General features: G+C 60.9%; 47 protein-coding genes (2 of these 47 only partly in view). 20 read left to right on the top strand and 27 right to left on the bottom strand.

The window, feature by feature from the left end:
- Together AA0535_RS01205 and AA0535_RS01200 are read right to left on the bottom strand one after the other, a co-directional pair.
- Window positions 1–2,450, bottom strand: the 5' portion of a protein-coding gene (locus tag AA0535_RS01205) for an efflux RND transporter permease subunit (RefSeq protein ID WP_264814060.1). It extends 886 nt beyond the left edge of the window; 2,450 of the gene's 3,336 nt are visible here — the first part of the coding sequence; the start codon lies at window positions 2,448–2,450; the stop codon falls past the left edge of the window.
- A 207-nt stretch (window positions 2,451–2,657) separates the two neighbouring features.
- Window positions 2,658–3,563, bottom strand: coding sequence for a LysR family transcriptional regulator (locus tag AA0535_RS01200; RefSeq protein WP_264814059.1), 906 nt, complete (start codon window positions 3,561–3,563; stop codon window positions 2,658–2,660).
- Between the two features lie 113 nt (window positions 3,564–3,676).
- On the opposite strand from AA0535_RS01200, the gene AA0535_RS01195 reads away from it, so the two are divergent.
- Window positions 3,677–4,417: an SDR family oxidoreductase gene (locus AA0535_RS01195; protein ID WP_264814057.1), complete on the top strand. Its 741-nt coding sequence runs from the start codon at window positions 3,677–3,679 to the stop codon at window positions 4,415–4,417.
- 161 nt (window positions 4,418–4,578) lie between these two features.
- Here the strand turns inward: AA0535_RS01195 and AA0535_RS01190 are convergent, their stop codons facing one another.
- Genes AA0535_RS01190 through AA0535_RS01180 form a run of 3 tightly spaced genes read right to left on the bottom strand, consistent with a single transcriptional unit; the run spans window position 4,579 to window position 10,179 of the window.
- Window positions 4,579–5,469: an SDR family NAD(P)-dependent oxidoreductase gene (locus AA0535_RS01190; RefSeq protein WP_264814056.1), complete on the bottom strand. Its 891-nt coding sequence runs from the start codon at window positions 5,467–5,469 to the stop codon at window positions 4,579–4,581.
- A gap of 10 nt (window positions 5,470–5,479) precedes the next feature.
- Window positions 5,480–8,908 carry a YhaN family protein gene (locus tag AA0535_RS01185; RefSeq protein ID WP_264814055.1) on the bottom strand — a complete coding sequence of 1,143 codons (3,429 nt, stop codon included), beginning with the start codon at window positions 8,906–8,908 and terminating at the stop codon, window positions 5,480–5,482.
- Complete coding sequence (locus tag AA0535_RS01180; protein WP_264814054.1) at window positions 8,905–10,179, bottom strand: metallophosphoesterase family protein; 1,275 nt, start codon at window positions 10,177–10,179, stop codon at window positions 8,905–8,907. The genes AA0535_RS01185 and AA0535_RS01180 overlap by 4 nt, the downstream gene beginning before the upstream one ends.
- 70 nt (window positions 10,180–10,249) lie before the next feature.
- Here AA0535_RS01180 and AA0535_RS01175 point away from each other — a divergent pair, with 70 nt between their 5' ends.
- Complete coding sequence (locus AA0535_RS01175) at window positions 10,250–11,959, top strand: Na+/H+ antiporter (RefSeq protein WP_264814052.1); 1,710 nt, start codon at window positions 10,250–10,252, stop codon at window positions 11,957–11,959.
- A 76-nt stretch (window positions 11,960–12,035) separates the two neighbouring features.
- Here AA0535_RS01175 and AA0535_RS01170 read toward each other — a convergent pair whose 3' ends face one another.
- The 3 genes from AA0535_RS01170 to AA0535_RS01160 form a co-directional block, all read right to left on the bottom strand.
- Window positions 12,036–12,935, bottom strand: coding sequence for a sugar phosphate isomerase/epimerase family protein (locus AA0535_RS01170; protein WP_264814051.1), 900 nt, complete (start codon window positions 12,933–12,935; stop codon window positions 12,036–12,038).
- Window positions 12,936–13,188: 253 nt separating this feature from the next.
- Window positions 13,189–14,364 carry a mechanosensitive ion channel family protein gene (locus tag AA0535_RS01165; RefSeq protein ID WP_264814106.1) on the bottom strand — a complete coding sequence of 392 codons (1,176 nt, stop codon included), beginning with the start codon at window positions 14,362–14,364 and terminating at the stop codon, window positions 13,189–13,191.
- Window positions 14,365–14,575: 211 nt separating this feature from the next.
- Window positions 14,576–15,526, bottom strand: a complete 951-nt coding sequence (locus AA0535_RS01160; protein ID WP_264814050.1) for a bile acid:sodium symporter family protein — start codon at window positions 15,524–15,526, stop codon at window positions 14,576–14,578.
- Window positions 15,527–16,041: 515 nt separating this feature from the next.
- On the opposite strand from AA0535_RS01160, the gene AA0535_RS01155 reads away from it, so the two are divergent.
- From AA0535_RS01155 to AA0535_RS01120, 8 genes are all read left to right on the top strand, one after another.
- Window positions 16,042–16,635, top strand: coding sequence for a phosphate-starvation-inducible PsiE family protein (locus tag AA0535_RS01155; protein WP_264814049.1), 594 nt, complete (start codon window positions 16,042–16,044; stop codon window positions 16,633–16,635).
- 119 nt (window positions 16,636–16,754) lie between these two features.
- On the top strand, window positions 16,755–17,372 hold the full coding sequence (locus AA0535_RS01150; RefSeq protein WP_264814047.1) for an NUDIX domain-containing protein: 618 nt from the start codon (window positions 16,755–16,757) through the stop codon (window positions 17,370–17,372).
- Window positions 17,373–17,491: 119 nt separating this feature from the next.
- Window positions 17,492–18,262, top strand: coding sequence for a DeoR/GlpR family DNA-binding transcription regulator (locus tag AA0535_RS01145; protein ID WP_264814045.1), 771 nt, complete (start codon window positions 17,492–17,494; stop codon window positions 18,260–18,262).
- 84 nt (window positions 18,263–18,346) lie between these two features.
- Window positions 18,347–19,339 (top strand): tagatose kinase, encoded by a 993-nt coding sequence (locus AA0535_RS01140; RefSeq protein WP_264814044.1) that lies wholly within the window; start codon window positions 18,347–18,349, stop codon window positions 19,337–19,339.
- Window positions 19,336–20,586, top strand: a complete 1,251-nt coding sequence (locus AA0535_RS01135) for a D-tagatose-bisphosphate aldolase, class II, non-catalytic subunit (protein WP_264814043.1) — start codon at window positions 19,336–19,338, stop codon at window positions 20,584–20,586. The genes AA0535_RS01140 and AA0535_RS01135 overlap by 4 nt, the downstream gene beginning before the upstream one ends.
- A 27-nt stretch (window positions 20,587–20,613) precedes the next feature.
- Entirely contained in the window at window positions 20,614–21,396 is a 783-nt protein-coding gene (locus AA0535_RS01130; protein WP_264814041.1) for an L-iditol 2-dehydrogenase, read from the top strand.
- Window positions 21,397–21,723: 327 nt separating this feature from the next.
- Entirely contained in the window at window positions 21,724–23,247 is a 1,524-nt protein-coding gene (locus tag AA0535_RS01125) for a sugar porter family MFS transporter (protein ID WP_264814040.1), read from the top strand.
- A 70-nt stretch (window positions 23,248–23,317) separates the two neighbouring features.
- Complete coding sequence (locus AA0535_RS01120; RefSeq protein WP_264814039.1) at window positions 23,318–24,181, top strand: DUF1460 domain-containing protein; 864 nt, start codon at window positions 23,318–23,320, stop codon at window positions 24,179–24,181.
- Between the two features lie 54 nt (window positions 24,182–24,235).
- Here the strand turns inward: AA0535_RS01120 and AA0535_RS01115 are convergent, their stop codons facing one another.
- Window positions 24,236–25,156: a bifunctional helix-turn-helix transcriptional regulator/GNAT family N-acetyltransferase gene (locus AA0535_RS01115; RefSeq protein ID WP_264814038.1), complete on the bottom strand. Its 921-nt coding sequence runs from the start codon at window positions 25,154–25,156 to the stop codon at window positions 24,236–24,238.
- A gap of 288 nt (window positions 25,157–25,444) precedes the next feature.
- Between AA0535_RS01115 and AA0535_RS01110 the strand changes: the two genes are divergently transcribed.
- The 4 genes from AA0535_RS01110 to AA0535_RS01095 are packed head-to-tail and all read left to right on the top strand — an operon-like array spanning window position 25,445 to window position 30,135.
- On the top strand, window positions 25,445–27,727 hold the full coding sequence (locus AA0535_RS01110; protein WP_264814036.1) for a TonB-dependent siderophore receptor: 2,283 nt from the start codon (window positions 25,445–25,447) through the stop codon (window positions 27,725–27,727).
- Window positions 27,724–28,008 carry a hypothetical protein gene (locus AA0535_RS01105; protein ID WP_264814035.1) on the top strand — a complete coding sequence of 95 codons (285 nt, stop codon included), beginning with the start codon at window positions 27,724–27,726 and terminating at the stop codon, window positions 28,006–28,008. The genes AA0535_RS01110 and AA0535_RS01105 overlap by 4 nt, the downstream gene beginning before the upstream one ends.
- Window positions 28,009–28,018: 10 nt before the next feature.
- A complete protein-coding gene (locus AA0535_RS01100) occupies window positions 28,019–28,327 on the top strand; it encodes a hypothetical protein (protein ID WP_264814034.1) in 309 nt (102 codons plus the stop codon).
- Window positions 28,324–30,135, top strand: a complete 1,812-nt coding sequence (locus AA0535_RS01095) for a PepSY-associated TM helix domain-containing protein (protein WP_264814033.1) — start codon at window positions 28,324–28,326, stop codon at window positions 30,133–30,135. Before AA0535_RS01100 ends, AA0535_RS01095 begins: the two co-directional genes overlap by 4 nt.
- A gap of 23 nt (window positions 30,136–30,158) precedes the next feature.
- Here the strand turns inward: AA0535_RS01095 and AA0535_RS01090 are convergent, their stop codons facing one another.
- The 7 genes from AA0535_RS01090 to AA0535_RS01060 all read right to left on the bottom strand — a co-directional run bounded on the left by AA0535_RS01090 (window position 30,159) and on the right by AA0535_RS01060 (window position 39,112).
- Window positions 30,159–30,476: a hypothetical protein gene (locus AA0535_RS01090; protein ID WP_264814032.1), complete on the bottom strand. Its 318-nt coding sequence runs from the start codon at window positions 30,474–30,476 to the stop codon at window positions 30,159–30,161.
- Window positions 30,477–30,841: 365 nt separating this feature from the next.
- On the bottom strand, window positions 30,842–32,710 hold the full coding sequence (gene htpG, locus AA0535_RS01085; protein WP_264814031.1) for a molecular chaperone HtpG: 1,869 nt from the start codon (window positions 32,708–32,710) through the stop codon (window positions 30,842–30,844).
- Between the two features lie 93 nt (window positions 32,711–32,803).
- Window positions 32,804–33,202: an NUDIX hydrolase gene (locus AA0535_RS01080; protein WP_264814030.1), complete on the bottom strand. Its 399-nt coding sequence runs from the start codon at window positions 33,200–33,202 to the stop codon at window positions 32,804–32,806.
- Between the two features lie 18 nt (window positions 33,203–33,220).
- Entirely contained in the window at window positions 33,221–33,898 is a 678-nt protein-coding gene (locus AA0535_RS01075) for an HAD-IA family hydrolase (RefSeq protein WP_264814029.1), read from the bottom strand.
- Between the two features lie 94 nt (window positions 33,899–33,992).
- On the bottom strand, window positions 33,993–35,105 hold the full coding sequence (locus AA0535_RS01070; protein WP_264814028.1) for a glycerophosphodiester phosphodiesterase family protein: 1,113 nt from the start codon (window positions 35,103–35,105) through the stop codon (window positions 33,993–33,995).
- A gap of 143 nt (window positions 35,106–35,248) precedes the next feature.
- Window positions 35,249–37,666, bottom strand: a complete 2,418-nt coding sequence (locus AA0535_RS01065; protein ID WP_264814027.1) for a TonB-dependent receptor — start codon at window positions 37,664–37,666, stop codon at window positions 35,249–35,251.
- A 639-nt stretch (window positions 37,667–38,305) separates the two neighbouring features.
- Window positions 38,306–39,112 carry an OmpW/AlkL family protein gene (locus AA0535_RS01060; RefSeq protein ID WP_264814026.1) on the bottom strand — a complete coding sequence of 269 codons (807 nt, stop codon included), beginning with the start codon at window positions 39,110–39,112 and terminating at the stop codon, window positions 38,306–38,308.
- Window positions 39,113–39,385: 273 nt separating this feature from the next.
- On the opposite strand from AA0535_RS01060, the gene AA0535_RS01055 reads away from it, so the two are divergent.
- A complete protein-coding gene (locus AA0535_RS01055) occupies window positions 39,386–40,015 on the top strand; it encodes a Crp/Fnr family transcriptional regulator (RefSeq protein ID WP_264814025.1) in 630 nt (209 codons plus the stop codon).
- Window positions 40,016–40,135: 120 nt separating this feature from the next.
- A complete protein-coding gene (gene murA / locus AA0535_RS01050) occupies window positions 40,136–41,398 on the top strand; it encodes a UDP-N-acetylglucosamine 1-carboxyvinyltransferase (protein ID WP_264814024.1) in 1,263 nt (420 codons plus the stop codon).
- 497 nt (window positions 41,399–41,895) lie between these two features.
- Here murA and AA0535_RS01045 read toward each other — a convergent pair whose 3' ends face one another.
- From AA0535_RS01045 to AA0535_RS01000, 10 genes are all read right to left on the bottom strand, one after another.
- Window positions 41,896–43,416 (bottom strand): GMC family oxidoreductase, encoded by a 1,521-nt coding sequence (locus tag AA0535_RS01045; RefSeq protein WP_264814023.1) that lies wholly within the window; start codon window positions 43,414–43,416, stop codon window positions 41,896–41,898.
- Complete coding sequence (locus tag AA0535_RS01040) at window positions 43,413–44,054, bottom strand: gluconate 2-dehydrogenase subunit 3 family protein (protein ID WP_264814022.1); 642 nt, start codon at window positions 44,052–44,054, stop codon at window positions 43,413–43,415. The genes AA0535_RS01045 and AA0535_RS01040 overlap by 4 nt, the downstream gene beginning before the upstream one ends.
- 531 nt (window positions 44,055–44,585) lie before the next feature.
- Window positions 44,586–45,137, bottom strand: a complete 552-nt coding sequence (gene dcd, locus AA0535_RS01035; RefSeq protein WP_264814021.1) for a dCTP deaminase — start codon at window positions 45,135–45,137, stop codon at window positions 44,586–44,588.
- Between the two features lie 84 nt (window positions 45,138–45,221).
- Window positions 45,222–45,515, bottom strand: coding sequence for a putative quinol monooxygenase (locus AA0535_RS01030; protein ID WP_264814020.1), 294 nt, complete (start codon window positions 45,513–45,515; stop codon window positions 45,222–45,224).
- 12 nt (window positions 45,516–45,527) lie between these two features.
- A complete protein-coding gene (locus AA0535_RS01025) occupies window positions 45,528–45,722 on the bottom strand; it encodes a hypothetical protein (RefSeq protein WP_264814018.1) in 195 nt (64 codons plus the stop codon).
- Entirely contained in the window at window positions 45,719–46,900 is a 1,182-nt protein-coding gene (locus AA0535_RS01020) for a glycosyltransferase (protein ID WP_264814017.1), read from the bottom strand. Before AA0535_RS01020 ends, AA0535_RS01025 begins: the two co-directional genes overlap by 4 nt.
- A 461-nt stretch (window positions 46,901–47,361) precedes the next feature.
- Window positions 47,362–49,563 carry a pyrroloquinoline quinone-dependent dehydrogenase gene (locus tag AA0535_RS01015; RefSeq protein WP_264814016.1) on the bottom strand — a complete coding sequence of 734 codons (2,202 nt, stop codon included), beginning with the start codon at window positions 49,561–49,563 and terminating at the stop codon, window positions 47,362–47,364.
- Window positions 49,563–49,946, bottom strand: coding sequence for a glycerol dehydrogenase (locus AA0535_RS01010; protein WP_264814015.1), 384 nt, complete (start codon window positions 49,944–49,946; stop codon window positions 49,563–49,565). The genes AA0535_RS01015 and AA0535_RS01010 overlap by 1 nt, the downstream gene beginning before the upstream one ends.
- A gap of 318 nt (window positions 49,947–50,264) precedes the next feature.
- Window positions 50,265–51,410, bottom strand: coding sequence for a hypothetical protein (locus tag AA0535_RS01005; RefSeq protein ID WP_264814014.1), 1,146 nt, complete (start codon window positions 51,408–51,410; stop codon window positions 50,265–50,267).
- Window positions 51,411–51,550: 140 nt separating this feature from the next.
- Complete coding sequence (locus tag AA0535_RS01000) at window positions 51,551–52,444, bottom strand: Rossmann-fold NAD(P)-binding domain-containing protein (protein WP_264814013.1); 894 nt, start codon at window positions 52,442–52,444, stop codon at window positions 51,551–51,553.
- 105 nt (window positions 52,445–52,549) lie between these two features.
- Between AA0535_RS01000 and AA0535_RS00995 the strand changes: the two genes are divergently transcribed.
- Window positions 52,550–53,329: a tetratricopeptide repeat protein gene (locus AA0535_RS00995; RefSeq protein WP_264814012.1), complete on the top strand. Its 780-nt coding sequence runs from the start codon at window positions 52,550–52,552 to the stop codon at window positions 53,327–53,329.
- 54 nt (window positions 53,330–53,383) lie between these two features.
- On the opposite strand, the gene rbsK is transcribed toward AA0535_RS00995, so the two are convergent.
- Window positions 53,384–54,349 carry a ribokinase gene (gene rbsK, locus AA0535_RS00990; protein WP_264814105.1) on the bottom strand — a complete coding sequence of 322 codons (966 nt, stop codon included), beginning with the start codon at window positions 54,347–54,349 and terminating at the stop codon, window positions 53,384–53,386.
- Between the two features lie 129 nt (window positions 54,350–54,478).
- Here rbsK and AA0535_RS00985 point away from each other — a divergent pair, with 129 nt between their 5' ends.
- The 3 genes from AA0535_RS00985 to infC form a co-directional block, all read left to right on the top strand.
- Window positions 54,479–55,390: a glycosyltransferase family 9 protein gene (locus AA0535_RS00985; RefSeq protein WP_264814011.1), complete on the top strand. Its 912-nt coding sequence runs from the start codon at window positions 54,479–54,481 to the stop codon at window positions 55,388–55,390.
- A 39-nt stretch (window positions 55,391–55,429) separates the two neighbouring features.
- A complete protein-coding gene (gene thrS, locus AA0535_RS00980) occupies window positions 55,430–57,364 on the top strand; it encodes a threonine--tRNA ligase (protein WP_264814009.1) in 1,935 nt (644 codons plus the stop codon).
- Window positions 57,365–57,559: 195 nt separating this feature from the next.
- A protein-coding gene (gene infC / locus AA0535_RS00975) for a translation initiation factor IF-3 (protein WP_023979861.1) crosses the window boundary here: on the top strand, window positions 57,560–57,671 show its start. It continues 410 nt past the right edge of the window; the window shows 112 of its 522 coding nt (coding positions 1–112); its start codon is at window positions 57,560–57,562; its stop codon lies beyond the right edge, outside the window.

The following is a 57,671-nucleotide window of genomic DNA, read 5'->3' as shown; positions in this document are numbered from 1 at the left end:
GCGATGGCATTGCGGAGCGAGGCCTGACTGAGCTGGGTCGCGGTCGAGGCGGTGGCGCTGTTATCGGCGCGTACGCGGATCTGGTTTGACCGCACTGCGCCAGCCGGTGTGCCCGAGGCTGTCGATATCCAGGTGCTGCGGAGTTCTTCCGGTGACTCGCGATAGGCCCGGGCAACCTCCATCACCACGGAATGGGTGGTGATTTCGGTGTGGATGCGCGATGCGACAGTCTGGCCATAGGCATCGTAGAGCACATTGCCCACGAGCTGCGGAGTGACCAGATAACGGGCTTCGGTATCGCGGCGCAGCCTGACATGAACCGACGCGCCGTGACCTTCGATATTGGTCGTAACCGAGGTCATCATCTTTTCTTTGCGCAGCCGCGCGACGAGGCGGGGCACCCAGAGTTTGAGTTCCGCCGGGTCCTGATCGCGCAGCACATAGCGGAACGCACCGCTGCGATGCTGGCCGCCGCCGCCATTGGGGTCACCCGCGGAGAAGAAGGAGGTGCGCAGGCCCGGCATGTCGCCCAGCTTCTTGCGGATGCTGTCCACCACCTGAACGTCGGTGCGTGTGCGGGTACGTTTGTCGCTCAGGCGGGCAAAGAGCTGTCCGTCACTGCTGCTGTTGTTCCAGCTCGTGACCGAGAGCACATCGGGATCGGCCTTCATCACCGCACCGACATAGTGGATGCGCTTGGTAATCTCGCTGAATGACATCGTGTCGTCGCCGCTGATCGACCCTCCAACCAGCGCAATATCCTGCGCGGGCACACCGGTTTTCGGCATGAGCACGATCGAGCCCACCAGGACGATGAAGCTGAGAGGCAGGGTGAGGAAGGTCAGGACGTGATGGCGCAGGGCGACGCGCAGCGTCCGGCCATAAAGGGCGATGATGCCGTCGAGCACGAAATCGATCACAAGGATGACCCGGTCGCTCAGGCGACGGCCATCCGGCCTCTCATGTTCGACATCCAGCCAGTACGCACACATCATGGGGGTGAGGGTGAGCGAAAGCACAAGCGAGATGAGCAGCGCCGAGACGATGGTCATCGAGAATTCGTAGAAGATCGCTCCCACCTGACCGGGGATGAACAGGAGCGGGATGAATACGGCGATCAGCGAGGCCGTGATCGAGAGTACCGTGAAGCCGATTTCCGAGGAGCCACGAAGACTGGCGCTCATGCGGTCCATGCCCGATTCCATATGTCGGGCGATGTTTTCGAGCACCACGATGGCATCATCGACCACAAAGCCGACCGAGATCGTGAGCGCCATGAGCGACATGATATCGAGGGTGAAATGCTGCCATTTCATGACGGCAATCGTGCCGACAAGGGCGATCGGCACCGTTACAGCGGGGATGATGGTCGAGCGCAGGCGGCGCAGGAACACCAGAATGACCCCGATCACCAGAATGATCGAGATGGCCAGGGTGAGCTGCGTATCTTCCAGGGAGGCGCGTATGCTTGAGGAAAGATCGATGGCCGTATCCATCTCGACACCGGGAGGCAGCACGGAGCGCAGCATCGCCATGCGCTCCTTGACCGCATCGACGATCTTGACCGTGTTGGCCTTGGGCTGTCCCCGCACGATCAGTGTGATGGCCGGTTTGTTGTTGAAGTATCCGGCCTGATAGAGGTCCTGCACGCTGTCTTCCACCGTGGCGACAGAGGACAGCTTGATGGGGTTGATGTTATTGCGATAGCCGATGATCAGATCGCGGTATTGCGCCGCTTTTTCAGCCTGGTCATTCGTCTCCAGCATCATGCGCTGGCCGCCTGAATCGATGAAACCCTTGGGCGTGTTGGCATTGGCCGAAGCAAGCGCCTGACGCACGTCCTCGAAACCCACACCCCATTTGTAAAGCGCATAGGGATTCACATCCACGCGCACGGCAGGGTCGGCAGAGCCTACGGCCTGCACGTGACCCACACCCTTGATCTGCGCGAGAAGCGGCTTGACCCGGATCTGCGCCAGATCGAACAGCTTGGGCAGGGTCATCACATCCGAGGTCAGCGACAGCAGATAGACGGGCTGCGACGTCGGGTCTTCCTTGTAGGCGTAGGGGTCGCGATCGAGTGTGCCCTGGGGCAGATCGGCCCGCGCTGCCCTCAGCGCGGCCTGCACGTCTCGGAGCGCTCCGTCGATATTGCGCGACTCCACAAAGTCGATGCGAATATAGGCGAAGCTGTTTTCGCTGTCTGATTCGATCTGCTTCACCCCGGCAATCTGGCCGAGATAACGCTCCAGAGGTGTGGTGACGGAGCTCACCATTTGCTCGGGGCTCGCGCCGGGCTGCTCGATCTCGACATTGATCGTCGACGACCCGATATCGGGCAGGCTGGCGACCGGCATCAGCGGGTAGCAGATCGCCCCTGCCGCGAGCAGCGAAAGGGCGAGCAGAATCGTCGCCACAGGACGCATGATGAAGAGACGACAGAAATTCATTTCGACTTCATAGCAAAGATTTCGTGAAAATACCCATGCGCCTGCGGGCAGCCGATTATGTTTTCGTCATCTTGTCACAAACAGTAAGCAAATGCGTCTGTCCTGTCCGCCCCGCCTCTCGGAGGTGAAGGTTTCTTGCAGGGCGCGCCCGATACTCTATGGCCAACAGGTTTCGGCATGATTGCCCGGGCAGCACCGGTTTTCCGATCAGTCCATGACCTGGGTTTCGCTGTTCCTGAACTGCATGACGACCCAGTCGATGAACACGCGCACCCGTGGGGAAAGCTGCCTGCTCTGAGGATAAAGCAGGGATACGGGCGTTGCTGAGGGGGGATGAGCGGGCAGGATTTCGAGCAGGCTCCCCTGCGCCAGATCCTGTTCGATATGGTAACGCGGCACCTGGACCAGCCCGAGACCCAGCCTGGCTGCCGCAACAAGACTTTCGGCACCGTTGACGACCATCGGGCTCGGCAAGGTCATATGGCGCAAAGCCCCGTCCTGCATGAATTCGAGAGGCAGGATCCCGCCGGTAGCCGAAGAGCTGAACCCGATCATCCGGTGTCCTTCCAGCGCCTCGATCGTATGGGGCATACCATGGCGTTCGATATAGGGTGGCGACGCGCAGGTCACTTCCCTGAGCATGGCCACCCGACGTGCGACCATATCGCTATCCTGCAGGTCGCCGACGCGAAGGACACAATCGATCCCCTCACGAATCAGATCCACGAGCCGATCGCCCTCGGTCAGCGTGAGGTCGATCTCGGGATATGTTGCCATGAAACCGGGCAGATGCGGCAGAATGAAATGTCGTGCCAGGGTACCATGGACATCGACACGCAAGGGGCCACGGGGCTGTGCGCCCCGGAAGCCAGCCTCAGCGTCCTCAAGATCGGCGATAATCGAGAGACAGCGTCGGTGAAAGGCCTCGCCATCGAGCGTCGGGCTGACATGGCGTGTCGTACGCTGGAGAAGCCGGACTCCGAGCCGCTCCTCCATTTGCCTGATAGCGTCGGTGACCGTGGAGCGTGGCAGTCCAAGATCGCTGGCGGCGCCAGTGAAGCTGCGCCGTTCCACGACCCGGGTGAAGACCCGCATGGCGTCAAATCGGTCCATTGCTTTGTTCGCCATATCCGGAAAGTGATACCGGATCATGCGCGATTATCTGCCCCCGGAAAAGCACCATACTCCGCTCATCCTCATCAGAGAGATCAGTCAGGAGATCAGCCATGACCCAGAACACCCAGAAGATCGCTCTTGTCACAGGGGCTTCGCGCGGCATCGGCGCAGCCATTGCCGAGCGCCTGGCCAGAGACGGTTTCACCGTTGTGATCAACTATTCCGGCAGCGTTGCCCCTGCAGAGGCGCTGGCGCAGAAAATTCAGCAGCAGGGTGGGCGTGCCATGACTGCCCAGGCCGATATCAGCAACGCCGATGCCGTGCGAGGCCTGTTCGATGCGGCTGAGGCGGCTTTTGGAGGGGTGGATGTTCTGGTCAATAATGCCGGGATCATGAAGCTGTCACCCATCGCAGACACGCAGGACGAGGATTTCGATCAGCAGATTGCCGTCAATCTGAAAGGGACATTCAACACGCTCCGCGAGGCGTCCAGACGCTTGCGAGATGGAGGGCGGATCATCAATTTCTCCTCGAGCGTCGTTGGGCTGCTTTTGCCGGGTTATGGCGTGTATGCCGCAACCAAGGCCGCCGTCGAGGCGATGACGGCCATTCTGACCAGGGAGTTGCGCGGTCGCGGGATTACCGTCAATGCGGTAGCGCCGGGTCCGACAGCCACGTCGCTGTTCTTGGACGGCAAATCATCCGAACAGATCGACAGGCTGGCCAGAATGGCGCCTCTGGAAAGGCTGGGTGAACCTGAGGACATCGCCGCCAGTGTTGCCTTTCTGGCAGGACCGGACGGAGCGTGGATCAACGGGCAGACCCTGCGCGCCAATGGCGGCATCGTCTGATCCTGCTTCGTACGCAGAGGACAGGGCTTGATGCGGCATCACCGCGGGACGGCGGATCATCATTCTCACATGCCGCCTGTCAAACAGGGAGCATGGCTGTCTCGCATCTCGCCGCACAGGGTCGCGGCAATCGGATCCTTGGAGCCGCGTGACCCTGTGGGCTACACGGTGAGAGCTGCTGCGTCCGTGTCTGTTGCTGCTCCGGAAACGTCCTTGCAGGCCGGGTTCTCTATCCCGGGCATCGAGCCCGGACGACCCGTAGGCTGACGTGTGTAATAAAGTTCGGCCAGCTGGATCGGCAGGATGTCCATGAAGCGCGAGCCGAGCACCAGCCAGTTCGGGAAGATGATTCTCCTCTTGCGGCGGGCCAGTCCGCGCAGGATATGCGCTGTCGCATTTTCCACGCTCATCAGACCGGGCATCGGGAATCGGTTCTGCGCCACCATCGGGGTGGCCACAAAACTGCAGCACACACTCGAGAGATGGATTCCGGCGCGGCGGCTATAGGCGCCGCTCGCGACCAGAAAGCGGTCAAGTGCCGCTTTCGAGGCGGAATAGGACGGGGTGCCGGGATAGGATACGAGCCCGGCTACCGATGCAATGGCGCATATCTGACCTCGCTGGCTGCGCAACCGGCCTGTCCTGACAAGGGGCTGGCGACGCATGCGTGTCATCACTGGCAGGATGGCATTGAAGGCCCCCTCCAGATTGACCGCCATCATACGCCTGATCTGGCTTGGCGTTTCAAAGGCGGCGCCTTCTTCATCGAGCGCATCCACACCACCGGTCACCCCGGCGCAGACCAGAAGCAAATCGATCGCCCTGTCCGGGCCTTCGGCACACCATTCGGTCATGGCCTGACGATCGGTCACATCAAGACAGGTGGTGCGGGCTGTTGCTCCACGCTCATGGCAACTCGCTCGCGTGGCCTCCAGCCCCGTGGCGTTGCAGTCGGCCAGATAAAGATGGCGTCCCGGTTCCGACAAGGCGAGGGCGAGGGCGCGACCGATTCCCGAGGCGGCGCCGGTGATGAAGATCGTCTGATAATTCATGAACCGAACATTAAACGTTGTGCCGTCTTGCGCCAAATCCCTCTGCCAGATCAGCAAGATGGGCGTGATGCGTGAAAAACAGGATCTGGTTTTGTGCAGCAATGCCCGCGAGCGTTGCGAGACCGGCCCCGGCTCGAGCCTCGTCGAACGTCATGAACAGATCATCGACGATAAAGGGCAGGCGAATACCGCGCGCGCGCGACTGATCGAGAGCGGCAAGACGAAGACTCAGGAAAAGCTGGTCGCGTGTGCCTTCGCTCATGGATCCGGGGCGTATCAGTGTTTCGTCCCGGGTCAGGGCGGCGAGTTCGGGCGATTTGCCATCCTCTGCAATGACCAGACGCCCGTAACGCTGGCAGGTCAGGGCCTCGAAATAGCGCTCGGCCGATTTAAGCAGAGGATTTGTGTTCTCGTCACGCTGTCGTCGCGCCACGTGATTGAGAATCAGCGACTGGATGCGTGAGGAAGCCCAGGCCTCGGCCGCAGCGGCCATTTCAGTGCGGCAGGTTTCGATGGCGAGGGCGGCGTCGCGGGCGTCATGAGCCTGTTCGATCTGGCGCAGATCCGTGCCGATCTCGCCGCGCCGTCCGAGCTTGTCGTCACGCTCGCGCTCCATTGCCTCGCGGGCGAGAGCCAGATCGTCAAGGCGTTTCTCTACGGCTTCGGCAGACCATTCCTGCGCCTGCGTCAAAAGCGCCGCAAGATCGGGGACATTCTCCTCGTCTGCCAGCCTGCGCTCGATGGCGGCGGCTTCCTCCTGCAGGGTACGATAGGTCTTTTCACGGGTGAAGGCAGCGCGAAGCCCCTCTATGACAGCAGGATCGACAACCGGATCCGGCGTTTCGGCTCCGGCGAGGCGGGAGGCGAAATCCGCAAATACCCGGGTGATGCTTTCCTGTTCACGCCGGGCCTCATCGAGTGACGCGGCGGTTTTTTCCAGATCGGCGTCATAGCTTTGAGCCCTGTCCCGGTCGAGACGGGCCTGACGGAGTTCATTCGCCAGGAGATCGAGGGCCTGCCTCGGGGGGCGAGAGGCGAGTCCGTCCTGTCTCTGCAATTGCGCGATAAACCGGGCGATCTCGCTCTCCAGAGACTCAGCCTCGGCCTTCTGGATATCGAGGCGGTTCTTCAGCGCCAAGGCTTCGGTGGCCGCTTTATGTTGGGCGGTAAGGGCATCGATGGTGCTCGTCGGCGCGAGGTCGAGCGCGGGGCAGGAGGCGCCGAGAGATGCCCAGCGATCGGATAATATCGCGCGCTCGGCAGAGAGGTCTTCCTTTCTCCGCAATTCGACATCCAGGCTGCGCTGTTCCTGATCGATATCGGCTCTCAGCTGACTGGCCAGATCGGCCTCTCTCTGCCACGCCGTCCGGCGGGACTGCGCCCAGAGAACGGCTTCACCCAGAGCAGGGAAGACGGGCATATCGGGCAGGGCTGCGCGCAGGGACTCGAATGCCCGGCGGCGGAGGCTTTCCGCATCTTTCTGTCGCGAGATGATCAGCGCATGTGCGTCGGCTGCTTCGAGCGCCTGTTCCCGAAGCGTCAGCCAGCCCCGCAGGCGTTCGGGGTCGAGACAGGGCAGGGTGCGACGGGTCAGTTCTTCCTGCCACTGTTTTCTGGCAGCTTCCCGGGCTTGATCGAGCCCGGCAATTCGTTGGCGCTGTTGATCCTGTTTCAGCGTGAGATGGTCGATTTCCTGCTCGATCTGGGTCAGGCGCGCTGACTCCTCTGCCTCGTCGAAACGACGGTCTGCCAGAGAATCCGCGTGGCGCAGGGCGTCCAGATAAAGCGCACGGCCATTCTCTTCCCGAGGGTCGAGCCTGTCGAGGAGGGCATCACGATGGGCACGCGCCTCGAAAAGGGCGGCGAAAGAAACTATCTGACGCTGCTCCAGATGGGCTTTGGAGAGTTCCTGTCGTGCTTTCGCCTCTGTCACGGCGACCAGCTCGGTACGTTGAACCGCGCACTGGGTGTCGCGGTCACGCCAGATCGTCATTTCACGGTCGACGAAGTCAGGATCCGGGATGGCCATCCGATGCAGGTTGTCGAGCTCGCCCTGCCAGGGGTGAAGATCGTTCAGGGCACGGGCAAGGCGCTGTTCTGCCTGGTGAAGGTCTCGCCCGAGGCCTGCGAGGTCGCGATCGAGTGTGTCACGCTTTTCGGCCTGCTGCAGGGCGAGGAGGAGCGCTGCCAGCGGGGGCGGCTCACGATGATCGAGGCGCGATGTCGCTGCCGCGAGACGGTCTTTCGCGTGGGCAATGGCATCCCTGTTGTCCTGCTCCCGTCGCGTCAGGGTGTCGTTTTCGAGCGTGAGCGGGCGCAGCCGGGTCAGGGTTTCCGGGTCAGGCAGGGCGGCCAGGATCGTGCCATACGGCCCCTCGTGCCCGGCGATACGCAGCTTGAGATCGAGCGCCTCCAGCATCTTGGATTGCTCCTGGCTGGTTGCCAGAAGCGGGTCGAGATGGGCGGCACGGGCCTGAAGGGAGTCGATCGTTGTTTCATGCGCCAACAGGAGTGCATCGGGATGACAGGCGCGGCGCAGGGCGAGAAGACCGTCATGGTGGTCGGTCTGCCGGTCAATCCGGTGCTGGCAGGCAACGTGCCTTGCAATGGTCTCGTCGAACGCTGCGTGATCCTGCACCGAAAAGCGTGGAGGCATGTCGGTTCTGAGCGTGGCCAGAATCTGCTCATGGCGATCAAGATCGCGGCGCACGCGCCTGAGCCGCTCCAGAGACTGCCTTTCGCTCGCATTGTCGCGCAGACCGGCCTGGAGCGTGACAAGGGCTTCGTCGATTTCTCCGGCCTCGCGGTTGAGGCTGTTCCAGCGTTGGCTGTCCTTCTCCGCGGCGATGAGCCGCGTACGGGCCTCGTTCAGACGGTTTCTGAGGTCGTTGAGCCGTGTGCCACGGCCATTCTTCTTCCAGAGCGCCCCGGCTTCGGCATCGAGTGACGCGAGCACGCTCTGGACATTCCCGAGCCCGAATCCTGCTGCGAGAAGCTGCTGGCCCAGATCATCCTCGAACTGGGCCATTGCATGGCCACCCTGACGCAGGCGCGCGTGATCGAGACTCCATAGACGTTCGAACCCCGTGCGATCCACACCACCGAGCAGGCTGATCAGCCTGTTTTCATCGAGTGGAGTCGTGCCATCGGATGCCAGAAGGGTCTGTTTGGTGCCGCGCTTGCGGATCATGCCGAGCGGGGCGTTGTTGTCCTGTTCGACCACGGCGCCAATGCGCAACTGGGCGGCATCGTAGCGCCAGTCCTGCGCCTTGTTGTGGGGGAAGCCGAAAAGCAGGTCACTGATGGCCTGAAGCGTAGTCGATTTGCCTGCTTCGTTCGCCCCGTAAAGCACATGCAGATCGGAGCCATGCGCCTCGAAAATGTAGGAGCGATCAGCAAATCCGCCGTAACGCAGCAGATCCAGACGGGCAAGCCTCATGGCGTGTCACCCCCCGAAGCGAGCCTGTCGCACAGGCTCTCGCCAAGTGCGGGGAGAATCGTCTCCCAGGCGCGCTGATCGATGCGATCCAGCAGGGATCCGGGTTGGACATCGCCGAGATTCAGGGTCCGCAGACAGAGATCGAGCTCGGCGCCGATCTCGGCCAGGAGCGCAGGGTCCCGAGTGGCTTCCTGTATCAGTCCTGCAAGGGCGCTGTCTGTCGCCATGCCGGGCGATGCCTCGTTCTCTCCAGCCTGCTCCTGAGCGCGGGTCTGGATCTGCAGCTTCTCGAGCTCGATTTCTCCACCGCTCATGGCCGCCAGATGCTGGACTGTCTCTCTGAGGGCGATACCCTGACGGCGGAGCAGATCATGCAGGGTGGTCTTCCCCTCGAGAATGAGCCGCGTGACACAGAGATGGTCAGGATGGGCCTCGGCAAGCCGGACAAATTCAGCCCCGAGGCGCTGGTGCAACTCGGCCTCCTGAGTCATTCCCGTGCAGTCGAAATGCAGGGTCCGCCAGCGTACCACGTCGCAGGGAAGGGGGTCTATCGACGTGACCGTACGGTTATCGACCGTGACCAGAACGACGCCTTTCTCACCCGTTTCGTGGATATGGCGTCCCTGCAGAACACCGGGATAGACGATGGGCGTTCCATCTTTGTCGATCATGCGTTCATGCACGTGTCCCAGTGCCCAGTAATCATATCCCCTGGCACGCAGCCCCTGTACGGAACATGGCGCATAGACCTCGTGCTGACCATGACCGGAAAGTGAGGTGTGCAGCACCCCGATATTGAAATATCCCTCCATCGGTTTCGGATAGGAGGGGGTCATGTCGTCAGGCACATGGCGCTCGGCAAAGCTCTGCCCGTGCAGCGCTACGCCGAGAGGCTCGATTGTGAAACTGCCCGGTTTGCGCGAGGGAAATCTCTGGACCCCCTGGGGCAGAGGCAGATCGCGTGTCAGGATCGAGGCGGCGTCGTGATTGCCCTGAAGGAGATAGACGCCGATCCCGTGCCGGATCAGCCTGCCAAGGGCATTGGCCATGTACCGCCCCGTGCTGACAGTTTTCCAGTTCCCGTCATACAGGTCGCCGGCAATCACGACAAAAGCCACGTCGTGGGCGATGGCAGCATCCACCATCCTGTCCAATGCCCGGCGCGAGGCATCGCGGATACGTTCCATGGACAAACCGTCATGGCGTTCAAGACCCCGAAGGGGGCTATCGAGATGGAGATCGGCGGCGTGGATGAAACGGAACGAACTCATGGGCTCGTTCTATCGCATGCTCTGATCCGGCGCATCGAAAGAAAAAGGGAGAAGGACTTCTTGTTATGCCGTGCCGTCGATCCTCGGTCGTGCCATGATCCCCGCCGATAATATCCTGCTTCTTCTGGTTCTGGCAGCCGCAAGCAGCCTGATCGTCCGCGTGGTACGTAACAGCGTACCGCTACCTCTGATCCAGATCGGTCTCGGGATTATCGCGGCGCTGGCAGGCATTTCCATCGGGCTGCGCCCCGATCTGTTCATGCTCGTCTTCATGCCGCCGCTGCTCTTCGCGGACGCATTTCGTATGCCGCTGCGCGAATTTCATGAATTGCGCGGCACGATTTTCTTTCTGGCCTTCGGCCTCGTCGTATTCAGTACTGTGCTCTGCGGTTATGCCATTCACTGGCTGATCCCCGCTCTCGATCTGCCATGCTGCTTCGCGCTCTCCGCGGCGCTCTCTCCGACCGATACGGTGGCTGTCACAGGTCTGCTGGCGGGACGTCGCGTCCCGGAGCGAATGCTTCATGTGCTGTCGGGTGAGGCTCTCTTCAATGACGCATCGGGGCTGGTATGCTTCCGGTTTGCGACCGCTGCCGCGATGACGGGCGAGTTTTCCTACCGGCAGGCCTTCGGCGATTTCCTGCTGGTGGCGTTTGGCGGTCTGGCCGTGGGCGCGCTCATTGCCTATGTCTCGGCGCGGATCAACAGAATCCTCTTGCGCCGGGGTTTCAATGATCCTCCGCTGCAGATCACGCTGATGATCCTGCTTCCCTTCGTGACCTATATCGTGGCGGAGCATTTGCGATGTTCCGGAATACTGGCGGCCGTCTCGGCTTGCATGGTCATCAAGATGATGGGCATGCTCGAGGAAACCGATACGGCAACACGGCTTCAGGCAACCACGATCTGGGGCATGGTGACCTATATCTTCAACGCACTTATCTTCCTGCTTCTGGGTTTGCAGATGCCAGCTCTCATGCGCAGCGGCGTGGCTATGGCTCATGAGCGCCAGGTGTCGCTGCTGGCGCTCGCCGGGTTGATCGCAGCCATCTATCTGATCATGACCCTGCTGCGTTTTGTCGGGGTGTGGTTTTCCATTCTCAGGCGATGGCTCGTTGCGCGCTGGACCCACACGCCTTTTGTCTGGCCCGACTTCCTCGGATCGGTTCTGCTCACTTTTGCCGGGGTACGGGGGGCGGTCACGCTTGCTGCCGTGCTTTCCCTTCCTGCCGCCGGCAGCGAGATGGGCGCTTTTCCGTCACGTGACCTGCTGATCACCATCGCTGCTGGTGTGATCGTGATCTCGCTCATGGGCGCCGGTCTTTTCATGCCGCTCTGTCTGCGTTTCCTGCCGGTTGCCGGCATGGAACGCCATGCGGCGGAGGAGACGAAAGCACGGCAAGAACTCCTCCACACGGCAATTGCCCTGATCCGCGAGGAGAAATTGCGCGGGAATGAGAGTCACGCGGCGGCCGGTCAGGAGGACATGGTCAAACGCGATGTGCTCGACCGTCTGGAACAGACTTACGAGAACCGCCTCAGCCAGATCGATGAGACGCCTCAGACATCGCTCATGGGGCGTAGCGTATCGCTGCGTCGCGAGCGGCTGGAACTGGCGACGCGACTGCTCCTGCTGCGTGCCCAGCGCGACACCCTGCATCGGCTTTTTGTAGGCCGGGGTATCAACGACCAGACCGAATGGGAATTGCAGCAGGAGCTCGATTTCGAGGAGCAGCTATTGAGAGCGCGCGTAGCGCGTCTGCCGAAAGATATCGGATAGCGTACGCGACGTTCTCGAGGATCGTCGAATGGCTGCCCTGAAGGCAGGGGAGAGAAAAGCCTCCCCTGCGCTGCACTCAGAGCAGGTCACGCTGGCGGAGTTCGTGGCGCATGGTCTCGAGCATGAAGCGAGTCGAGGCTTCCGCACGGTCTTCCCAGGCGAAAACGCAGGAAGAGAGAATGCCGTCGAAGCGTATCTCGGCAAGGGTATCGAAGAAGAGTTTCCAGTCGATCTCGCCCTGCCCGATATCAAGATGCTGATGCACGCGGACCTTCGAGCCCGGCGGATTGACGATGTAGCGCAGCTCTGAGGATTTGCGGTGGTCATAAGTGTCTGCAACACGGATATGCACGAGGATATCGGCAGCTTCGCGCAGCATCGCAGCCATATCCTCCCCGTAGAAAAAGGTATGCGGCACGATATACGACATCTTCACGGCGTCCGAGCCGATACTGCGGATGATATCGATGGCGGGATGAAAGGTCTCTACCCAGTCTTCGGGATGGGGTTCGAGCGAGAGGGTAATGCCCGCACGCTCCAGCTGCGGGACCAGGTCATCCATCGATCGCCAGAAAGCAGCCTCGCAGGTTTCCGGCGTGGCGACACCGGGTGGCAGCCCGGATGAGCGTTCCGGTGACGTGCCGCGGCCGAATTCGGAGACCATGACCTTGCACTCCATTTCCGAGGCAATCTCGATGGCGCGGCGCCAGTAACGCATGGCAGCGAGACGCTCTTCTTCAATGGGGCTGGCCCAGCGATACATGGGTTGCAGAGTCGTCAACTCGGTATTGTTGGCGCGAAGGGCTTTCTTGAAATCGCTGACGCGTTGCGACGTCGCGCGTGGCATGACCCACCAGTCGAGAAAATCTGGGCGTGGGGAGAGTTCGATTCCGTCAAAGCCATAGCCAGCGGTTGCATGGGCGATTTCAGGCAGGGACAGATGACGCTGCATGTAAGGGTCGAGAACCAGTTTCACCGTAAAAATTCCTCCCACAGGGGACTTTCCGTTCCGCCACGGCCTAAAGGCCGTGGCGGGGCGCTGAGGGGGATTTTACGGAGGGGCCGATCACTTCAAGCGAAGAAAACTGATCGAATCACATCAGGGATAACGCCGGAACGATATGATTCGATCACAGATAGGTGTCAAAGCACCCGAAGAGAGGGTCAGCTTCTGAGGGGCATCTGAGGATGCCCTCTCGAAACGGAGGGTCCTGTGTCAGTGGCGTGTTTCAGGGGCGCGACCTGATATCGGGGCCGTTATACTGCCCTCCGGCCATCGGACGATTGACCGGCGGGGAGACCAGAGAGTCCGGCCAGGCGGGTTCGTCGCTGGCACCGGGGACAATGGCGGTGCGGCCGCGTGGCAGGGATTGCGGCAGCTCTTCACGCAAACGCTTGAGCATGCGCTCACGCAGGTCGCAGCACAGATTCCACATGCCATTGGCATCGGCGGCTCCCGCGATCAGTCGGATGGAAATCACCTGAGCGTTGCTGTCAGCAACCTGGCACCCGACAGAACTCATGTCTCGATCCCAATTGGCCGATTTTTCGAGCTCTTCATGGAAAATACGGCGCACCTCATCCACGGGCGTCTGATAGTCGAGCCAGAGAAAGAGCGAGCCGATGAGCGAAGGTGAGCTGTGTGTCCAGTTCTGGAACGGATTTTCGAGAAAATAGGCGATAGGCACGATATAGCGTCGGCGGTCCCAGGTGCGCAGCACCACATAGGTGGCATTGATCTCCTCCACATAGGCCCAGTCACCATTGAGGATCAGCATGTCCTCCATGCGGATTGGCTGGGTAATAGCGATCTGGATGCCGGCAATGAGGTTGGACAAGGCGGGCCGTGCGGAAAGACCGACAACGAGAGAGGCCGCGCCCGCCGAGGCAAAGAGCGATACCCCGTATTGCCGTACGGATTCGAACACCATCAGGGCCGCTCCGACCGTGATCACCCCGCAGGTGATCTCGATCAGACGGCGCAGAATGCGGATCTGGGTCTGGTGCGACCGTACCGTGATGTCATCGACATGTTCGCGATTGGCGATGCGGTCGAGATATTTATCCGTCCCGAAACGAAACGCCCTGATCAGCCCGAAACCGATGGTGATGATCACCGCGAAGGCAAAGAAATGCGCCAGAAACTGGATGGTGGTCGGTGCAAAGCCGGTCGTGGCGGGCAGGGCGGCACTGGCGGCCACGATCATCAGCAGCAGACGCACATGGTTCTGCAGCCGCCCGATCGTTTCATGAATGAATGCAATGCGCCTCAGCCCCGGCAGGCGCGGCAGGGCCTCGGTGATCAGTCGGCTGAAAAGCAGGGCAATGAGCGCAGCGGCCACCAGCAAAAGCGCCGAGGCCATTGCGGGGGGGAGCCAGTCGAACCAGGCGAGAAGCCTCGACATGGAGTGCACATAGTCTTGCTTGATCACGAGTTTTCCTTCGTCTCTCCGGATGACAGGGGCTCTGCTATCACTTTGACGTGATAGAACAAAACCGTTGCATAAGAGGGTTAACCCCTGATGCCGCCTGCGTTTCCCATGAAAGAGCGGTAAGAAACGGGCCCGAGCCCGTATAGGCTCTTGAAAGCGCCCGTGATCTTTTGGTGCGGGGTGATCAGGCCTCTGGTCGTGCCGCCAGACGTCGGGCCAGAAGGGTGCACACGAAAAGCTGGATCTGATGATACATCATGAGTGGCAGTACCACGGTTCCGACCACCGAGACCGGGAAGAGGATATTGGCCATCGGAACGCCTGTGGCGAGTGATTTCTTCGACCCGCAGAGCATGAGCGAAATGCTGCTCTCTTCCGAGAAGCCAAGCACGCGGCCCAGCAGACGCGACAACACCAGAACAAGGCCCAGCAGTACGATATCGAGTCCCGCCATGAGCGCCAGATCGGGCACGGAAACCCGGTGCCAGATTCCCTCCACGACAGCATGACTGAAGGCGGTATAAACCACGAGCACGATGGAGCCTCGGTCGCTCAGGGAGAGCAGTTTCTTGTTGCGATGCGCCCAGGCGCCCAGACGCTTATGCAGCAATTGCCCCGCACCGAAGGGCAGCAGAAGCTGGGTGGCGATATCGAGAATGGCGTGGGCCGACCAGATATTGCCCTTCTGCACGATAAGCCCCGCCAGAATGGGCGTGGCCAGAATGCCGATCAGGTTGGATAATGTGGCCGCGCAGATCGAGGCCGGGACATTGCCTCTCGCGATGGAGGTCAGGGCAATCGAACTCTGAACCGTGGAGGGCAGGCAGCACAGAAAGAGAATGCCATGCCACATATCCGGTTTGAGCAATCCCGGGACGGCCGCGCGCAGGGCGAGGCCCAGTAGTGGAAAGAGCAGGAACGTGCAGGTGAGCACGCTGCCCTGAAGCCGCCAGTCGCGCACGCTCTCCAGAACGGCTTCCGGCTTGAGACGGGCCCCTTGCAGGAAAAACATCAGCGCGATCAGGAAAGTCGTGAGCTTCGAAAAGACATCGGCCCATAGCCCCGAGCAGGGCAGAAAGGTGGCCAGGGCGATGGCGGCGATCAGGCTGAGCAGGAAGGGGTCGAGTTTGCGCATGGGGAGGGATTTCCACCGCAATCACCCCATTTGGCAAGAGGGCGTGCGACCCGCCTCCTGTAATTCGGAGGTCGAGGAAGGAATCGGCTGACACAAGGAGCGGTTCTTCCTTCCGGGTCGCGGCCGAGCGCCCTGGCGGGATAGTGCGCGATGGTGCGGCCTCCCCTCCGAAACCGGTCCAGGAACGGCCCGTCTTCAGGTTTCTCGGGAGAGAAGTGATGCCAGACAGTGCATCAGGCCTTCCCTTGTGTAGCACAAAGGGCAACAGGCGATGAGACAGGAGAAATGACCCGTTGCCAGATCGACCCAGCGCGCAGGCAGAGGGAAGCCGGCAGCGCGTGGAGTAACAACGAAGAGCATCGCAGGAACTGGGACAGCTACGCTAATCTCGTTAGGCTATGATCGCGAAGACGGGGGGTGCGAGATTACGAAAAGCCAATACGCCGAGGGATGATATGACCTCACGATTTCGTTATAATGGACGCAGTCTTCACCCAGCGAGATAGCGCGTTTTCATGATCAAGAGCTTCCCCGGATTCTTCAAGGTATCCTCCCTTTTCGACCTGTTCGAGGAATGCGCGATGCTGATCCTGACGCTCTGCGTCATGGTCGTGGCCGCGCTGGGGCTTGTTCACGTTATTTATGCTGTGTTCGACATGATCCGCACGACCACACTGACCCCGTCGAACCCGGCTGTGCTCCAATCCCTGTTCGGCCTGTGCTTCACGGTTCTGATCGCCCTTGAATTCAAGCACTCCATTCTGGTGGCGCCCGATACGCCCTCGCATAGTCTCGTGCGTATGCGCTCGGTGCTGCTGATCGGCATGATGGCGACCGTACGCAAATTCATCGTGCTCGATCTGAGTTCGGTCGATGTTCTGCAGGTGCTGGCCCTTTCTGCCTCGGTGCTGGCTCTGGGCATCTGCTACTGGTTGGTGCGCAGCCGCAAGCCAGGCGCCGACATCGCTGGTCAGGAAGTTGCCTCACCGGGTGCTTCTCTGCCCAAGGGGGTTTTTGTGAGTGCCTCCCATGCAGAACCGGGACATCACACCGCAGCGAGAGGCACAACCGGGACGGGTGGGCAGGATACGAGCATCGGCGCCGCCTGAGTCGGGTTATTCTGTCCGGAATATCTGTCCTGTTCCGAGGGGGCGTGGCAGGGTGATCCTGACGAGGCGGGGAAGCGCACCCCGGCCATGAATCAGACCATGCCCGCGGCGAGGCCAGGATGACCGACGAGAAAGGCCCGGGCTCCCCGGGAGAACCCGAGCGTGTGACGATCGGACAGACCCGGCTTCTGGCCAATGACTGGGGGGTGCTGACGAAATACACAATAACCTATCAACGGCGTGATGGGGTAGCACAGCAACTCACCCGAGAAACCTATGACCGGGGTGACGGGGCGGCCATTCTGCTGATCAACGTCGCGACCCACACGGTCCTCCTCACCCGGCAGTTTCGTCTGCCTGCCTATGTCAGCGGACATCGCGACGATCTGATCGAGGTCTGCGGCGGTATGCTCGACGACCATGACCCTGCCGCCGCCATCAGACGCGAGGTCGAGGAGGAGATGGGCGTCACCATCGACGCCGTGCGCAAGATCGGCTGCTATTACATGAGCCCCGGATCGGTGACCGAGCGGATCCATTTCTTCATCGGGGCCTATGATTCCTCCATGCGTCGCGCCGCGGGAGGGGGGCTGCAGGAGGAGGGTGAGGAAATCGAGGTGCTCGAACTCGATTTCGACGAGGCACTGGCCATGGTCGATGACGGGCGCATTATCGATGCCAAGACGATCATGCTGCTTCAGCACGCTGCACTCAAAAACCTGTTCGACCGGGACTGAACGCTTCTCTGTGCGAAGTCTAACACAAGGCTGTGATCCTCACACTGGGGGGATGACAGAGGAGCGAAAACCATCTTACAAAACGAAAGTCGTATTTTCGTTTTGAAAGCTCTCTTTCGATGTCCATGGGTGTCAACAGCGCGACCCTGAAACGGCGTCTCGGCATTATCGATGCCGTCAGGCGGGCGGGGTTCCTGCGTACGGAGGCGCTGGCCGAGCAGTTCGATGTCTCCATGGTCACCATACGATCCGACCTCGCCTATTTGCAAAGTCAGAATCTCGTCATCCGCACCAATGGCGGCGCACAGCCCGCGCATGATTACGCGGTCAATGCGCCGCTCGATGAGAGTCCGACCCTGTTCGAGGCGCGGGCCCTGGCCCGAGCCGTGGCGTTCCGGCTCAAACCGGGGCAATGCGTGTTTCTGGATAATAGCCAGGCAGCCTCTTTCGTGCCGGTTCACGCAACGGCAGAGAACCTGCGCTTCGTTGTCAACAGCTTCGAGAATTATCATCTTGCCTGTCGGACGAGCGATGCCGCCGTGTCGCTTCTCGGGGGGGAGTATGACCGGCTCGGTTACCCCATGCTGAGCCCGGCCGCCGATCATGCCCTGTCGTTTTACGATATCGATCTGGCCGTCATTTCGGCCTGTCAGATCGGCAAGACGGGCTTCACCTGTCTCGACCAGACGGGAAACTGCCTCGAGACCGCCCTGTATCGTGCAAAGCAGGTCTATCTGCTGACCGACCGTCTGGACCGTGTCGATGAGGATGGTCGCGTGATGAAGTGGCGCAACACCATGTCGGTCCTGCATGGAGGCATGCCGCCCGATGGCGCTGTTCTGTGTCAGGACTGGACCGTTTTTGCCGAGCCGCCAGCGCCGCCGGGATGAGGGGGCGCGATACCTCGTCCAACGCTTGTCTGCGTTTTTTCCCGAGCCTTCTTTCCTCGATTCTTACCTGATGGATTACCGATCATGGCATCCAGTTTTCTGATGGATCAGACCGCCGATTCACCCCGCTGCATCGTCACGATCGGGGAGATCGTGGTCGAGATCATGGCCCAGACGCAGGGGGTGGGTTTCCTCGAACCCATGGCGCTCAAGGGGCCGTATCCCTCCGGCGCGCCAGCCATCTTCATCGATCAGGTCGCTCGTCTCGGCGTCGATTGCGGAATCATCTCCGCAGTCGGTCGCGATGATTTCGGCACGCTGAATATCGAGCGTCTGAAGCGCGACAGGGTGGATGTGTCCGCCATTCTCAGCGTCGATTCCTATTCGACGGGCTCGGCCTTTGTGCGGTATCGCCCCGATGGCAGCCGGGATTTTGTCTATAATATCCGTCAATCTGCCTGTTCGCAGGTGGGGCTGCATGAAACGTCGCGCGCCCTGCTCAAGCGCGCTACCCATCTGCATATCATGGGGTCGTCGCTCTTTTCCTTCCCGATCATCGATGCGGTGACGACCGCAGTGCATCAGGTCAAGGCGCAGGGCGGCACGATCTCCTTCGATCCGAATATACGCAAGGAAATGCTCGATATTCCCGATATGCGCGCGGCGCTCGAGCTGATGCTTCAGGAATGCGATATCTTCCTCCCCAGCGGGCCGGAGCTGCTTTTGTTCAGCAGTGGCACGAGTCAGGAAGAAGCTATCCGCGAGATTCTTGACATGGGCGTGTCCGAGATTGTGCTTAAGAAAGGCCATGAGGGCGCGAGCTGCTTTTGTGCCGACAAGACGGTTCATCATGATGCCTTTGCCGTCGAGGAGTGCGATCCCACCGGCGCAGGAGATTGTTTCGGTGCGACCTATGTGACCTGCCGTCTCTCGGGCAAGACCCGCGAGGACTCACTGCTTTACGCCTGTGCCTCTGGCGCGCGCGCCGTTTCAGTGTTCGGTCCGATGGAAGGGACGTCGAGCTTTGCCGAGCTCGATGCCCTGATCGCGGCGCAGAAAAAAGGAATCCCTGCATGACATCCGATTTTCTCACATCCCTGCGCACGCGCCACGACAAGGGCGGAACGGACGCTCTGGTTTCGGTCTGTTCGGCTCACCCAATGGTGATCGAGGCGGCCTTGCTCCACGGGGCTGCGCGCCAGCAACTCGTTCTGATCGAGGCGACCTGCAATCAGGTCAATCAGGAGGGTGGCTATACGGGTATGACCCCGGCCGATTTCCGCGATTACGTGTTCGCCATTGCCGACCGTGTAGGGTTCGATCGTGCACAAATCATTCTGGGGGGGGATCATCTCGGCCCCAATCCGTGGAAATCGCTCCCAGCCGATGAGGCGATGCAGAAAGCTTCGGACATGATTGCGGCCTTCGCTGCAGCAGGCTTCGTGAAGCTGCATCTGGACGCCAGCATGGGGTGCAAGGGCGAGCCTGCCCATCTTTCAGACTCCGTCGTGGCCGAGCGTGCAGTGACCTTGGCGCGAAGGGCCGAGAGCGTGGCGGCGGGTCAGGCCGTTTATGTGATCGGTACCGAGATCCCGACACCCGGTGGCGCGACCGAGGCACTCGATCATGTTGTACCCACCACCCCCGATGCCGTGCGCGACACCTATCAGGTGCATGAACAGGCTTTCAGGGCGGCCCTGCCCGATGCGTGGTCACGGGTCATCGGGATTGTGGTCCAGCCCGGTGTCGAGTTCGGCCATGAGGATGTGGCGGTCTATGCGCCTCAGGCTGCCCGTGCGCTGGTTGCGACGCTGGGTGACCTGCCGGGACTGGTCTTTGAGGCGCATTCGACCGACTACCAGCCGGGAGAGGCCCTTGCCCAGTTGCGCCGGGATGGGTTCCGTATTCTCAAGGTCGGACCTGAGCTGAGTTTTGCGCTGCGCGAAGCGCTTTATGGGCTCGATGCGATACGCTGTTTTCTTGACCCCGAAGCTGTTCCTCTGATCGCGGTGATGGAGCAGGTCATGCTGCAATCGCCCGGGAACTGGCAGAGTCATTATCCGGGCGACGCGCACACGCAGCGTATCCTGCGCCATTTCAGCTATAGCGATCGCATTCGCTATTACTGGCCCGCATCTGAGGCCGAAAAGGCCGTCACGGCGCTCATGCAGTCTCTGGACGGGGTTGCCTTGCCCGAGACGATGATCAGCCAGTACCTGCCGCGCCTGTTCGAGCGGGTCAAATCAGGCGCACTGGCCGCCGATCCGAAAACCCTTCTGCTCCAGTCGGTCCGGGATGTCCTGGATCGCTATGAAACGCTGTGACCCTCACGGCAACGGGATACATGACAGATGAGCACCAATAAACCCCTGCAGAACCGTGTTGCCCTGATCACCGGTGCCGCGCGCGGTATCGGGCGCGCCATTGCCGAGCGCTATGCGCAGGAAGGCGCGAAGGTCGTGATCGGCGATCTGAACGAGGCTGGCGCCACCAGCGCGGCAGCTGCCCTCGGTGAGGCGCATATGGGCGTAAAGCTCGATGTGACGCAGCAGGACTCCATCGACGCGGCCCTGGCTGCAATCATCGCGCGCTATGGGCAGATCGATATTCTGGTCAATAATGCCGGGCTGTTCGATCTGGCCCCTACGGTCGAGATCACGCGTGAGAGCTATCACCGCGTGTTCGCCGTCAATGTCGAGGGGCTGCTGTTCACCCTTCAGGCCGTGGCGCGTCAGATGATTGCCCAGGGCCATGGTGGCAAGATCATCAATTTCGCCTCGCAGGCAGGACGCCGCGGCGAGCCATTGGTTGGCATCTATTGTGCCTCCAAGGCTGCGGTGATTTCTCTCACCCAAAGCACCGGGCTCGATCTGATCAAACACGGCATCAACGTCAATGCCATCGCGCCTGGTGTGGTCGATAACGAGCATTGGGACGATGTGGATCGTCGCTTTGCGCAGTACGAGAATCTGCCTCTGGGTGAAAAGAAGCGTATCGTCGGTGCCTCCGTGCCCTTCGGGCGCATGGCCCGCCCTGATGAAATCGGCGGTCTGGCCGTCTTCCTCGCCTCGAAGGATGCGGATTACATCGTCTCGCAAACCTACAACATCGATGGCGGTAACTGGATGAGCTGAGCCTCAGGGCCCAGCGCATCAGGGGGTCAAGAAAGCGCCTGTCCGATCGGAGGCGCTTCCGAACTTCCCTCATGGGAGTGCCTGAATGAAGAGGCCTCTATGACAGCGCCGCCATGCGCGGGCGTTCAGGATCTCGTTCCGGCTTCGTTGACGGGACCGCCCTGACAGGGGTGGGGAGATGCTGACTGCCCCCCGCCCTCGTGCCTCGTAACCCGAAACACCGTCTTTTCCGTCGCATCACAGGGCGGAGAGGGCCGTCCCGCGCCTTCGCCATCGGTTTCCACCGGGGCGTCGCCGATCCCGCCTTGCCTGAAGAAGGGGAAACACATGAATGAACGTGACCACTCCGCCATCCGTCAGAACGGAGGGGCACCGAGGGGAGCACAGGAGTCCATCGAGACGATTGCGAGCGAAGCCTCTCCCATGCGGCATTCATGGCTGATACTCGCCATGGCGTCCTTCGCGGCGGCGGTCTGCGGCGGGTTATACGGTTATGATACGGGGGTGATTTCCGGCGCTCTTCTGCTCATGACGCGCGAATTCGGTTTGTCCCACACCCAGCAGGAAATCGTGACAGCCTCCATTCTGGCTGGTGCGGTTGCCGGGGCGCTGATGACCAGCTGGGCTTCCGAGCGGTTCGGGCGCAAGAAAACCGTGCTGATCGTCCTGTCCCTCTTCGCGACCGGAGCCATTCTCTGTTCGGTTGCGCCAAGCGTGGGCAGCCTGATTGCCGCGCGTTTCCTGCTTGGTATCGCTGTCGGCGGATCGACCCAGGTCGTGCCGATGTATATTTCGGAACTCTCGCCCAGTCGTTATCGCGGCACGCTGGTAACGACGTTCAATGTGGCGATCGGTATCGGTATCGTTCTGGCCAATATCGTCGGGTATTATTATCACGATGTCTGGTCGTGGCGGCGCATGGTCAGCGTGGCGGCGGTGCCTGCCGGTCTTGTTTTCGTCATCATGCTGTTCATGCCTGCGAGCCCGCGTTGGGTGGCCGAGAAACGCGGTCTTGTGGCGGCAGCCCGTATCCTTGAGCGCGTGCGGCGCACGCGGCTCGATATTCACCAGGAACTGACCCAGATCGACCGGATCAGGCAATCGACAGACAAGGCGGATTCCGGTTGGGCGGGTATCCGACAGCCCTGGGCCCGTCCGGCTCTGGTGGCGGCGCTTGGCGTAGCCTTTTTCACCCAGTGCGGCGGGCTGGAAATGATGATCTACTACTCTCCGACCTTCCTGTCCGATGCGGGCTTCGGCAAGAATGCCGCTCTTCTGGCCAGTGTCGGGGTGGCGCTGGTTTATGCGGTCGTCACGCTGGCCGGGTGTTTTCTGGTGGATCGTATCGGCCGCCGACGCCTGATGCTGATCATGATCCCCGGTTCCGTTCTCAGCCTGATCGGGCTCGGGCTGAGCTTCATGTCGGGTATCCATCAGGGGGTAGGCGCTCTGGCGACGGTCGCTTTCCTGCTGCTGTTCATGATGTTCAATTCAGGCGGTATCCAGATCTGTGGTTGGTTGCTGGGTGCTGAACTTTTTCCTCTGGGTATGCGTGGCATGGCCACGGCGCTGCACGCAGCCATGCTCTGGGGAAGCAATCTGCTAGTGACGGGCACCGCACTTACCCTGGTTCAGGCAGCGGGGATCGGGCCGACCATGTGGATCTATGCGGAGATCAATTTCCTCTCCTTTCTGTTCGTATATCGCTACGTGCCTGAAACGGCTGGATTGTCGCTTGAGGATATCGAGGGGAATCTCCGGGCTGGCAGCTTCACGCCGCGCGCCATACGCAAGATGAGCACGCGTCAGACCCATACGCACCAGGGTCGGGAAACCGTGCTGCAGAGTTGAGTGTCAGGCCGGTTTTCCTCGCGGCGCAGAAATTCTACTCTCTCCCGATTGGTGTGAATGGGAGAGAAAGATGGAAAAGCGTCGCGTCGCCCCTTGGGGCACTTTCGGAATCGGCGCGCTGCTGTTCGCAGGGTTTGGGCCGGGCGCTCCTCCTGTCATGGCAGCGCCCGGCCAAGTGTCAGCTGCCAGCATCGGTTTTACTCTGCCAGCAGAGCGCGTTTTCTCTCCTGCCGATCAGGCGCGTGTCGATCGGATTGAGCAAGAGATGGCGCCGGTTCACGACTTCACCAAACGGCTTGACCAGATATCGGCCCGGTTTCTGGGGACCCCCTATCAGGCTGATACGCTGATCGGTAGCGCAGACACCTCGGAGAAACTCGTGGTCCGCCTCGAGGGCGTCGATTGCTACACCTTCATCGATCAGGTACGTGCTCTGGCGCTTGGCCATGATCGGCAGGGATTTCTCGAGGCATTGGCTGCGACCCGCTATCGGGACGGGCATGTCGCCTATCTGGATCGGCGTCACTTCCTGACGGATTGGGTCGCCTATGCCCCGCATAATGCGCGCGATATCACGCGCAGCCTGTCTCCTGAGGTACGCGTCACGCATAAAATCCTTAACCAGCGCAAGGATGGTGGGGTCTATATCAGGGAGCTATCTCCCCATGCACGCGACATCGCCTATTTGCCGCCAGAGGCTCTCACGCCTGAAGTGGCTGCCAGGATCCATACTGGCGATGTGATCGGTATCTACACCGCTCTGGATGGGCTTGATGTCACCCATACCGGACTTGCCATCTGGAAGGACGGCACGCTTTATTTTCGCAACGCGTCCTCACTCAAGGCCAACAGGAAAGTGGTCGATACCGAGCTTGCGGCCTACATGAAGGGCAAGCCGGGTATTCTGGTGCTGCGTATGAGGGAAAGTGGGTGAGGCTGATGTCTGCGGTGTTCTAGATCACCCTTTCGGCCATGGGGCGCAGGGCAATTAAAGACGCTTCTCCCAGTCCTCACCCTGTAACGTGACGCCGAACAGGTCATGAGGTGCTGTGGAGATACAGCTGAATCCATTGCGGGCATAAAGGCGGCGCGCCGTATCCAGTACGGTATGGGTCCACAGGATGACCCGCTCGAAGCCTCTATCGGCGGCGAAAGCGACGCATTGCTGAACCAGAGCATCGCCTACGCCCTGCCGTCGGGCGAAAGGCTCGACATGGAGCAGCCGGAGCCTTGCCGTTCCGGGTGCGCCCAGGCGGGTCTCGTCAGTCAGAAAAACGGCACCTGCCATGATGCCACCCAGATCGGCCACCCAGCAGGCTTCACGCTCCGGGGTAAAGTGACGCATGAACTGCGCGACGGTCTCGGCAATCAGACATTCGAGTTTCTCCCCCCAGCCATGGCTCTCTGCATAGAGAGCCGATTGACGCGCGGCGATGAGGCTGATTTCCCCGGGTCGGGGTGCCCGTAGAGACAAGGCTGCCTTGTCCCCTGGCGACAGAAGGCTCTGAACCTGTCGGAGAGAGGTAACCAGATCGCGCCTCTCGACAGGGTCGAGCCCGTTGAGAGACGCGCGTATGGCGTCATTCATACGCCTGTCGAGTTGGGCGACAAAGAGCTTACCCTCGGGCGTGAGGCTCACGGGGCGGCTCCGCCGGTCCTGAGAGGCATCATCACGCGCTACAAGAGCCCTGCGACCCAGACGGGTAATGATGCGGCTCAGATAACCGCGATCGATCTGGAGAATCTCCTGCAAGGTCGAGGCACGTATCGGCTCATGACGTGCAATTTCTAGCAGGACGCGCGCTTCGGCCATGCTGATTTCCTCGCCGAGGAAATGGATGTCGATGGCTCCGATATGCTTCACATAGAAACGGTTATAGCGCCGTACGGCCTCGATCATATCATCCATGTTGAAGCGTCTGTTCCTCGCGTGATTTTCATGACGTTTCGAACGTCAAGTGCTGAAACCGGGAACCTTACTGCGCTCCGAACAGGGCGGATTTCGGGCAATTAAGGGGTCCGGGAAACGGATGCGGGACGAATGCGCGGCAGCATGTTGTGGGAGCGGAGGTGTGACATCTGTGTGTCACCGAATGCTCAAAACCTGACTTCCGAGTCATTAACCAATTGACAATGACTCGCAATTGCAAGATTGGCGACTCAGGTTTTCGTTTCCAGATGATGTGAATTCAAAACAATGCGCAGGATTATCGGTCTTGTCGTTCTTGCCACTGCAGGCGCGACGTCTCTTCCTTCAGCCATGGCGCAGGCCAGTCAGCCTGAGTCCATTCTGCGCAAAAAACCGCCCGCGATCGGGCATGAAACAGAGAAGAAAAATTCCCCCCGCCGGGAAAAAGCAGATGAGATCATCGTGGTGTCGGCCACGGGTCTTTCCCAAGCAGGGGCCACGACAAAAACGCGGACACCGATCATCGACTCCCCGCAGACGATCTCGATCGTGACGCGTGAAGAGATCGAGTTGCGCGCGTCACCGACCATTGCAGATGCGCTCTCCTATATGGCGGGCGTGCAGGCCGAGCCATCCGGTGTCGATAATCGCGTGGATGAGGTCTCGGTGCGTGGGTTCGGCGCCGGGGGGTTCTCGTCGAATAATAATTTCGTCGATGGGCTGCGTCTCCCATCCGGCGGCCAGTGGACGCGTACCTCCTTCGATCCTTTTGCATTGCAGCAGATCGAGGTCCTGAAGGGGCCCTCAGGCGCGCTTTATGGCCAGACGGCACCGGGCGGTATCGTCAATCTTACCACCAAGCGGCCAACTGAAAAGTCGCATGGTGAATTCTTTCTCCAGACCATCGGCTATACCAAGCTCGGCAACTGGCAGGGCCAGGCTTCGGGGGATGTTTCCGGCAAGCTCAATAAATCGGGAACGGTACAGGGGCGTATCGTTGCCGTGGCGCGTTATGGCGGAACGCAGGTCAATGATGTGAATAGCGGGCGCTATTACGTGTCGCCCAGCCTGACATGGAATTACGCCAAAGGGTCGAGCTGGACGCTGCTGGCGCAATATCAGCGCGATACGGGTGGATCGACTTTCCAGTTCCTGCCGATGACTGGCACACTTGTGCCGTCCAAGGGACGCTATATCCGCAATGATGAAAATATCGGTGAGCCGGACTGGAACAATTTCGATCGGACACAGGTGCTGACGGGCTCGTTCCTCGAGCACAAGTTCAGCAATATCGTCACGCTGCGCAACAACACGCGTTATACCTATCTCGATAATCTCTACCGCTCGACCGTGCTTTCGGGAGATACGCTCACAAAATGCACGGCCAGCATCAAGGGCTGCGTACCCTATCAGACCGTCAATCGTCGTGCAGTCGAAGGGCGCGGGCGTTCCCAGGGTGTCGCGACAGATACCCAGCTCGAGGTCAGGGCCAGAACGGGCATGGTGCGCCATACCCTGCTGTTCGGCACGGATTATTTCTACACCAATTGGGAAAGCTCGCGCGATCTGGTCAATTCGGCGCTTGTGCTGCCCCTGCTGAATATCTTCGATCCGGTGGCGCGTGGCACAACCGGTTATTCGGCCGGTCTGGCACCACAGGTTTATGGTGCTACGGAATCACAGCAGAATGGTCTTTATTTCCAGGACCAGATGAAGATCGAGAATCTCTACATCACAGTCGGGGGGCGTCAGGACTGGGCGCGTGACAACACGCTCAATATCCTGACCAAGAAACGCTATCTAAACGATAATGACCGTTTCACCTGGCGTGCGGGTGCCGTCTATCGCACCCGGATCGGTCTGGCGCCGTATTTCAGTTACGCTACATCATTCCAGCCTCAGGTGTCCGATCCTTCGACCGCGCTCGATAACAAGCCTTTCAAGCCAACCACGGGTGACCAGTACGAAGCAGGGCTGCGCTATCAGTATGGCAAGAGCATTTATGTGACCTTTGGCGGGTATCAGATCACCCAGCAGAATGTGACGACACCGGCGCCGAACGGCCAGCTTTGCGGCACAGCCACCTGCCTTGTGCAGACGGGCGAAATGCGCGTGCGGGGTCTCGAACTCGAAGGCCGGGCGACGCTGCCCTGGGATATGGCGGTCATTTTCACCGGGACGCGTAGTGCTGCGAAAATCACGGAATCCAATACGGCTTCGCAGATTGGCAATTATATGCCTCAGGCCCCGAAATGGATGGCCTCGCTTTTTGTCGATCAGCGCCTGCTGCATGGGCCCATGCGTGGTGCGGGTTTCGGCGGTGGTGTGCGCTATACGGGCCATTCCTATGGCGATACGGCCAATACGCTCTCCATCCCCGGCTACACGCTGTATGACATGTTCCTGCGCTATGATTTCGGCGTGGCGCGGCCCCGATATAACGGTCTCTCCTTCTCGCTCAATATGCGAAACATCGCGAACAAGCGCTTCGTGGCGACCTGTACGGCCGTTTCTGCCTGTTATTATGGGCAGGGTCGCAGCCTGACCATGCGGCTGGAATATCGCTGGTGAGCGGGCATCTGCTTTTTGCCGTTGCCGGAGGTGTGCTGGTCGTGATGGCGGGTATGGCATTCTACCTGGCGGCCCATCAGCAGCTTCTTCTGGCGCGTCGGCTGCCCCTGCGGCCCGCGGTTTTCGCCGGGATGCTTCTTCTGGTTCTGTCCATGATCGGCCTCGCGACGGCCACGAGCCCCCTTGTGGGAGTTTTCTCAAGTGCGGTCGGGTTGATGGTCGTGCTCAGCCTGTTGCCCGTCGCCGTGGCGGTCTTTCGGCGCGAGCGAAGCAGGTCATGAGGGCACAATCATGAAAGCCGCGCCCCTCACCACACGACACTGGCTGTCAAAGACGCTTGCGGCCCTGATCCCGGGTGCCGCGCTCGCTCTGGGGGTCATGGTGCTGATCGGGCATCTCTGCGGCAGCACGGGCAATCCGATGACCCTGTCCGCCCAGTTCCTGATGTGGGGGGCAGCGCTGATCTGGGTGCTCTGCCTCAGCCTGTGCTTCCTGTTTCGCTCCGGGCTTGGGGCCTGGTTCGGCTTTGGCTGGCTCGCCTGCCTCGTCTGGCTTGCCAATACGCTGCTGGCCGGTTTTGCCGCGGGAGGCAGTCCATGAAGCTGCGCGCCGATATCGTTGCGGTCTATCGCGAGGTTCATAGCTGGGTAGGCGTGGTGGCCGGGCTCTTTCTGTTCATCGCCTTTTATGCCGGGGCCATCACCATGTTCGAGCCTGCGCTTGAATCCTGGATGACACCACGCCCTGCACTGCCTCAGCCGGTTTCTCTGGAACGGACACCGGAGCTTCTCGAGAAGGCTTTCATGGCGTTTCCCCAGGCGCGCCGCCAATACTCGATCGTGGTGGCGCCTGATGCCGCGCATCCCGCCAGACTTGTATGGCCTTTGAGCGAGGGGCGGCATGGGCACGGTTCGGCGACGGTTATGATGGCGGCGCTCGATGCGCAGGGTCAGCTCGTGACCGTGACGCGCCGGCCTTCTCCCGTCGCGCAGGTGATCGATGTGATTCATCAGCGCATGGGTCTGCCTCTGCCGCATGAGACGGCCATGATCGTCATGGGGTTCATTGCGCTCGGTTATGCTCTGGCGCTGGTTTCCGGTACGCTCGTTTTCCTGCCCGCTCTGGCGCGAGGTCTCTTTGCCGTCAGGCTGGTGGGCGGTGCGCGGCGCAAATGGCTCGATCTGCATAATCTGCTCGGCTTCTGCTCCCTGCCTTTTCACATCGTCATGGCGCTGACTTCCGTGGTTTTCGCGTTCCACGACGTGATCTTCTCAGTGCAAGCGGGATTTCTGGCGGGGGAGCACCGAGGCGCCGAGCACGGTGCCCTTCAGGGGACTGTTGGCCAGGGGCATGCACGCTCCAGTCGAGAAGCCGTACACAGCGCAACGGCGGATCAGGGCAGCGCGGGGAGGGCCGTAGGGGACCGGATCGTCATCGGTTCTGCCGGGAAAGATCCTGTTTTACGAAACGGAGATAGCATTCATCACAAGGCGGCAGAAGGCGACCGGCGGGAAAGCAAGTCACATCTGTCACCTCATGATGAGGATGATAGACCCGCTATGGATGGAACCGTCTCTCATGGGAAAGGACCGACAGCGGAGGCTTCCCGTGTAATGCCGCCCGATCGCATTCTTGCGCGTATTGCCGAGATAGCCCCCGGTTTTGTTCCGGATACGCTGGATTATGCGCAGCGCAGGTCACGTGAACGTGGCGGTGCAGCACCTTCGGCGCCTGGAGGGTCTCTGACATTGCGAGTGTCGGGTCATGATGCGGCGCATGTCATGCGTGGCCCGAATAGTGGATTTGCAACGCTCGATCCGATAACGGGTGCCCTGTTGTGGAAAGACTATCTACCCGGTCAGCAATCCGCCGGGTTTGCTGCGCTGACGAGCTTCTTCGCGCTGCATTTCGGAAGTTATGGCGGTGCTCCCATACGCTGGGCCTACCTCATTCTCGGCTTTGCGGGAGCATTTCTGTTCTATACCGGGAGCAGGCTCTGGATTGCTGTGCGCCGCCGTCGCGAAAAGGCTTCAGGTCAACGGGTCGATACGCGTGGGACACTCGTACTTTCCCGCCTGACAACGGGATGCTGTACGGGGTGCATGGCTGGCATCGCCCTCATTCTCGGCGCAGGACTGGTGGCGCCCGGTTTGCTGGATGAGCAAGGAACATATCGGCTGTATCAGGGCGTATTCTGGCTGCTCATGGTACTCTCTTTCCTGCACACACGCATGGAGGGTGTCCTGCTCCGGTTCACCGGGGCGCTTCATGCCCTTCTGGCGATCATCGTGCTGTACAGAGGCGGTGGCACAGATTTTGTCACCTGGAGCGTGGTGCTGATTGCCTTGGGCCTTGCTGTCAGTTTGATCTATCTCGCGCGGCGCATGAGCAAACCATACGCCGCTTGAGCGCCCGCGCAGATAGACGGTGTTCAGAGCGACTCAAGCTTGCGCTCGACCCAGTCCCGTGCCGGGTCTCCGCCCCATAGGAGCCAGGCGATATAGCCTGCGGAGGGATCGCTGTCCGATCCCCATTCATGAGTCTTGGTGTGCTGGTCGGATTTATGACGGGCGAAAAAGCTGTGCATCGATTTGAGATCGCTTTCATCCAGATCTCTCTGCTCTGCCAGCTGTTCGGCCCGTTTCACGCCTGCCTCAGTGCCGCCCCGGTTGAATTTCTCACGCAATTTCAGACCGTGGCGTGCTGCCGAGGCCATTTCCTTGGTGGGATGAAAGCTGCTCTGCGTCATGATCCGACATCCTTATGCAGGGCGGCCGAGGGGCCTGCCCGGTGGGAAAGAAGAACTCATCCGGTTGGGGGGAAGTTGCGGAGATTTCGCGCCCGACGATGGTCCATGATCACGCAAAGGCGAGGTCTCGGATCAGGAAAAAGCATGATCTTCGTATCGGGCGGTCGGTCGGTCGGTTGGTCGGGCAGGGAGGCGTGTCCGGGATGCTGACATGAAAAAGGCCCGTACCTCGCGGTACGGGCCTTCTCCAAGGCAGAATGACGTCTCTGTCGACCTTGGTGCCAGTTCGGGGGCTCGACGCGCGCGCTGAACGCTGCCCCAGGCACCGTCATGGCGTGCAACGCGCACCGACAGGCACCGATCAATCACGCGCTGGCGGCGCTCGTCAGCATGGCGGTCAGGCGCTGCGCGAAACCTGCGGCATCGGGCAGGGTCTCGCCATCCTGAATACGGGCGACATCCAGTAGAACGCGGGCGAAATCGGCCACGCTCTCACCTTTTTCCACCCGCGCTGCGAGATCACGAATGAGCGGATGATGCGGGTTGATTTCCATGATCGGGGCTGCGGGGGGCATGCCCTGACCCGAGCGGCGCATGAGACGCTGCATCATCAGATCGGGACCGCCCTCGCTCGTGATGACCACGGCGCTGCCGACCAGACGCACAGTGCCGCGCACGTCCTTCACGTCGTCGCCAAGGGCTTCCTTGAGCGCAGGGATCAGCTTCTCGAGATCCGCAGCCTCGCCTTCCGGCGTGGGGGCTTCGAATTTCTCCAGATCGCCATGAGCCTGATTGATGGATTTCAGTGTCTTGTCTTCATAGGAAGACAGGCGATCGGGCCAGAAGCCATCTACCTGATCGGAAAGCAGCAGCACCTCGATGCCACGGGCACGGAAGCCTTCGAGCTGCGGCGAGGCGGCGAGGGCCTCAGCGTTTTCACCCGTCAGGTAATAGATCGATTCCTGACCCGGCTTCATGCGCGTCAGATAGGCATCGAGCGTGGTCGGATCGTCAGACGCCGTGGAACGGAAGCGCGACAGGGCAGCGAGCTCCTGGCGGTGCTCGGAATCCTCCCAGATGCCTTCCTTGATAATCGGGCCGAAATTTTCCCAGAACGTCCCGAAGAACACGGCATTTTCCGTATCCTTGGCGCGGTTCTTGATTTCGGTCATCACGCGCTTGGTCACGGCCTTGCGGATACGCTGCAACACGGGGGTCGATTGCAGCATTTCGCGCGAGACGTTCAGAGGCAGGTCTTCGGTGTCGACAACGCCCTTCACGAAGCGCAGCCAGGCCGGCAGAAGCTCGGCTTCATCGGTGATGAACATGCGGCGCACATGGAGATGCACCTTGCTCTCACGCGACTGCTCCATGAAGTCGAACGGACGGGCACCGGGAATGAACAGCAGCGCCGTAAATTCGGTCGTGCCTTCCGCACTCCAGTGCAGGGTCGCGTAGGGCTCGTCGAACTGATGGGCGACGTGGCGGTAGAACTCGGTGTACTGCTCTGGCGTGATGTCGGATTTCGACTTGCGCCACAGCGCCGTACCCTCATTGGCCGATTTGTCTTCCTCACCTTCACGCAGCGTGATCGGCCAGGAAATATGATCGGCCCATTTGCGGACGATCGAGCGCAGACGCCACGCATCGAGGAATTCATCGGCATCGGTTTTGACGTGCAGGATAATGTCTGTGCCGGGCTGTTCACGTGTGGCGGGCGCAATGGTGTAGGCACCCTTGCCATCGGACGACCATTGCCAGGCCTGGTCGGAGCCGGGCTGGCGCGAGATCACGTCCACCTTGTCGGCCACCATGAAGGCGGCGTAAAAGCCGACGCCAAACTGGCCGATCAGGCTGGGGCGGTCTTCCGGCTTTGCGCTGTTCAGCTTCTCGCCGAAAGCGCGCGTGCCCGAGCGTGCAATGGTGCCGAGATTGCTTGCCAGATCCTCACGGCTCATGCCCGCGCCATTATCGCTGATGGTCAGCAGGCGGGCATCCTTGTCGGGATTGATGCGAATCGCGGCATCTGCGGGCAGTGCCTTGGCAGCGTCGGTCAGCGCCTCGAAACGACGCTTGTCGGAAGCATCGGCGGCGTTGGCCACCAGCTCACGCAAAAAGATCTCGCGCTCGGAATAAAGAGCATGAACCACAAGGTCGAGCAGGCGCCCGACTTCTGCGCTGAATTCATGGCTTTCGGCGCCCTGGACCTGATCTTTTTCGGTGTTTTCGGTCATGGAGATCCCTCAAGACTGTGTTGGTGCCACAAAAGCACCGATTTGCATGGGAAAGTAGAAATGCGTCCCTGATTTTTCAAGAGAGGCGGCGGCTCAGGAAATCAGGGGATACAGGGGCAGAACGCAATCACGGGTGAGCGGGGCAAGAGGCAGGACCTGTGCCTCTTCGGGCGTCACCCAGAGCGCTTCTTCGATTTCGGCGGCAATAGAGACGGGGCCGGGCCAGAGCAGAGCGAAGAGATCGGCCCGCACGATATGGCCGGGCTCATTGGCCGCCGGGGCCTCGATCTTCCCGAGGAAACGGCACGACGTTTCATCTGGCTGAATGCCGAGTTCTTCGCCGATTTCGCGCAACAGCGCGGCCTGCGGGGTCTCGCCCGGCTCGATCTTGCCGCCGGGCTGCATGAAGGCCAGGGTGCCGCATTTGCGTACCAGCAGAAGCCTGCCCGCCCCGTCATGCAACAGGGCGGCGGCGATGGTGATGACAGACATAATCGGCCTCGGACTGCCTCAGCGAGGCGTGTCGCCCAGAATGGACAGACGGCCATCGGGCAGGCGATGCGCCTTGAGCGCCTCGTAACCCGGCACGGTGGGATGGGGCACCTCGACTTCGTGGGTATGGGTGGCTGTAATCACCACCACGCTGGCACCGGCGGCTTCTCCGGCCTTGATCCCTGCAGGGGCGTCCTCGAACACCGCGCAATTCTCCGCCTCGAAGCCCAGACGCTCTGCGCCCAGCAGGAAGCAATCGGGCGCAGGTTTGCCATTCGGCGCATCTTCCGCCGTGATCAGGATTGTCGGCAGAGGCAGCCCGGCAATTTCGATGCGCTTGAGCGCAAGCTCGCGTGAGGCCGAGGTGACGATGGCCCAGCGATCAGCGGGCAGGCTGTTCAGAAAGGCCGTGGCACCGGGGATCGGGTCGATGCCATGCGTATCCTCCAGCTCACGGCTGGTGATCCAATGCGCTTCAGCCACCGGATCGACGCCCGGCAATTTCTGACGGCGTATGGTCTCTACGGTCTGAACGCCATGGATGGTGGGGAGAAATGTCTCGACATCGAGGCCATGCTTTTGCGCCCAGAGGGTCCAGACGCGCTCTGCCGCGATGATGGAGGTGAGGATCGTGCCATCCATATCGAACAGGAAGGCATCGAAGGCTTTACCGGGAAACAAATCATGCTCGGCCAAGAGAAATCTCCGTCATGAGAACAGGTCACACAGGGCGCAGACCCTGCATGACCTGTCCAACGCAGGCAAGTTTGCGTCGGATCAAATTATACGGTTACCCCGCTGTATCGACGGCCAGACGACCCAAAGCCGGATCATCGGTGAAGAACCCGTCCAGCCCCATATCGAGATAGCGTTTGACCTCGGCAATCATGCCTTGCGGGTTGCGGGCGTTGAGTGCCCCGCCATCGCGCAGCTCCTTCGGCAGACAGTAGTTTTCCGGACGTGCCGTATAGGAGTGCACGAGAAGCCCTGCCTCATGCGCGTCGATGATCAGTGTCGTGGGTGTGCCCCATGAGCCATCGGGCTTGCGCGGGATCAGATCCGTATTGGAAGGGCCGATCACATCGGCAAACCGGCGTATGGCGCGTAGACCTTCCGGCTTCATGAAATCGCCGAAGGTTTGGGCGTCATTCTTGCCCAGCAGATCGGGCGGTGTCTGGCCGGGCTCGCCCATCAGGAACATGATTCGTGCCTGCGGGTTGATCGCGCGCGTCTTGTCGCCGATCGCCTTCAGATTGGTTGTTTCGAAAGACTGAAGCTCCAGAGGGGCCTGACGGGTGTATTCATGCGCCGCGATGGTGCGCAGGAACGCGGTTTCCGGGTCCAGACCGAGGCTGTGGAAATGGGTGGAATTCTTGATTTCGGGAATAAGCCCGAACACCTTGCCGCGCGCGGCAGACTCACCGGCCACAAAATCGATGACCTCCTCAAAGGTCGGCACATCGAAATGCCCGTCATAGCGCGTGTTATGAGGGCGAAGCTGGGGCAGGCGCTCTTTTGCCCTCAGAGTCTTGAGTTCCGCCAGGGTGAAATCGGTGGTGAACCAGCCCGTCTCTTTCTGGCCATCTATGGTCAGGCTGCGCTTGCGGGCGGCAAATTCCGGACGGGAAGCGACATCAGTAGTATCGGCGATATTGCTCTCATGACGCACGATCAGCACGCCGTCCTTTGTCACGACCAGATCAGGCTCGATGTAATCGGCACCGTCTTCCATGGCCTTGGCGTAGGAGGCCAGGGTGTGTTCGGGGCGCAGGGCGGAGGCGCCGCGATGCGCGAAAACAAGCGGCTTGGGCGCCAGAGAGGGGGCAGCGAAAGCGCGCGGTGTCAGAGCAGGGGCGCAGATCCCGGCGAGGCCGAGAAAGAGGGTGTGACGACGTGACAGCAAATCAGCTCTCCTGAAGCCTGTCCCCGTCATGACCCGGCCGGGAAGAGGCGGTGTGACGACAGGAGCGATGCTGCCCGACCGGGTGGCAGATGGCGCTCCTGTTTTCTGGTCGCGGCTTTATGCCGCCTTCGGACCGAACCGGATTACCAGGTGGCGCTCAGGGTCAGGAAATACATGCGCGGCGCGATGGGGAAGGCGGTGAACTGGTTGGAGACCTGGTTCACATTGACCGTGGACCAGCCCTTGGTGTTGGTCAGGTTGGTGATATTACCCTGAACGCGCAAGGCCGGAATATGGGGAATGCCGTGAATGGTATAGCCCGCATTCATGCTGAACTGTGCGGTGGGCGAGGCCCAGAGGTCGTTGGTATAGGTGGTGTAGCGCTTGCCCATCACGTCACCGATGAACTGGCCGTAGAAATTGCCCCAGTTGGTGGTGGCAACGAATTTTTCGGTCCAGTCCGGCTGACCGGCGACGTTGCGTCCGGCGATGCGGATGGTGGAGGTGCCGGAGTTGTAATTGTCGTTATAGACCGACTTGTTATAGCTCAGCCCGTTATAGAGCGAGAAATGCGGTCCGAACTGCGCGGTGAAGGAGAAATCCATACCGTCTGTCGTGACCGAACCCACATTGGCAAGCGTAGTGGCCGAGCCGATGATGGAAGACAACGACTGCGTGGTGGCGATGGCGACCAGACGGTTCGAGAAATGCACGTGGTAGTATTCGGCCTGTGCGGAGATATCGGTGAGTGGTCCGAGATTCACATGGTGATGGGTACGCAGGCCGGTTTCATAGGTCCATGAGGTCTCGACCTTGCCATGCTTCTTGAAATCCTCGAACGCAGCCTGGCTGGTGGCGCCCCAAGGTGTGGCGTTGCCATAGCCAGCGTCCTGATACGAGCGCATGTTTTCCTGGATATTGGCGAACCACTGCTCGTTGGGCGTGATATTCCACAAAGCGCCGAAAGAGGGCAGGAACGGCTTGACCGCGGCGATCGTGCCGCCCGGTACGGTCACGGCTGTTGCCGGTGAAAGCGATCCTGGCTTGCCAGCTACGGGCAGGGTGCCGTTTGTGTAGACCAGCTCGGATTTGAAGCCTGCCGAGAGGGTAAAGTTTTTCGTCACCCGCCAGCTATCCTGCAGATGAGTGGTAAAGGTGTTGGTATAGAAATAGTTCGTGTACTGCTTGATCAGTGCGTCCTGCTGGCGGTCATAGGGCGTGGTCGGGTTGTTTGCATCCAGCGGATACCAGCGACGGGCCTGGGTGTTATTGTTGCGCTCGTACCAGCCCCCGACCTCGAGGTCGTGATGGCCGAGCTTGTAGCGCAGCGTCGTGAGCAGGCCGCCGCGGTTATCCCAGTATTCGGTCGTGCGTGTGGCATAACCCGAGCCGCCGAATACATTGCTGAGCTGGCTGGCGCTCTGGTTCGGGAAATACGCGCCGAATAGCGTGGGCAGACCTGCCGCCGTGATCGGCCCGGCCACCACGCCCTCACCCAGATTGTGATGATAATAGAACTTGTTGTCCCAATGCAGGTTGGCGTTGAAATCATGCTGCCAGCCCAGATAGGTCAGGAAATCCTCACGCTGCGCTGCGGAGTAGTAATTGCGGTAATTCAGCCCGGCATTCTTGTAGGCGGCAGAGTTCAGATAGGATTTGGCGTAGTTGAAATCGGGGTAGGTGAAGGGACGCACATAGGTGCCGTAGCCATTGGGCAGCACGATGCCGTCTTCATTGGGTTCGACCTTGTCGGACCAGTCGAAGAAATAGGTGATTTTGTCCTTGCTGCCCTTGTGCACGAATTTCGCATTGACCTGATTGCCGCCCTGATGACCGGCGAAATCCCAGGCACGGGCATCCTGACGGGCCCATGAGATATAGGCCGAATTGCCGTTGCCGAAATTGCCGGTATCGAAGCGGGCAAAGGTACGGAAGGTCGAGAAACTGCCGAAGGTCTGGTCGAGCTGACCGCCCATTTTCTGCTTGGGATCGAGCGAGGAGAACAGCAGCGTGCCGCCGAGATTGGAGGTCGAGGCCGTGCCAAGGGCGCCGGAGCCGGTTGCGACCGTGGCATTGCCCACGTTTTCACTGATCACGGCGCGCTGGGGCGAGAGACCGTTGTAATTGCCATAGGCCTGATCGCCCAGCGGAATGCCATCGAGCGTATAGCCCAGCTGGTTCTGGTTGAAGCCATGGATAAAGAGCGAGGAATTCTGCTCGTTATTGCCCCAGGGATCGGCATTGTTGAACACGACGCCCGGCAAAATCTGCAGCGCCTTGAGGGGGCTGACCCCGGGCAGGATGCGCTGGAGCTGAGTATGGCCCACGCTCTGCTCAGAGCGAGTACGGCGCGCAGTGGCGATGACTTCTTCGGCCGGGGCGTTGGAGACCAGAGCCTTCGCCTTGCGTGATGGGCCGTGCGCCTGAACTTGTGAGGCGGGCGCTGTATTCTGATGGACGGGAAGCTTCGCTTCTGCGGCCTGGACGGTGGCGCTCATCAGGGCAAGGGGGGAGCAGAAGAGAGACAGCGTGAGAGCGCGGCGCTGCTTGCGAAGCTTCATCAGTGAATTTTCCTTTAAGGCGGGCTGGAACGCGGCGCACCCTATTCGGAGAGTTCGTTACGGTGTGTGAATCTTCCATGATCGAGTTGTGAAGGATTGATGAAATATCAAAGCTCACACGAAGCATCTGGGGCGATATCGCGTGGAGGCGATCTGTGTTCGTTACTTGAGAGCGGTGAAGCCGATACTGTTGCCTCTTGCTTCTCGCAGGGTAGTGGCGCCGCTCTTTTTTTCCGATGCCCACAAGCGTGACGTCTTGGAAAAAGCGGTCACGTAGCGCGGGCTTCCCTTGCACCGGGTTCAGCCGTCCGCGCGATCATGTCCATGGCGGCATTGGGTCTTGGCGTTGAAATCGCGTCCGTTGCAAAGGCTTGGCCGCGCGTCATCGGAGCGGTGATGCTTTCCTTGCCGACGCTGGGCGTTATGAGCTTCGGTCGGGTGGGGCTGCTGAGGCTTCTGTAAGCACCCCGGCCATGGCTCGATCATGAAGCTCGAGCCGGGCAAGCGGGCTGGAGATGCCTCCGGGAGCGTAACTTCCCGAAGAGACGTCGAGAGCAGGTCATATCCTGTGGCCGGTAATAAAAAAGGCCGCCCGGATACCGGGCGGCCTCGTTTACTGATTGTCCCGGGGAGGGGAAATCAGAAGCGGTATTCGATACCGGCACCGACCACGGTCGGGTCGAGCGAGTCATGGGCCTTGATGAAGGCGCCCGACCCACGGTCATTCGCCCATGCATGCATGCGCAGGAACATCTGCTTGGCATCCATGTTGAAGAACCAGTTGCCGACCAGCTGATAATCGAAGCCGACATTGACCGACGGGCCGCCCGTCACGCCGACATTGAGCTTCTGCACAAGGCCACCGGCGGGGGACACGTTATGGAACCATGCCAGCGTTGCACCCACGCCCACATAGGGGTTGAAGCGCTTATGCGGGCGGAAATGCCAGGCCAGCGTGATGGTGGGGGGCAGAGCCCAGGCGCTACCGACATCGATATTGCCAAGCGGCGTACCCTTGGCAGCCACTTCATGGCGGGTGCTGGCTGCAATCAGGTCGATCGAGATATTATCGGTGAAGAAATACTCGAACGTCAGTTCCGGCATGACCTGGTTGGTGGTCTTCACGTGACCCGGAATAGCCGAGCCATTCAGCCAGAGCTTGCTGTCACGATCTTCCGGAATGACGCCGAGAGCCGACAGACGCACGATGAAATCGCCCTTGCCAAGACCGATCTTGGTGCTCGAGCAGGTCTTGAACAGGCCGCAATCATCGCTTGCGGGAGCGCGGGGTGCCGCCATGGCCTGGGCCTGAGGGGCCAGAACCATGTTGGTGGAAACGGGCGCATTCACGACCGGAGCGTTCTGCGCCTGAGCGGCAGGAGCCGCAACGGCGGCGGCGACAAAGCCGGTCAGCAGCGCGCTTGAGATTTTGAAAGAAGTCTTCATCGACGTCATCCGTTATTAAACAGTGACGTTCTCTCACCATGCGTTATGATGCACCGCCTTGATCCATGTCAAAGCGGTGACACTGAAGTGTTCGACCGTGGGGATTTGGCCACAGTATATGACTTAATGTTAACGAACCAAGAATAAGAATAAAAAAAGAGGACCGAGTTCGTCATGGATGCTCAGACCAGGGATAGTATCAGCATGCTCGGATCTTGCGGCAATTGCGGACAATGCCTTCACTGCGAGGCGCGACCACGGAGCATTTGTTCCGTGATCGATCCGGATGACATGTCGCGACTGGCGCAATACTCTCATCGTCTGGCCGTGATGGCGGGCAAGACGTTCATCCAGGAAGGCGAGCCCGCCAATGATTTCTTCATCGTTACTTCAGGCCACGTCAAGATCTTCGCCCTGATGCCCGACGGGCGACGTCAGATCACGGGCTTTGCCCAGAGTGGCGACTTTCTGGGACTGGCGAGCGGCGCTACTTACGGCTTCAGCGCCGAGGCACTCGGACCGCTTGCCTTATGCCGCTTTTCCCGCACCGGTCTGAATATCCTCAAGCGTGAGTTCCCCGATATCGAGCACCGATTGATGGAGGAAGCGTCGCGTGAACTCGTGCAGGCCCAGAAGCGCATGCTTCTTTTGGGGCGCAAGACGGCGCGCGAACGTCTGGCGAGTTTCCTGCTTGAGCAACATCATCGCTCTCCCACGAGGGAAATCGTCATCAATCTGCCCATGAGCCGCACCGGGATCGCCGATTATCTCGGTCTCACGATCGAGACAGTCAGCCGTACGCTCAATGCCCTGCAGCGCGAGAAACTGATAGCCATCACCCAGGTGACGCAGATCACGCTTTTGAACCTGCCAGCACTGGAAACTCTGGCTCGCGGCGGATGAGGGCGCAGCGGGTGTGAGACGCTGCCCGATCATGCCCAATTGATGCCTTGACGAAGCCATGATGACGGGGGAGAGAGGACACTTTCCCGCGAGAGCCTCACCCTTCAGGAGCTAGAGATCATGGACCGTTTCATCATACGTGGCGGCAGGCGTCTTGAAGGCGAGATCGTGATCGGCGGCGCCAAGAATGCCGGTCTCAAGCTCATGGTCGCGGGGCTTCTGACATCCGAGCGTCTCATCCTGTCGAATGTCCCCAAGATTGCCGATATCGAGACCATGCAGACCCTGCTGCGTCAGCATGGCATTGCGGTTGAGCCGGTCGATGCAGAAGGGCGGACCCTGTCGATCGGTGGCCCGATCACCTCGGTCGAAGCGCCTTATGATATCGTTTCCAAGATGCGCGCCTCGATTCTCGTGCTTGGTCCGCTTCTGGCGCGCGCTCATGAAGCGCGTGTTTCGCTGCCTGGTGGCTGTGCCATCGGAACGCGCCCTGTCGATCTGCATCTGAAGGGGCTCGAGACGCTTGGGGCGACCATCCGTCTCGAGAATGGCTATATCAATGCCAGCGCGCCGGGCGGTCTGGTGGGCGATCGTATCGTCCTGCCTTTTGCCTCGGTTGGCGCGACCGAGAACCTGCTCATGGCGGCCACCCTGGCCAAGGGACGTACCGAGATCGTCAATGCGGCGCGTGAGCCCGAGATCAGCGATCTGGTCGAGTGCCTGAATCGTATGGGCGCACGCATCGCCGGGGCAGGGACAGGGACTCTGGTCATTGATGGTGTCGAGGCGCTGACCGGCGCCCAGCATGCCATCATGGCCGATCGCATCGAATGCGGCACCTATGCCTGCGCTGCCGGTATCACGGGAGGCGATCTGCGTCTGATCGGGGGCCGCGTGCGCGATCTGGGCGCCGTTGTGCGTACGCTCGAGGAAGCCGGTGTCGAGGTGCTGGAGGAGGAAAACGCTATCCGCGTGCGTCGTACGGGCGCACTCAAAGGCGTGGACATCATGACCGAGCCTTACCCCGGCTTCCCCACAGACATGCAGGCCCAGTTCATGGCCATGCTCGCCGTGGCCGAAGGCGCGTCGATGGTGACAGAGACGATTTTCGAGAACCGATTCATGCATGTGCCGGAACTCAACCGCATGGGCGCGCGAATCAATGTTCACGGCTCGTCGGCCATTATTCGCGGCGTGGATCACCTTTCCGGCGCTCCCGTCATGGCAACCGATCTGCGCGCCTCGTTCTCGCTGATTCTTGCCGGACTCGGCGCGCAGGGTGAGACGTCACTGAGCCGCATCTATCACCTCGACCGTGGTTACGAGGCTGTCGATCGCAAGCTTTCTGCCGTTGGCGCCGATATCGAGCGTATACGCGAGTAGGATTGGTCGGGTGGGCGAGGGACTGGGGCTCTGCCCCATGCCCCGCCAAAGGACGGTCGTTTTCTGGAAACCGGTTGGTCGCAGGCGGGATAAGGGACGCCGTTCCGCTCAGATATGTCAGGCGGAATCTGATGAGGGATTTCCGAAAGGTAAAATCCATCATGGAAGAGCGGCCTTACATTCAGTCCCTCGGATAACCATCCGGCCCGGAAAGTCCGGATGGGGAGTTCGTCCTCTTCCAAAGATGAAGCCTGTTTCCCCGTATAATCCCCGTCAAACCCAAGTCATGATCGGCGGGGTTGGCGCTTAATGATCCGCCCCAAGGTCTATCGCCCTTGAGGCTTTCATTCCCCGTGAGAGGGGGGAGAGGGGCAAGGCTTCGTCTGGAATGTAGGGCGTTGCCCCAATCCACGCTCCTTGAAGAGCTCTATGGACCGAGGCTGCTGAAAGCGCGCCCTTACCAATAAATCTCCCCCCAACACGGACTATGGCTCCGCTCAGCGGCCTCTGATGGCCTCAGCGGTGCGCAGGCTGAGCGCCATGATGGCAAGGGCCGGGTTGGCGGCTGTGGCACTCGGAAAGATCGAGTGATCGCTGATCCACAGATTCGCAATATCGTGGCTTCGCCCATGGGGATCGACCACGGAATGATCGGGATCGCTGCCCATACGGCAGGTGCCGATCATGTGTGCGGCGCGGTCCATCGCCCAGATATCCTTGGCCCCCGCAGCTTCCCAGATGGCGGTCATGGTCCGGGCCATATGCTCGTGCATGGCCTGCTCGTTCGGGCCGTAGCTGAAGGTTATTTTGGGCTTGGGTACGCCAGCCCGCCCTTTCTCATCGGACAGGATGACGAGATTGTCGTCATTGGGCAGACAGTCGCCATGGGCGCCGAGACCCGCCATATAGTTGTAGCCGCGCAGGTATTTTGTAAGAGAATCACCCCACAGGCCGCGCCCGCGCGCGACGCCGGTCGCCCAGGTCAGTGGCATCATTCCCAGGGACTGAATCAGATAACCTCCAGCAAAATCGGCGTTTGCCGGGCGCATCATGTCTTCGGTGATGGTGAGTGATGGATAGCCCTTGTTCGGGCGGATGATCTCGTCGAAGGTCCCCCAGACCTGCGTGGAGATGTGAGCCATGTAATTGCGCCCGACCTGCCCGCTGCGATTGGCGAGACCGGTGTGCAGAAGGAGCCTCGCGGTCTCGACCGCGCCTGCCGCCAGCACGAGATGGGCGCAGCGCTGCAGACGATCCTGTCCGTTTTCACGGTAGACCACACCTGTGACGAGGCCGGCGCTGTCTCGTTCGATCCCGTGGACAAAGCAATTGGGCCGGATTTCTGCGCCCGCCGAAACGGCAAGGGGGAGATAGGTGACGTCGGTCCCTGACTTTGCCCCGTTACGGCATCCCTGATGACAGGCGCCGCAGCCTGTGCAGGCCTTGCGATCACCCCAATCACGCGTGATCAGCGCTGTGGGGCCATCGGCGTTGCGAATGCCGAGTGCATCGCAGCCGCGGGCCATGGCCTGGGCTGCGCCATTACGCTCTGGCGGCGGATAGGCGTAGCGGCGCTCAGTATCCCAGGGATAGGATGCCGGTCCTGACACACCGATTTCGCGTTCGACGCGCTCGATATAGGGCAATAATGTCCCGAAATCGAACGGCCAGTCCACGCCCTTTCCTGTCTCGGTGTGGAGCTTCATGTCCCGTGCGTCGATACGCGGCATGAAAGCTCCAAAATGAAGCATGGAACCGCCCACACCGGTGCCGCTATTATTGCCGCCAAAGGCCATGGGGTTCGCGCCGCCGGAGAGGCGTTCTTCCAGCCAGTAGATTTCGGAAGCCGTGGCCTCGTCCGGTGTATGCTGTTTCGGGTCAAAGCGTGGCCCGGCTTCAAGAGCCACGACTTTCATGCCGGACCGTGCAAGTTCTGCCAGAAGGGGGGCGCCGCCGGCACCCGTGCCGACCACGACGACATCGACGATCTCGTTATCGGCGAAACGACGCGTTTTCATGGTCTGATCCCTTTTGCAGCAGGTTCCCAGCTTTCCTCGACGCCCTCACCCATGGCGGAAAAACCCTGGAAGAACCCGTCGCCACCGTTGAAAATGGCATCGATGCCAAGCTGGGCCTGAACGGCAGGATGGCTGATGAAGATCTGCACACAATCTGCCCTCAGGTCGGCAAACCAGGCGCGCATCTGGGTGGCGTCAAGCTTTTCGGTGGCGAGACCGCCCTCCGCCATGGTGTGGATCATGCTGTCCTGATCCCCGGGTGCCAGAGCATCGAAGCCCTTTCCTGTGTTTTGGCGCGCCTGTGTATCCAGCCCGGTCAGGGCGAGCTCGTAAGCTTCCCGGTCGGGAGGCAAGGAGGCAAATCGCCAGCCATCTCCTGCCGTTCCCAGTCTTGCATCGATACGGGCAGCGAGGTTGATGCTGGCATCGCTCAGAACTGCACCCTGGGGCAGGACTCTGGATGTGAGCGCGACAAGCACATTGTGAGCCTCAGGGGAGAGATGACGCGGCTTGTAATCAGCATCGCTGGTCTGGGCCCGCTCTTCCATGATCTGTCGGGTACGGCCCGATATACGGTCGGAGTCGAGGAGAGCCAGATAATCCGGGTCGATGGCAGGGGGGAGAGATGTCTGGCTCATGGTGCGTTCCCAAAACCGTGATGACGCCTCTAACATGCCCGGACCGGCGAAAGTTGCCAAGCGGCCCCTCCCGTCAAGTTATTGAGAATGCTTCTCAAAATCGAGAAAGGACACGTGCCGAGAGTTGGGTGTCTCCTTAGCCCGTCGTCGTCTCGTACTCATCAGACTAAGTTTCTCAGGGCATTGTCCATCGGCCGGGTGTCTCAATGCGCTTTGTCAGCGCAGGGTAGTGCGATGAGGGGTCTTTGCGGGGCGCTGCCCCACTCCCCGGAAAGGGGCTAGCCCCTTTCAACCCGCTTTGATCGAGCCGAACTTCGATTTGCGAATACCCCGAGGAAGGGTATCGGGCGAGGCCCTGTACAGATAGTTTCTTGTGAGAAAAATGTTTGCAGGGCTTTGCCCGACTTCCCGAAAGAGATCAATTTCCTCGATTCCGTCCTGTTCAAACAGGTTTCCAAAGGACGACCGTCCTTTGGTGGGGTATGGGGCAAAGCCCCATGCCACCGTGCCCGAACGGCCGGAACCGGGTTCTCAAAGGCGCGGCGTGGTAACGCCGCGCTGCTTCATGTATTTGCCCGCGCGATCGGCGTAGCTGACTTCGCAGGGGGAAGCGCCCTGGAAGAACAGGAACTGGCAGATTCCTTCATTGGCATAGATACGAGCGGGCAGTTTGGTGGTGTTGCTGATCTCGATGGTGACCTGACCCTCCCATTCGGGTTCAAGCGGGGTCACGTTCACGATGATGCCGCAGCGGGCATAGGTCGACTTGCCCAGGCAGACTACCAGGACATCGCGCGGGATGCGAAAATACTCGACCGTATGGGCCAGGGCAAAGCTGTTGGGTGGGATTGTGATGTCGCCCGTCCGCGTCACGAAGCTGTTGGCTGCAAACTGCTTCGGATCCACGACAGCATTGTCGACATCGGTGAAGATCTTGAAATCCTCGCCGACACGGGCGTCATAGCCATAGGAAGACAGACCGTAGGAAATCACGCCCTCGCGCTTCTGGGCCTCGACGAAGGGCTCGATCATGCCCTTTTCCTGAGCCATCTGACGGATCCAGCTATCTGGCATGATGGGCATGGCGTTACTTCCGGTGGGTGAGGGGGAAAGAGGTTTGCAGGTCTAGCCGTGTGGGCGTTTCTCTGCAAACCGGAGAGGGAAGGCTCAGGCGATATGGGTCAGGAACACGACCTTGGAGCCGCCGCCTTCGACAAGGGTCTTGATGGCGTTGTTGAATACCTTACCGTGCTCCATGCCGATATGAGTCTTGAAGGCCTCTTCATCGCGGTAGGTTTCTTCAACATGGAAGAAATCGGGGTCTTCCTCGAGCGTATACACGACGAAGCGCTCATTGCCGGGCTCGCTGCGGACATCGTCGGCCAGAGCCGTGAGCAGACGGGCGATTTCCTCACGCTTGCCGGGCAGGGCGCGCATGGTCGCATAGAGAACCTTGGACATTGGATAATCCTTTCAGGAGGAGGCGGACTCTTCGCGCACGGGCGATGAGTCCTGGTCTTCCGGGGCCTTGACCGCCCGGTTGCGGACCTGGGCCTTGCGGCGCAGCAGATTGGCACGCAGGGCTGCGGCTTCACGGGCCAGACGCTTGTCGAGATCGGCCTGGGCCTTCTCGGTCAGGGTCGGGACGGGGCGTTGCGGTGTGGTCATTGGTCAGGGTCCCGAAACTGGTCTGCCAGGCAGGTACCGAGCAGCTCATCATAGACGGCGAGGGTGGCCGATTGCATCTGCCGGGTGGTGTAGTTTTCCGCAATGTGATGACGCGCGGTTTCTGCCAGAAGATCGCGTGCGCCATCGGAAAGCGTCAGAATCTGGTGGAGCGCCTCGGCGAGGGCAGCGGCATCGTCCGGTGGGACCAGGATGCCGGTCCGGTATGGGAGCACTGTCTCCATCGCACCGCCCTGCGCTGAAACCACAACGGGACGTCCCATGGCCTGGGCCTCGATGACGACACGACCGAAGGGTTCCGGGCGCAGAGAGGGCACGGCGACGACGTCGGCCAGCGCATAGGCAGCGGGCATGTCCTGACAGAGCCCGGCAAAGCGCAGGCGCTCGCTCAGGCCCAGGCGCCGGGCGGTTGCCTCGATTTCCTGCACATAGGTGTCACCGGGATCGGCCGGACCGACAAGCACGGCGAGCCATGGGCCGGGCATGATCGTTTGGAGGAGTGCCATAGCGCGCAGCAGGAGCAACTGGCCTTTCCACCGGGTCAGTCGGCCAGGCAACATGATCACCGGCGTGCCGGGGGCCACCTGCCATTTTTCTGCCAGAGCCTGTATCCGCGCGCCGTTGATCAGGTCAGGGTCGAAGCGTGCCATGTCGGCACCGCGGGGAATCAGACGGAGCCGGTCTTCTCCCACGCGGTAATCCTCACGCAGGCGCGTGGCGATATAAGTGCTGATGGCAATCACGCGCGCGCCCCGCGCGAGCACGGAATTATAGCGCTTCTTGCCGGGGAAACTGGCCTTGTGGACGCCATGCCATGTGGTCACGAGGGGGGTGCGGGTGCGCCTTGTTGCGCGCCAGGCCGCCCATGCAGGGGCGCGAGAGCGCGCATGGACAAGATCGATCCCCTCGGCACGGATAATCTCTGCGAGAGCACGGCTGTTACGCAAAATGGCAATCGGAGATTTTTGCCCAAGGGGCAACTCGATATGAATCGCGCCCACGGAAAGCAGACGGGGCAGGAGCGCCCCTGTCGCTCCCGCCACAAAGGCACGGCCTCCGGCAGCCACGATAGCCTCGGCCATCTCGACTGTGCCCTGCTCGATCCCCCCCATGCCCAGGGCAGGGAGAACCTGAAGAATATGAGGGCGGTGGCGCGACATAGGTTGCCGGTAGCATGAAGCGCCCGCCTCAGGGAGAGGAAAGAACCCCCGATGGCGAAAAACCCCCGCCCCCGTGCCTTAAATGCTCATGTGACCTCTGGAGGGGCGAACGGATCTGCCTCGCGCAGGAACACCACTGTCTCATGGAGGCATGGCAGAACCGGTCTGTACCGGTCAGGCACTGTTTCTGCGCTTCTGCAGCAGGTTTCTGTCTGCCTTGGAGGCCGAACATGCGCAGAGGGCGGGTTGACGTGCTCGGGGGGGGCAAGCGCCGGCCTGAAGGGGCGATGGTAGAGGCCGCAATACGAGTAATGTGCTTGGGATGACGATATCCATGCCGCTTGACACTCAGTCAGGCTGTTGCGCGAAGTATATTTCTGGTGGACGGCAAAAACAAAGGGCCGGGGGTAAAACCCCCGGCCCTTCGGTATTCTTCGGTCGAGATACGGCGCGAAGCGCTATCAGTGCTTGGTGTCGGCCTCATCGGGGAGAGCATAGACCACCAGCTGGTCGGTCACAGGGGTCATCATGAAGTGATGGCCCCCGGCCATGATGGCGACATACTGCTTGCCGTTGACCTCATAGGTCATCGGATTGGCCTGACCGCCACCCGGCAGCACATCGGACCAGACATCCTTGCCTGTCTTGATGTCGATGGCGCGGATCTGGTTGTCGGTTGCTGCTGCCACGAAAACCAGCCCGCCCTTTGTGACGACAGAGCCGCCATTATTGGGGGTACCGATATTGAGCGGCAGACCCGTCGGCATGTTCCATGGGCCATTGGCGCGTGCGGTACCGAGCGGACGCGACCACAGGACCTTCTTGGTCTTGATGTCGATGGCCTCGATCATGCCATAGGGCGGCTTGTTGCACATCATGCCCGTGTAGTGGTTCCAGAACGGAGTCACCACGATGCCATAAGGTGTATCGGCCTGGGCGCCATTGCCTTCGGCGCCGCCGCCAGCGGGATTGTAGCTGGGGTTGTCGATGGGCTTCAGACCCAGCGCATCGGCCTTTTTACGGGTGATGAGCTGATCGTACATCGGGGTGGAGTTCCAGTTGGCGATGACGATGCCCGATTCAGGGTCATAGGCCATGCTGCCCCAGTCACTGCCACCGTTATAGCCGGGATACTCGATATTCGGCTTGTCCGTGGAAGGCGGGGTGAACTCGCCGACATAACGGGCCTTGCGGTACATGATGCGGCAATAGAGCTGGTCGATGGGTGACATGCCCCACATGTCGCTTTCCTTCAGATCAGGAAAGGCAAGGCGCGGGAAAGCGTCGGACCAGGGCTGCGTCGGACTGCGCGGATCATCTGCCATGGTGCTGGCGGGAGCAGGCTTTTCGACAACCGGGAATTCCGGAAGGGGCTTGCCCGTCGCGCGGTCGAGCACGAAGGTCTGGCCACGCTTGGTGGGCACCAGCAGGGCAGGTGTCACGGTACCATCGGCATGATGATAGTCGAATTTGGTGGCCTGGGAACCGATATCGTAATCCCAGACATCCTTGTGGGCGGTCTGGAATACCCAGCGCGGCTCACCGGTCTTGACGTCGATCGCGACGATGGAGGACGAAACGGCGTTCTCCTTGTCGGTGCGCATGGCGCTGTAGTAGTCGGCGGCCGAATTGCCGGTCGGGACATAGACAAGGCCGAGCTCGTTATCGCCCGTCATGGCTGCCCAGGAATTGGGCGTACCACGGCTGTAGAACTTGCCGGGTTCGGGCTGGTGGTGGTTGTCGGGATTGTTCACGTCCCAGGCCCAGACGAACTTGCCGCTCTCCGCGTCATAGCCGCGGATCACGCCGGAGGGCGCCCAGCGACGCTGTCCGTCGAGCACTTCATGATTGACCACCACGACGCCATTGATGACCGGGGGCGGGGTTGTCATGGATACGAAGCCGGGAACGGATTCACCCATGCCCTGCATCAGGTTGACCTGACCGCCAAAGCCGAAGCCCTCGCACAGCTTGCCCGTCTCGGCATCGACCTGGATCAGGCGCATGTCGAGCGTGGCTTCCATGATGCGGTTATGGCAGGGCTGTCCCTCGGGAACGGTGGAAGAGGTGTAATAGGTGACGCCCTTGCACGCGGCGGTGTAGGGGATGGAGTGGTATTTCACCCCGGCATCATGTCGCCAGATTTCCTTGCCGGTGGCCGCATCGATACGCATCATGTCGTTCATGGCCGAACACATGTAGAGCGAGTTGCCCACCTTGATCGGCGTGGTTTCGGCGGCCCATTTATTGGCCTGACCCGGACCCGGCTTGCTGCCCGTATGATACACGAAGGCGCGCTTGAGCTTGCCCACATTATCCGGTGTCAGCTGCTCCAGGGGCGAATAGCGGCTCTGGTTGGAATCGCGGCCATAGGCGGGCCAGTCTTCACGCGCCGGGGTGCTGTCGATCTGCGGCACGGCGGCGGGGACGTCGGCAATGCCGATCTCGGAGATGTCCGGGAGGTTGGCGGCATTCACGCCCGGTGCCTGCGGGGCCGATGGCGCCGGTCCACCGAACCGACCGGGGCCCTGGCTGTGGGCTTCGGCAGGAGACGTATGGTCTTCACCCGGGGTCGAGTTCGAGGGCGGGATCTGCGCGAGTGCGACCGAGGCAGAGAGGAGGCCACCGAGCATGGTGGCGGTCAGAAGGGCTGGTCTACGCATCAGACGGCTCCGCGGGAAACTGGACGAACCGTATCCTGACGACGCAGGACAGGCAGGCTGAGCACGACGAGAATGGCGATCAGCGTCGGGCCGAAGAGGCGTGGCAGCCAGCCCCACCAGTCGAAACCGCATTCGGCAATGGTCCAGACCAGCGTGCCGGCCCAGGCGAGAAGGAAAAGATAGGCACCCAATAGGCGACCCATGGCCATGAAGAGGCCCGAGGCCAGCAGGACGATGCCGCAGATCAGGTAATAGGCGGAGCCACCGAGGCTGAGCAGATAGCCGCCACCGCCAACGAAGATCAGTCCGAACAGGACGATGAAGATGGCGAGAGCCAAAGTCGCCCAGTCGCCGGCGCGTCTGGGTCTGGTACGAGCTGTCATGAAACCTCCTTGAGACGAGTTTCAGCCTTTACCCGCATTCGAAAGAGAACAGGATAACACATATCAGTGAAAATTATGTTACCGTACCGAATTGGTCTCTTATGCTGAACCTTGCCATGCGGGGCTGAAAAGCCCGGTCCCGGCGGAATTGCGGGGGCCGATCATCCTCTCGGGGTTTATCGCTCGGGACGCCAGAAGGATCATGACAGGCTGGCCTATGCCTGCGCATAGGGATGCAACTGTGGCCGATCTGCCGCGCCTTGCCCGACGGCGAAGCTGGCACCAATAGCAAAGGCCGGGCGATTATCCCCGTGGCGATCAGCCTGCGGGGATGGTGATGACCGCGCCGGGTGAGTGGCTGGTCGCGGCAAGGGCAGCAAGGATCTGCATCATGGTGAAGCTCAGCTTGCTGCGGAAATCATCATCGCTGATCCAGTACCACCGGCCTCTGTAGCGCACCTCGTCATAATTATGTTCGGGCGCGGATTTGCCGGAATGGATCACCACATCGGGGCGCGTCTCAATGCCGACAGGACTAATGGTGGGCAGTGTCCGCGTGGCTCTGACGTCCTCCTCGGGTACGTCCATCTCATAGGCGATCTGGGAGAGCATGGCGAACATGGAGCGCGTGAGAATGGCAATCTGTCCCGGCACTTTCGGGTAGGGGCCATAAACGATTTCGGCTTCCTCGGCATGCGGGTCGAGATGCAGCAGACGACGTACCTCTGCCTGGATGGTTGTCAGGGCGGGGTCGGAGGTGGCGGTGAGCACCAGATAGGCGTGTTCGGGCTGCGTTCCCGATGGCTTGTTGGCCGAGCCGGAAGGCGGCTGGTCCCCTGTGGGTTTAGGGGCGTCGGTAGAGATGCGGATGGTCATGGCGCCCTGTACCTGCAACTGGCGCAGATCATGCAGCAGCAGATAGAAACGAACCGAACCGCCGCCAGTCGGTCCTGCACCAAGAGCACGGACATTGGACAATCCGTCGATCGACTGCGCCGTCAGGCGCAGGAGTGTGTCGATAGGCAGACCACCGAGGCTGAGCGGCATGATGACAACCGGTGAGATGGGCCGGATGACGTTCTCGGCGTATTGCTGCCCGGTCTCTGGCTGATAGGTGAAGGTCGGGCTCTCCTGCAGAGTGGCAGTGCCGCTGCCGAAGAGATAGCTGCCGACACCTGAAGGGAACGCGTTGAATCCGCCATTGATCGAGCGATTGAGCTGATAGCCCGCAATGACCTGTGTTGTATCGAGGAAGGTCGGTGGATCGGCATAGCGGATACGAATGATGTTGAGCAGCATCGCATGTTTTTCCGCCTCGCCCAGCGCACGCGAGTAATCGAGCTGGTCATGCGACAGGCGCGTGGGGCCAATCGTGATGCAGCCTGACAATAACAGGGGCAGGAGGCTGGGCAGCAGCGCGCGGAACACCCTGGGCAGAGGGCAGGAAAAACGAAGCGTGATCATGGGTGTCTCTGGCTTAGCGTATCCTTGGAGAGGGTTGCCAGCCCGTAATGATCGTTTCGCGTTTCTCGGGCCGGGGGAGGGGAAAGCTGAAGCACGGAGCCGATCGGGTCGCAGAGCTGGCGCACTGTATCTCTTCCTCTTCAGGGCTTGGGCTCCGCTTGTTTCAGGGCTGCTTCTGGCGCGACCTGATTGGGCGCCTGCTCTGCGGCCAGAATAGCGGCCAGACCTTCACGATAGCTCGGAAAGCGCCAGCGACGGTCGAGGCTCTGCTGGGTCAGGCGGCTTTCGACCACGCGGCGCTCTGACCAGAAGCTGCGTGCCATGGGGCTCAGGCTTTCCCAGGCCTCATCCAGAGACAGTCGCGGTGGCAGAGCAAATTTTCCCAGTCGGGCGGCTTCCTCAAACACCGCGGCCTGCGGGCTTGGCGTGTCATCGACGAAGTGCAGAATGCGGCATCCTGAGGCAGTGGAAATGGCAGCCATGGTGCCCTCGGCGATATCGTCTCGATGGATGCGGCTGAACAGATGGTCTGGCGCGTCGATCAGCCGGGCCTTGCCGGAGCGCAGCGTATCGAGCGCCGAGCGGCCGGGCCCATAGATCCCCCCCAGGCGCATGATATCGCAGGCGATGGATTTGCGACGGGCCAGTTCCTGCCATGCCTGCTCGGCCTCGACGCGCGCGCGGCTGCGCGTCTGGCCGGGTGAGACTGGCGTCGTCTCATCCACATGCGCGCCCTGACGGTCTCCGTAAACGCCGGTGGTCGAGTAATAGCCAATCCATCGCAATTTAGGGCTTTTCGACAGAAGGGCGGCGTATCGGAGAAAGGCGGGATCGCCCGACTCCGATGGCGGCGCGCTGATCATAAGATGGGTTGCCTCACCAAGCGCAGAACCCGCCTCATCGAAAGCGATCAGTCCCGATCCCTCTTCAGGCACGCGCTTTGTGCCGGTCACGTGCCAGCCTTGGGCTCTGGCAAGCGGTACGACGGCGGATGCTGAATAGCCCTGACCCAGAATAACAAGGTGAGGTGGCATGAAAGCTCCCATTCGCGCTTGACCGCTGACGCGGTGGCGCGCCAATCACACTGTATGAAACATGGTTTTGGAGCCTTGGCGATAGGAAGCGTTCTGGGAATGGGGATGGCGGCTGCCAGCCCTGCTCCACAGAACCTTGCCCAATGCGTGACTCCGCTCCCCGATACGCCCGATCTGGTACAGGAGGCAGCACAGAACTGGCTGCGCCATGGCGGCGGTGGCGAGGCCCGGGACTGTCTTGCTCAGGCCGATCTGGCGCTGGGCGCCTATCGCGAGGCGGCGCAGCAATATGAGACACTGGCCATGCAGGGCGGGCTCCGCAAATCCCTGCCTCTTCAGGGGCGGAGAGCCGCCCAGGCTGAGACACGGGGCGAGGTGGAGCGCGAGGCAGGCTATACTGCCCGGGCGGCGGAAGCGTGGTTGCTGGCGGGCGATGGCGCTGCGGCAGAACGGGCTGCGCGTCAGGCGTTGCTCGTTTCATCGTCATCGCCGGGCGAGGTGCGGTCCGATCTAACCTTGCTGCTGGCGCGCAGCCTGTCCATGCAGGGCCATTATGCGGCTGCCATAGAGGCGCTGGGGGTCCTGCCCGACAACGGCAAGAATACCGATCCCGTTCTGGTGCGGGCGCTCGTGCTGCGCGCCGGGGCCTATCGCCAGCTTGGGCGCAATGCCGATGGGCTGGTGGATGTCACCCGGGCCCTGACGCTTCAGCCCGACGATATCGAGGCCCTGCTAGAGCGCGGCATCCTCAATGTCCGCCTGACCCGCTACGCACAGGCCCGCAGCGACTGGGATCGGGTCATCGCACTCGCCCCGGACGGACATGAAGCCTATCTGGCTCGTCAGGACGAGGCTGTTCTGGATTCCGATCCCGATCAGGACTGACCGTCTTTCTGTCACTGTTCGGTATTCCGTCCTGCCCGTGCCAGAATTTCCCGATTACGCCGCGCCAGGGGTTTTGCCGGTTTCGACAAGGGCAACGACCTCGTCCCAATGAGGCGCAGACTCGGCAGCACCGAGGCGCGTGGTGGCCAAAGCCCCGCAAGCTGCGGCAAAATGCACGGCCTCGCCGAAACTCTTGCCCAGTGTGAGGGCGGTGGCCAGACCGCCATTGAAGCAATCACCCGCCGCCACTGTATCGATGGCATTCACGCGATAGGGCGGTACGAAGCCTTCCGACTCTCCGGAGCGATAATACACACCGCGCGCGCCCATCTTGACCAGGGCATGGGTGGCGCCCAGTTCCTGCAGCCTGCGTGCGGCCCTGGCTGCATCTTCCTGCGTTTCGGGATAAATTCCGGTCAGAAGCCGTGTTTCGGTTTCGTTGGGGGTCACGACATCCAGCGCCGCCCAGAGCGCTGCGGGCAGGCCGTCAGCGGGGGCAGGGGCCGGGTCGAGAATGACCAGCGTGTTGGCGCGTTTCGCTTCCTCGGCAATCTCGATGGTCAGGGCCAGCGGGATTTCCAGCTGCAACAGCACGGCTGAAGCCTCATGAATGAGCGCGCGATGGGCTCGGACATCGCTGCTGTCCAGTGCCATGTTCGCGCCGCCTGCAACGGTGATGATGTTTTCTGCCTTGCTGTCCACCGTGATCAGCGCCACCCCGGTTGGATGGTCGGGATCCTCGCGCAGGGCTGAGAGATTGACCCCGAACGGTGTCAGGAGGGAGCGGGCAAGCGTGCCGAAACTATCCGTGCCGGTGCGGCCCGCCATGAACACCTTCAGGCCGCAGCCCTGACCCAGGCGAGAGGTTGCGGCTGCCTGATTGGCCCCCTTGCCCCCCAACCCGGTAGCATAGCTTTCCGCATGGACCGTTTCACCGGGATGAGGAATGCGCTCAGCGCGCGCCGTGATGTCGATATTGACGCTGCCGAAGGAAAGGATGGAAGAGGGGCGGTCGGACATGAGCTTTTCCCTGATCGCCCTGCGGGCGGAAATGGTGCCACGAGGCTGTGTCTTCGCGGGCGATGCCTGAAGACGGACGCGTGAACGCATGGCGTATCATCGCGTCGCAGCCTCGGCTAGGATCGCGGCATGTTTCGCATTCTCGTGATCAAGCTCGGGGCTCTGGGCGATGTTGTTCAGGCGCTCTCTCCTTTTGCCGCCATCAGGGCCCATTGGCCCGAGGCCGAGATCGCCCTGCTCACCACCGCGCCTTTTTGCGCTCTGGCAGAGGCCAGCCCCTGGTTCGATCATATCCGGATCGATACGCGGCCGCGCTGGCATGACTGGCGCGGTCTGCTGACCCTGCGACGGGAACTGCGCAGCTATGATCTGGTGATCGACTTGCAGACATCCGGGCGGAGCACGCGTTATGCGCGGCTATCAGGACAAAAGGCCTGGAGCGGTATTGCCAGAAAGGCGGCCCATTTTCACGATAATCCCTGGCGCGATTCCATGCATAGCGTGGCGCGACAGCGCGACCAGCTCGCGCGTCTTGGCGTAGCGGAGCACAACGCGCCCGATCTGGAATGGCTGGGTCGTGGCGGGCCGGATCTGCCCGCACCCTACGCCGTCATCGTTCCTGGCGCCGCCCCTCACCGCCCTGCCAAACGCTGGCCAGAGGGGCATTATGCGGCTCTGGCCCGGCTTTTGCAGGCGCAGGGTCTGGCCGTGGTGGTGGTTGGCACACAGGCGGAGCGCGCGCTCGTGGATACGATAAGGGCGCAGGCGCCCGGCGTGATCGATTTGGCGGGTCAGACCGACCTGCCGGCCCTGGGTGGCGTATTTGCGCGGGCGACGCTGGCAGTGGGGAATGATACCGGCCCCATGCATCTGGCGGCAACCATGGGATGCCGGTCGCTCGTCTTGTTCTCGGGGGAGAGCAACCCGCGCCTGACCGCGCCGAACGGGTTGAGACCGGGTCAGGTTCGTGTTCTCGCGGTTGAGGATCTGCGAAAGCTTGACGTTTCCAGGGTTGCGGCCTGCCTGAACTGGGGCCATTAGAACAGCTCAACTTATCTCTTACGCCAGGAGCGCATCTCCATGCCTGCCATTACCCTGCCCGATGGTTCCGTTCGTACGTTCGACGGTGCCACGACCGGCACGGCAGTCGCGGCTTCGATCGGTCCCGGTCTGGCGCGTGCTGCCGTTGCGATGAGCCTGAATGGCAAGCTGGTCGATCTCTCGACCGCCATTGCCGAGGATGCGGAGCTGCGCTTCATCACGCGCAAGGACGATATCGTTCTGGAGATGATCCGCCATGATACCGCCCATGTGCTGGCCGAGGCCGTGCAGGCGCTCTGGCCCGGCACGCAGGTGACGATCGGCCCCTCCATTAAGGACGGGTTCTATTACGATTTCTTCCGCAATCAGCCTTTCACGCCCGAGGATTTCGAGGCGATCGAGGCCAAGATGCGCGAGATCGTCGCGGCCAATGCGCCGTTCGAGCGCGAGGAATGGAACCGTGACGACGCCATTGCCTTCTTTGAGGAGAAAGGCGAGCGCTTTAAGGCTGAGCTGATCCGCGATCTGCCCGAGAGCGAGACCATTTCGATCTATCGTCAGGGGGCATGGCTCGATCTGTGCCGCGGGCCGCACATGCGTGGCACGGGCGATATCGGCACGGCGTTCAAGCTCATGAAGGTAGCGGGTGCTTACTGGCGCGGCGACCACCGCAACCCGATGCTGACGCGCATCTATGGAACGGCCTGGCGCGACCAGAAGGAACTCGACGCCTATCTGCATCAGCTGGAAGAGGCAGAGAAGCGCGATCATCGGCGTATCGGTCGCGAGATGGATCTGTTCCATATCCAGGAAGAGGCGGTGGGTCAGATCTTCTGGCATGCCAAGGGCTGGCGTCTTTACACCGTGCTTCAGGACTATATGCGCCGTATCCAGACGCGCTACGGCTATGAGGAAGTGCGTACCCCCCAGCTTGTAGACCGTGCGCTCTGGGAAGCCTCGGGTCATTGGGATAAATATCGCGAGCACATGTTCATCGCGACAGTTGAGGATGAGGAAAAGACCCTCGCCCTCAAGCCCATGAACTGCCCCTGCCATGTGCAGATTTTCCGCCATGGGCTGCGCTCCTATCGCGAGCTGCCGCTGCGTATGGCCGAGTTCGGCGCATGTCATCGCTACGAGCCTTCAGGCGCGCTGCATGGGATCATGCGCGTTCGTGGCTTCACGCAGGATGACGCCCATATCTTCTGTACCGAGGAGCAGATTGCGGCCGAGACGGCGACCTTCGTGGCCATGCTCGATGAGGTCTATCGCGATCTCGGTTTCGAGAATTTCCGTGTGAAGTTTTCCGACCGCCCCGACGCGCGTGCGGGTGACGACGCGACCTGGGACAAGTCGGAAAAGGCGCTGAAGGAAGCCTGTGCCCTGGCGGGTGTCACCTTCGAGACCAATCCGGGCGAAGGGGCCTTCTATGGCCCGAAGCTCGAATTCGTGCTGACGGATGCGATCGGTCGCGACTGGCAATGCGGCACGTTGCAGGTCGATTTCATTCTGCCAGAGCGGCTGGATGCGTCTTATATCGGCGAGGACAGCGCGCGCCATCGTCCGGTCATGTTGCATCGCGCCATCCTTGGCAGCTTCGAGCGCTTCATCGGTATCCTGATCGAGCAGTTTGCAGGCAAGTTCCCGCTCTGGCTCGCTCCGACCCAGGTGGTGGTTGCCAGCATCGTGACCGATGCCGAGCCCTATGCACAGGATGTGGCCGCGAAGCTGCGTCGCGCCGGACTTCAGGTCGAGGTGGACGGACGCAACGAGAAAATCAACGCGAAGATTCGCGAACACTCGCTCGCCCGTGTTCCTGTCATCCTCGTTGTGGGTCGTCGCGAGGCGGAAGAGGGCAAGGTGGCGATGCGTCGTCTGGGTGGTGCTGCTCAGGAAATCCTTGCGCTGGATGAGGTGGTGGCGATCCTGGGTCAGGAGGCCATGGCTCCGGACATGCAGCGCCTGCAGGGCTGATGCGCGCGTTTTAAACGCGGAAACCTTGCAATCCCGGTGTTTCATGACTATGTCGGTGCACCGGGATTCCCGCAAACAAGCCGTTAATTTTGTCACGCTAAGGTGATGAAATCTTTGGCGCGGTTGCGCGTATTGAATTCCCGCCAGGCAGATTGTTGAAAACGTCGACAGGAGACGACCATAGCTAGACCACCGATGCAGGCCGCACCCACCCGTGAAGGGCCCCGAGTTAACGAGGAAATTCGTGTTCCTCAGGTGCGCTTGATTGACGCCGACGGCGAAATGGCTGGCGTCATGACAACGCGCG

Origin of the sequence: Asaia krungthepensis NRIC 0535, from assembly GCF_025995175.1 — a bacterium.
In the GTDB taxonomy this organism is placed as follows: Bacteria; Pseudomonadota; Alphaproteobacteria; order Acetobacterales; family Acetobacteraceae; genus Asaia; species Asaia krungthepensis.
The sequence above is the reverse complement of the archived record's forward strand: the minus strand, read 5'-3'. Positions and strand labels throughout refer to the sequence as shown.

Excerpts from the sequence above, each read along its gene's own strand:
- AA0535_RS01200 (WP_264814059.1), bottom strand. The coding sequence starts at position 3,563 with ATGGACCGATTTGACGCCATGCGGGTCTTCACCCGGGTCGTGGAACGG.
- AA0535_RS01195 (WP_264814057.1), top strand. The coding sequence starts at position 3,677 with ATGACCCAGAACACCCAGAAGATCGCTCTTGTCACAGGGGCTTCGCGC.
- AA0535_RS01190 (WP_264814056.1), bottom strand. The coding sequence starts at position 5,469 with ATGAATTATCAGACGATCTTCATCACCGGCGCCGCCTCGGGAATCGGT.
- AA0535_RS01185 (WP_264814055.1), bottom strand. The coding sequence starts at position 8,908 with ATGAGGCTTGCCCGTCTGGATCTGCTGCGTTACGGCGGATTTGCTGAT.
- AA0535_RS01180 (WP_264814054.1), bottom strand. The coding sequence starts at position 10,179 with ATGAGTTCGTTCCGTTTCATCCACGCCGCCGATCTCCATCTCGATAGC.
- AA0535_RS01165 (WP_264814106.1), bottom strand. The coding sequence starts at position 14,364 with ATGTCGAGGCTTCTCGCCTGGTTCGACTGGCTCCCCCCCGCAATGGCC.
- AA0535_RS01160 (WP_264814050.1), bottom strand. The coding sequence starts at position 15,526 with ATGCGCAAACTCGACCCCTTCCTGCTCAGCCTGATCGCCGCCATCGCC.
- AA0535_RS01155 (WP_264814049.1), top strand. The coding sequence starts at position 16,042 with ATGATCAAGAGCTTCCCCGGATTCTTCAAGGTATCCTCCCTTTTCGAC.
- AA0535_RS01150 (WP_264814047.1), top strand. The coding sequence starts at position 16,755 with ATGACCGACGAGAAAGGCCCGGGCTCCCCGGGAGAACCCGAGCGTGTG.
- AA0535_RS01145 (WP_264814045.1), top strand. The coding sequence starts at position 17,492 with ATGTCCATGGGTGTCAACAGCGCGACCCTGAAACGGCGTCTCGGCATT.
- AA0535_RS01140 (WP_264814044.1), top strand. The coding sequence starts at position 18,347 with ATGGCATCCAGTTTTCTGATGGATCAGACCGCCGATTCACCCCGCTGC.
- AA0535_RS01135 (WP_264814043.1), top strand. The coding sequence starts at position 19,336 with ATGACATCCGATTTTCTCACATCCCTGCGCACGCGCCACGACAAGGGC.
- AA0535_RS01130 (WP_264814041.1), top strand. The coding sequence starts at position 20,614 with ATGAGCACCAATAAACCCCTGCAGAACCGTGTTGCCCTGATCACCGGT.
- AA0535_RS01125 (WP_264814040.1), top strand. The coding sequence starts at position 21,724 with ATGAATGAACGTGACCACTCCGCCATCCGTCAGAACGGAGGGGCACCG.
- AA0535_RS01120 (WP_264814039.1), top strand. The coding sequence starts at position 23,318 with ATGGAAAAGCGTCGCGTCGCCCCTTGGGGCACTTTCGGAATCGGCGCG.
- AA0535_RS01115 (WP_264814038.1), bottom strand. The coding sequence starts at position 25,156 with ATGGATGATATGATCGAGGCCGTACGGCGCTATAACCGTTTCTATGTG.
- AA0535_RS01110 (WP_264814036.1), top strand. The coding sequence starts at position 25,445 with ATGCGCAGGATTATCGGTCTTGTCGTTCTTGCCACTGCAGGCGCGACG.
- AA0535_RS01100 (WP_264814034.1), top strand. The coding sequence starts at position 28,019 with ATGAAAGCCGCGCCCCTCACCACACGACACTGGCTGTCAAAGACGCTT.
- AA0535_RS01095 (WP_264814033.1), top strand. The coding sequence starts at position 28,324 with ATGAAGCTGCGCGCCGATATCGTTGCGGTCTATCGCGAGGTTCATAGC.
- AA0535_RS01090 (WP_264814032.1), bottom strand. The coding sequence starts at position 30,476 with ATGACGCAGAGCAGCTTTCATCCCACCAAGGAAATGGCCTCGGCAGCA.
- htpG (WP_264814031.1), bottom strand. The coding sequence starts at position 32,710 with ATGACCGAAAACACCGAAAAAGATCAGGTCCAGGGCGCCGAAAGCCAT.
- AA0535_RS01080 (WP_264814030.1), bottom strand. The coding sequence starts at position 33,202 with ATGTCTGTCATCACCATCGCCGCCGCCCTGTTGCATGACGGGGCGGGC.
- AA0535_RS01065 (WP_264814027.1), bottom strand. The coding sequence starts at position 37,666 with ATGAAGCTTCGCAAGCAGCGCCGCGCTCTCACGCTGTCTCTCTTCTGC.
- AA0535_RS01060 (WP_264814026.1), bottom strand. The coding sequence starts at position 39,112 with ATGAAGACTTCTTTCAAAATCTCAAGCGCGCTGCTGACCGGCTTTGTC.
- murA (WP_264814024.1), top strand. The coding sequence starts at position 40,136 with ATGGACCGTTTCATCATACGTGGCGGCAGGCGTCTTGAAGGCGAGATC.
- AA0535_RS01045 (WP_264814023.1), bottom strand. The coding sequence starts at position 43,416 with ATGAAAACGCGTCGTTTCGCCGATAACGAGATCGTCGATGTCGTCGTG.
- AA0535_RS01040 (WP_264814022.1), bottom strand. The coding sequence starts at position 44,054 with ATGAGCCAGACATCTCTCCCCCCTGCCATCGACCCGGATTATCTGGCT.
- dcd (WP_264814021.1), bottom strand. The coding sequence starts at position 45,137 with ATGCCCATCATGCCAGATAGCTGGATCCGTCAGATGGCTCAGGAAAAG.
- AA0535_RS01030 (WP_264814020.1), bottom strand. The coding sequence starts at position 45,515 with ATGTCCAAGGTTCTCTATGCGACCATGCGCGCCCTGCCCGGCAAGCGT.
- AA0535_RS01025 (WP_264814018.1), bottom strand. The coding sequence starts at position 45,722 with ATGACCACACCGCAACGCCCCGTCCCGACCCTGACCGAGAAGGCCCAG.
- AA0535_RS01020 (WP_264814017.1), bottom strand. The coding sequence starts at position 46,900 with ATGTCGCGCCACCGCCCTCATATTCTTCAGGTTCTCCCTGCCCTGGGC.
- AA0535_RS01015 (WP_264814016.1), bottom strand. The coding sequence starts at position 49,563 with ATGCGTAGACCAGCCCTTCTGACCGCCACCATGCTCGGTGGCCTCCTC.
- AA0535_RS01010 (WP_264814015.1), bottom strand. The coding sequence starts at position 49,946 with ATGACAGCTCGTACCAGACCCAGACGCGCCGGCGACTGGGCGACTTTG.
- AA0535_RS01005 (WP_264814014.1), bottom strand. The coding sequence starts at position 51,410 with ATGATCACGCTTCGTTTTTCCTGCCCTCTGCCCAGGGTGTTCCGCGCG.
- AA0535_RS01000 (WP_264814013.1), bottom strand. The coding sequence starts at position 52,444 with ATGCCACCTCACCTTGTTATTCTGGGTCAGGGCTATTCAGCATCCGCC.
- AA0535_RS00995 (WP_264814012.1), top strand. The coding sequence starts at position 52,550 with ATGGCGGCTGCCAGCCCTGCTCCACAGAACCTTGCCCAATGCGTGACT.
- rbsK (WP_264814105.1), bottom strand. The coding sequence starts at position 54,349 with ATGTCCGACCGCCCCTCTTCCATCCTTTCCTTCGGCAGCGTCAATATC.
- AA0535_RS00985 (WP_264814011.1), top strand. The coding sequence starts at position 54,479 with ATGTTTCGCATTCTCGTGATCAAGCTCGGGGCTCTGGGCGATGTTGTT.
- thrS (WP_264814009.1), top strand. The coding sequence starts at position 55,430 with ATGCCTGCCATTACCCTGCCCGATGGTTCCGTTCGTACGTTCGACGGT.